General features: G+C 51.2%; 61 protein-coding genes and 2 pseudogenes (2 of these 63 cut by a window edge). 37 read left to right on the top strand and 26 right to left on the bottom strand.

The window, feature by feature from the left end:
• Positions 1-188 carry the final stretch of a PhzF family phenazine biosynthesis protein gene (locus JEM67_RS13365; RefSeq protein ID WP_199639331.1) on the top strand. 709 nt of this gene lie to the left of the window's left edge, so 188 of the gene's 897 nt are visible here — the last part of the coding sequence; its start codon lies off the left edge, out of view; the stop codon is at positions 186-188.
• Positions 189-331: 143 nt separating this feature from the next.
• Here the strand turns inward: JEM67_RS13365 and JEM67_RS13370 are convergent.
• Positions 332-475 (bottom strand): annotated as a pseudogene (locus JEM67_RS13370) (DMT family transporter); the annotation flags it as partial.
• Between the two features lie 27 nt (positions 476-502).
• Here JEM67_RS13370 and JEM67_RS13375 point away from each other — a divergent pair.
• Both JEM67_RS13375 and JEM67_RS13380 read left to right on the top strand, forming a co-directional pair.
• Positions 503-1,222 carry a 2-phosphosulfolactate phosphatase gene (locus JEM67_RS13375; protein WP_199639332.1) on the top strand — a complete coding sequence of 240 codons (720 nt, stop codon included), beginning with the start codon at positions 503-505 and terminating at the stop codon, positions 1,220-1,222.
• A 39-nt stretch (positions 1,223-1,261) separates the two neighbouring features.
• Entirely contained in the window at positions 1,262-1,996 is a 735-nt protein-coding gene (locus tag JEM67_RS13380; protein WP_197912669.1) for an alpha/beta fold hydrolase, read from the top strand.
• Between the two features lie 89 nt (positions 1,997-2,085).
• Here JEM67_RS13380 and JEM67_RS13385 read toward each other — a convergent pair whose 3' ends face one another.
• On the bottom strand, positions 2,086-2,988 hold the full coding sequence (locus tag JEM67_RS13385) for a DMT family transporter (protein WP_199639333.1): 903 nt from the start codon (positions 2,986-2,988) through the stop codon (positions 2,086-2,088).
• A gap of 178 nt (positions 2,989-3,166) precedes the next feature.
• Between JEM67_RS13385 and JEM67_RS13390 the strand changes: the two genes are divergently transcribed.
• From JEM67_RS13390 to JEM67_RS13405, 4 genes are all read left to right on the top strand, one after another.
• Positions 3,167-4,036, top strand: a complete 870-nt coding sequence (locus tag JEM67_RS13390; RefSeq protein WP_199639334.1) for a helix-turn-helix domain-containing protein — start codon at positions 3,167-3,169, stop codon at positions 4,034-4,036.
• A 16-nt stretch (positions 4,037-4,052) separates the two neighbouring features.
• Positions 4,053-4,490 (top strand): glyoxalase, encoded by a 438-nt coding sequence (locus JEM67_RS13395; protein WP_199639335.1) that lies wholly within the window; start codon positions 4,053-4,055, stop codon positions 4,488-4,490.
• A 126-nt stretch (positions 4,491-4,616) separates the two neighbouring features.
• Positions 4,617-5,036, top strand: a complete 420-nt coding sequence (locus JEM67_RS13400) for a DUF3224 domain-containing protein (RefSeq protein WP_199639336.1) — start codon at positions 4,617-4,619, stop codon at positions 5,034-5,036.
• A 48-nt stretch (positions 5,037-5,084) separates the two neighbouring features.
• Positions 5,085-5,417, top strand: a complete 333-nt coding sequence (locus JEM67_RS13405) for an NIPSNAP family protein (RefSeq protein WP_199639337.1) — start codon at positions 5,085-5,087, stop codon at positions 5,415-5,417.
• An 87-nt stretch (positions 5,418-5,504) separates the two neighbouring features.
• On the opposite strand, the pseudogene JEM67_RS13410 reads toward JEM67_RS13405, so the two are convergent.
• Positions 5,505-5,675 (bottom strand): annotated as a pseudogene (locus JEM67_RS13410) (MFS transporter); the annotation flags it as partial.
• A 45-nt stretch (positions 5,676-5,720) separates the two neighbouring features.
• Here JEM67_RS13410 and JEM67_RS13415 point away from each other — a divergent pair.
• The 6 genes from JEM67_RS13415 (at position 5,721) to JEM67_RS13440 (ending at position 11,594) form a co-directional block, all read left to right on the top strand.
• A complete protein-coding gene (locus tag JEM67_RS13415) occupies positions 5,721-7,400 on the top strand; it encodes a recombinase family protein (protein WP_199639339.1) in 1,680 nt (559 codons plus the stop codon).
• A gap of 220 nt (positions 7,401-7,620) precedes the next feature.
• Positions 7,621-7,944 (top strand): hypothetical protein, encoded by a 324-nt coding sequence (locus tag JEM67_RS13420; protein WP_199639340.1) that lies wholly within the window; start codon positions 7,621-7,623, stop codon positions 7,942-7,944.
• A 46-nt stretch (positions 7,945-7,990) separates the two neighbouring features.
• Entirely contained in the window at positions 7,991-8,164 is a 174-nt protein-coding gene (locus JEM67_RS13425; RefSeq protein WP_199639342.1) for a hypothetical protein, read from the top strand.
• Between the two features lie 305 nt (positions 8,165-8,469).
• Positions 8,470-9,882: a type III restriction endonuclease subunit R gene (locus tag JEM67_RS13430; protein WP_199639344.1), complete on the top strand. Its 1,413-nt coding sequence runs from the start codon at positions 8,470-8,472 to the stop codon at positions 9,880-9,882.
• A gap of 559 nt (positions 9,883-10,441) precedes the next feature.
• Entirely contained in the window at positions 10,442-10,903 is a 462-nt protein-coding gene (locus tag JEM67_RS13435) for a hypothetical protein (protein ID WP_199639346.1), read from the top strand.
• Positions 10,904-11,228: 325 nt separating this feature from the next.
• Positions 11,229-11,594, top strand: coding sequence for a hypothetical protein (locus JEM67_RS13440; RefSeq protein WP_199639348.1), 366 nt, complete (start codon positions 11,229-11,231; stop codon positions 11,592-11,594).
• A gap of 107 nt (positions 11,595-11,701) precedes the next feature.
• Here JEM67_RS13440 and JEM67_RS13445 read toward each other — a convergent pair whose 3' ends face one another.
• The 3 genes from JEM67_RS13445 to JEM67_RS13455 form a co-directional block, all read right to left on the bottom strand.
• Positions 11,702-13,141 carry a hypothetical protein gene (locus JEM67_RS13445; protein ID WP_199639350.1) on the bottom strand — a complete coding sequence of 480 codons (1,440 nt, stop codon included), beginning with the start codon at positions 13,139-13,141 and terminating at the stop codon, positions 11,702-11,704.
• 6 nt (positions 13,142-13,147) lie between these two features.
• Positions 13,148-13,351 (bottom strand): HHA domain-containing protein, encoded by a 204-nt coding sequence (locus JEM67_RS13450; RefSeq protein ID WP_199639352.1) that lies wholly within the window; start codon positions 13,349-13,351, stop codon positions 13,148-13,150.
• A gap of 70 nt (positions 13,352-13,421) precedes the next feature.
• The gene (locus JEM67_RS13455) at positions 13,422-13,913 is read right to left on the bottom strand and encodes a hypothetical protein (protein WP_199639354.1); all 492 of its coding nucleotides are present in this window, start codon (positions 13,911-13,913) and stop codon (positions 13,422-13,424) included.
• A gap of 366 nt (positions 13,914-14,279) precedes the next feature.
• Between JEM67_RS13455 and JEM67_RS13460 the strand changes: the two genes are divergently transcribed.
• The 5 genes from JEM67_RS13460 to JEM67_RS13480 all read left to right on the top strand — a co-directional run bounded on the left by JEM67_RS13460 (position 14,280) and on the right by JEM67_RS13480 (position 18,487).
• Complete coding sequence (locus tag JEM67_RS13460) at positions 14,280-14,630, top strand: hypothetical protein (protein ID WP_199639356.1); 351 nt, start codon at positions 14,280-14,282, stop codon at positions 14,628-14,630.
• A 100-nt stretch (positions 14,631-14,730) separates the two neighbouring features.
• Positions 14,731-15,144: a lysozyme inhibitor LprI family protein gene (locus JEM67_RS13465; RefSeq protein WP_199639358.1), complete on the top strand. Its 414-nt coding sequence runs from the start codon at positions 14,731-14,733 to the stop codon at positions 15,142-15,144.
• A gap of 540 nt (positions 15,145-15,684) precedes the next feature.
• Positions 15,685-16,197, top strand: coding sequence for a hypothetical protein (locus JEM67_RS13470; RefSeq protein ID WP_199639361.1), 513 nt, complete (start codon positions 15,685-15,687; stop codon positions 16,195-16,197).
• Complete coding sequence (locus tag JEM67_RS13475) at positions 16,124-17,995, top strand: terminase gpA endonuclease subunit (protein WP_199639363.1); 1,872 nt, start codon at positions 16,124-16,126, stop codon at positions 17,993-17,995. Before JEM67_RS13470 ends, JEM67_RS13475 begins: the two co-directional genes overlap by 74 nt.
• A gap of 3 nt (positions 17,996-17,998) precedes the next feature.
• On the top strand, positions 17,999-18,487 hold the full coding sequence (locus JEM67_RS13480) for a hypothetical protein (RefSeq protein ID WP_199639365.1): 489 nt from the start codon (positions 17,999-18,001) through the stop codon (positions 18,485-18,487).
• Between the two features lie 158 nt (positions 18,488-18,645).
• Here the strand turns inward: JEM67_RS13480 and JEM67_RS13485 are convergent.
• Positions 18,646-19,757, bottom strand: a protein-coding gene (locus JEM67_RS13485) for an IS3 family transposase (RefSeq protein WP_426406339.1) whose coding sequence is annotated in 2 segments (ribosomal slippage) — positions 18,646-19,496 and positions 19,496-19,757 — 1,113 coding nt in all. Because the reading frame shifts where the segments join, the coding sequence is not laid out codon by codon here.
• Between the two features lie 363 nt (positions 19,758-20,120).
• Here JEM67_RS13485 and JEM67_RS13490 point away from each other — a divergent pair.
• Genes JEM67_RS13490 through JEM67_RS13505 form a run of 4 tightly spaced genes read left to right on the top strand, consistent with a single transcriptional unit; the run spans position 20,121 to position 21,774 of the window.
• Positions 20,121-20,561, top strand: coding sequence for a hypothetical protein (locus JEM67_RS13490; protein ID WP_199635784.1), 441 nt, complete (start codon positions 20,121-20,123; stop codon positions 20,559-20,561).
• Positions 20,558-21,136 carry a hypothetical protein gene (locus tag JEM67_RS13495; RefSeq protein ID WP_199635785.1) on the top strand — a complete coding sequence of 193 codons (579 nt, stop codon included), beginning with the start codon at positions 20,558-20,560 and terminating at the stop codon, positions 21,134-21,136. The genes JEM67_RS13490 and JEM67_RS13495 overlap by 4 nt, the downstream gene beginning before the upstream one ends.
• Positions 21,137-21,490: a hypothetical protein gene (locus JEM67_RS13500; RefSeq protein WP_199635786.1), complete on the top strand. Its 354-nt coding sequence runs from the start codon at positions 21,137-21,139 to the stop codon at positions 21,488-21,490.
• Positions 21,478-21,774: a hypothetical protein gene (locus JEM67_RS13505; protein ID WP_199635787.1), complete on the top strand. Its 297-nt coding sequence runs from the start codon at positions 21,478-21,480 to the stop codon at positions 21,772-21,774. Before JEM67_RS13500 ends, JEM67_RS13505 begins: the two co-directional genes overlap by 13 nt.
• Here the strand turns inward: JEM67_RS13505 and JEM67_RS13510 are convergent.
• The 7 genes from JEM67_RS13510 to JEM67_RS13540 form a co-directional block, all read right to left on the bottom strand.
• The gene (locus JEM67_RS13510; RefSeq protein ID WP_199635788.1) at positions 21,771-23,075 is read right to left on the bottom strand and encodes a KAP family P-loop NTPase fold protein; all 1,305 of its coding nucleotides are present in this window, start codon (positions 23,073-23,075) and stop codon (positions 21,771-21,773) included. The genes JEM67_RS13505 and JEM67_RS13510 overlap by 4 nt on opposite strands.
• 59 nt (positions 23,076-23,134) lie before the next feature.
• Positions 23,135-23,374, bottom strand: coding sequence for a hypothetical protein (locus JEM67_RS13515; RefSeq protein ID WP_199635789.1), 240 nt, complete (start codon positions 23,372-23,374; stop codon positions 23,135-23,137).
• A gap of 74 nt (positions 23,375-23,448) precedes the next feature.
• Entirely contained in the window at positions 23,449-24,630 is a 1,182-nt protein-coding gene (locus JEM67_RS13520) for a multidrug efflux MFS transporter (protein ID WP_304621742.1), read from the bottom strand.
• A gap of 126 nt (positions 24,631-24,756) precedes the next feature.
• On the bottom strand, positions 24,757-25,971 hold the full coding sequence (locus tag JEM67_RS13525) for a glycosyl transferase (protein WP_199635790.1): 1,215 nt from the start codon (positions 25,969-25,971) through the stop codon (positions 24,757-24,759).
• A complete protein-coding gene (locus JEM67_RS13530; RefSeq protein WP_199635791.1) occupies positions 25,964-26,794 on the bottom strand; it encodes a mannosyl-3-phosphoglycerate phosphatase-related protein in 831 nt (276 codons plus the stop codon). Before JEM67_RS13530 ends, JEM67_RS13525 begins: the two co-directional genes overlap by 8 nt.
• 266 nt (positions 26,795-27,060) lie before the next feature.
• Positions 27,061-27,393, bottom strand: a complete 333-nt coding sequence (locus tag JEM67_RS13535) for a type II toxin-antitoxin system RelE/ParE family toxin (RefSeq protein WP_013812827.1) — start codon at positions 27,391-27,393, stop codon at positions 27,061-27,063.
• A 22-nt stretch (positions 27,394-27,415) separates the two neighbouring features.
• On the bottom strand, positions 27,416-27,649 hold the full coding sequence (locus tag JEM67_RS13540; protein WP_006318766.1) for a type II toxin-antitoxin system Phd/YefM family antitoxin: 234 nt from the start codon (positions 27,647-27,649) through the stop codon (positions 27,416-27,418).
• Between the two features lie 146 nt (positions 27,650-27,795).
• On the opposite strand from JEM67_RS13540, the gene JEM67_RS13545 reads away from it, so the two are divergent.
• The 8 genes from JEM67_RS13545 (at position 27,796) to JEM67_RS13580 (ending at position 36,058) form a co-directional block, all read left to right on the top strand.
• The gene (locus tag JEM67_RS13545) at positions 27,796-28,659 is read left to right on the top strand and encodes a GNAT family N-acetyltransferase (RefSeq protein WP_199635792.1); all 864 of its coding nucleotides are present in this window, start codon (positions 27,796-27,798) and stop codon (positions 28,657-28,659) included.
• A 246-nt stretch (positions 28,660-28,905) separates the two neighbouring features.
• Positions 28,906-29,778: a MurR/RpiR family transcriptional regulator gene (locus JEM67_RS13550; protein ID WP_199635793.1), complete on the top strand. Its 873-nt coding sequence runs from the start codon at positions 28,906-28,908 to the stop codon at positions 29,776-29,778.
• Positions 29,779-29,795: 17 nt separating this feature from the next.
• A complete protein-coding gene (ddpX, locus tag JEM67_RS13555) occupies positions 29,796-30,359 on the top strand; it encodes a D-alanyl-D-alanine dipeptidase (RefSeq protein WP_199635794.1) in 564 nt (187 codons plus the stop codon).
• Positions 30,360-30,393: 34 nt separating this feature from the next.
• Positions 30,394-31,944 (top strand): ABC transporter substrate-binding protein, encoded by a 1,551-nt coding sequence (locus JEM67_RS13560; protein WP_199635795.1) that lies wholly within the window; start codon positions 30,394-30,396, stop codon positions 31,942-31,944.
• Between the two features lie 263 nt (positions 31,945-32,207).
• Positions 32,208-33,224, top strand: a complete 1,017-nt coding sequence (locus JEM67_RS13565) for an ABC transporter permease (protein WP_013812833.1) — start codon at positions 32,208-32,210, stop codon at positions 33,222-33,224.
• Between the two features lie 5 nt (positions 33,225-33,229).
• Complete coding sequence (gene ddpC, locus JEM67_RS13570; RefSeq protein WP_199635796.1) at positions 33,230-34,117, top strand: D,D-dipeptide ABC transporter permease; 888 nt, start codon at positions 33,230-33,232, stop codon at positions 34,115-34,117.
• Positions 34,117-35,121, top strand: coding sequence for an ABC transporter ATP-binding protein (locus tag JEM67_RS13575; RefSeq protein WP_199635797.1), 1,005 nt, complete (start codon positions 34,117-34,119; stop codon positions 35,119-35,121). Before ddpC ends, JEM67_RS13575 begins: the two co-directional genes overlap by 1 nt.
• Positions 35,111-36,058 (top strand): oligopeptide/dipeptide ABC transporter ATP-binding protein, encoded by a 948-nt coding sequence (locus JEM67_RS13580; RefSeq protein WP_013812836.1) that lies wholly within the window; start codon positions 35,111-35,113, stop codon positions 36,056-36,058. Before JEM67_RS13575 ends, JEM67_RS13580 begins: the two co-directional genes overlap by 11 nt.
• A 12-nt stretch (positions 36,059-36,070) precedes the next feature.
• Here the strand turns inward: JEM67_RS13580 and lpxA are convergent, their stop codons facing one another.
• A complete protein-coding gene (lpxA, locus tag JEM67_RS13585) occupies positions 36,071-36,859 on the bottom strand; it encodes an acyl-ACP--UDP-N-acetylglucosamine O-acyltransferase (RefSeq protein ID WP_199635798.1) in 789 nt (262 codons plus the stop codon).
• 234 nt (positions 36,860-37,093) lie between these two features.
• Entirely contained in the window at positions 37,094-38,614 is a 1,521-nt protein-coding gene (locus tag JEM67_RS13590) for an MFS transporter (protein WP_199635799.1), read from the bottom strand.
• 117 nt (positions 38,615-38,731) lie between these two features.
• On the opposite strand from JEM67_RS13590, the gene JEM67_RS13595 reads away from it, so the two are divergent.
• Entirely contained in the window at positions 38,732-39,598 is an 867-nt protein-coding gene (locus JEM67_RS13595; protein ID WP_199635800.1) for a LysR family transcriptional regulator, read from the top strand.
• Between the two features lie 7 nt (positions 39,599-39,605).
• On the opposite strand, the gene JEM67_RS13600 is transcribed toward JEM67_RS13595, so the two are convergent.
• Entirely contained in the window at positions 39,606-39,887 is a 282-nt protein-coding gene (locus JEM67_RS13600) for a YjcB family protein (RefSeq protein ID WP_004944199.1), read from the bottom strand.
• Between the two features lie 293 nt (positions 39,888-40,180).
• On the opposite strand from JEM67_RS13600, the gene mrdA reads away from it, so the two are divergent.
• Positions 40,181-42,106, top strand: coding sequence for a penicillin-binding protein 2 (mrdA, locus tag JEM67_RS13605; RefSeq protein WP_199635801.1), 1,926 nt, complete (start codon positions 40,181-40,183; stop codon positions 42,104-42,106).
• A gap of 102 nt (positions 42,107-42,208) precedes the next feature.
• Positions 42,209-43,927: a penicillin-binding transpeptidase domain-containing protein gene (locus JEM67_RS13610; RefSeq protein WP_199635802.1), complete on the top strand. Its 1,719-nt coding sequence runs from the start codon at positions 42,209-42,211 to the stop codon at positions 43,925-43,927.
• A 660-nt stretch (positions 43,928-44,587) separates the two neighbouring features.
• On the opposite strand, the gene JEM67_RS13615 is transcribed toward JEM67_RS13610, so the two are convergent.
• Together JEM67_RS13615 and JEM67_RS13620 are read right to left on the bottom strand one after the other, a co-directional pair.
• A complete protein-coding gene (locus JEM67_RS13615; RefSeq protein WP_004944210.1) occupies positions 44,588-44,800 on the bottom strand; it encodes a glycine zipper 2TM domain-containing protein in 213 nt (70 codons plus the stop codon).
• 136 nt (positions 44,801-44,936) lie between these two features.
• Positions 44,937-45,464 carry a GNAT family N-acetyltransferase gene (locus JEM67_RS13620; protein WP_199635803.1) on the bottom strand — a complete coding sequence of 176 codons (528 nt, stop codon included), beginning with the start codon at positions 45,462-45,464 and terminating at the stop codon, positions 44,937-44,939.
• A gap of 273 nt (positions 45,465-45,737) precedes the next feature.
• Here JEM67_RS13620 and JEM67_RS13625 point away from each other — a divergent pair, with 273 nt between their 5' ends.
• Positions 45,738-45,872: an AcrZ family multidrug efflux pump-associated protein gene (locus JEM67_RS13625; protein ID WP_006325135.1), complete on the top strand. Its 135-nt coding sequence runs from the start codon at positions 45,738-45,740 to the stop codon at positions 45,870-45,872.
• Between the two features lie 38 nt (positions 45,873-45,910).
• Here JEM67_RS13625 and JEM67_RS13630 read toward each other — a convergent pair whose 3' ends face one another.
• From JEM67_RS13630 to JEM67_RS13655, 6 genes are all read right to left on the bottom strand, one after another.
• Complete coding sequence (locus tag JEM67_RS13630; protein WP_006318796.1) at positions 45,911-46,672, bottom strand: amino acid ABC transporter ATP-binding protein; 762 nt, start codon at positions 46,670-46,672, stop codon at positions 45,911-45,913.
• Complete coding sequence (locus tag JEM67_RS13635; RefSeq protein ID WP_199635804.1) at positions 46,669-47,586, bottom strand: amino acid ABC transporter permease; 918 nt, start codon at positions 47,584-47,586, stop codon at positions 46,669-46,671. The genes JEM67_RS13630 and JEM67_RS13635 overlap by 4 nt, the downstream gene beginning before the upstream one ends.
• On the bottom strand, positions 47,583-48,497 hold the full coding sequence (locus JEM67_RS13640; RefSeq protein ID WP_199635805.1) for an ABC transporter substrate-binding protein: 915 nt from the start codon (positions 48,495-48,497) through the stop codon (positions 47,583-47,585). The genes JEM67_RS13635 and JEM67_RS13640 overlap by 4 nt, the downstream gene beginning before the upstream one ends.
• Before the next feature lie 16 nt (positions 48,498-48,513).
• A complete protein-coding gene (locus JEM67_RS13645) occupies positions 48,514-49,851 on the bottom strand; it encodes an LLM class flavin-dependent oxidoreductase (RefSeq protein WP_199635806.1) in 1,338 nt (445 codons plus the stop codon).
• Positions 49,852-49,868: 17 nt separating this feature from the next.
• Positions 49,869-51,188, bottom strand: coding sequence for an MmgE/PrpD family protein (locus JEM67_RS13650; protein WP_199635807.1), 1,320 nt, complete (start codon positions 51,186-51,188; stop codon positions 49,869-49,871).
• 229 nt (positions 51,189-51,417) lie between these two features.
• Positions 51,418-52,305 carry a LysR family transcriptional regulator gene (locus JEM67_RS13655; RefSeq protein WP_199635808.1) on the bottom strand — a complete coding sequence of 296 codons (888 nt, stop codon included), beginning with the start codon at positions 52,303-52,305 and terminating at the stop codon, positions 51,418-51,420.
• A 122-nt stretch (positions 52,306-52,427) separates the two neighbouring features.
• Between JEM67_RS13655 and JEM67_RS13660 the strand changes: the two genes are divergently transcribed.
• Together JEM67_RS13660 and JEM67_RS13665 are read left to right on the top strand one after the other, a co-directional pair.
• Complete coding sequence (locus JEM67_RS13660; protein ID WP_199635809.1) at positions 52,428-53,585, top strand: serine hydrolase domain-containing protein; 1,158 nt, start codon at positions 52,428-52,430, stop codon at positions 53,583-53,585.
• On the top strand, positions 53,585-54,763 hold the full coding sequence (locus JEM67_RS13665; protein ID WP_199635810.1) for an MFS transporter: 1,179 nt from the start codon (positions 53,585-53,587) through the stop codon (positions 54,761-54,763). The genes JEM67_RS13660 and JEM67_RS13665 overlap by 1 nt, the downstream gene beginning before the upstream one ends.
• Positions 54,764-54,862: 99 nt before the next feature.
• Here the strand turns inward: JEM67_RS13665 and JEM67_RS13670 are convergent, their stop codons facing one another.
• Positions 54,863-55,273: an Exc2 family lipoprotein gene (locus JEM67_RS13670; RefSeq protein ID WP_013812850.1), complete on the bottom strand. Its 411-nt coding sequence runs from the start codon at positions 55,271-55,273 to the stop codon at positions 54,863-54,865.
• Positions 55,274-55,601: 328 nt separating this feature from the next.
• Between JEM67_RS13670 and JEM67_RS13675 the strand changes: the two genes are divergently transcribed.
• On the top strand, positions 55,602-55,930 hold the 5' end (the start) of the coding sequence (locus tag JEM67_RS13675) for an MFS transporter (RefSeq protein ID WP_199635811.1). The gene runs 1,087 nt beyond the window's last position; only the first 329 of its 1,416 coding nucleotides appear in the window; its start codon is at positions 55,602-55,604; its stop codon lies beyond the right edge, outside the window.

Below are 55,930 nucleotides of genomic sequence, written 5' to 3' on the forward strand. Positions count from 1 at the left end.
ATGCGTGCTTGGCCCATCTGTTGAAGGCCAATAACTTCCCCGACGGTGGCTCGACGGCACAGGGGTATCAGGTTCGACAAGGAACCCAACTCCAGCGAGAAGGCCGGGTTAGCGTTCGTTTCATTCACGATGAGCCATGGATTGGTGGACAGAGTTGCACGCTGATTAATGGCTGGCTGCACATTTAGGCGTGGTAATCACTCACTGATTACCAGACATTGTGACCGGGAATGGGTACCGCGCCCGTTCCCGGCCTAGAGTGTACGAGTTGATAGAATGCCCCAAGATGGTAAGGAGGCATGCCATCGACCGCTGTTATTGCAGTTTCTCCTTACGCCGCTCGCCGCCATAACGCGGCGTACATGCCGGGTTTGGCGAACATCACCAGATTCCCCAACAGGATCAGGCACAGGCCGAGCACCGCATTGAGGTGCCACTGATAGCCTTCATAAATTGTCGAGATGCTCAGCGCCACGAAATCTTTTTCGTTATGGAGCCGTAGATGGGCTATTTTTCGCAATTTCCATTCGATATTCGTCTTGAGTGGGGATCAAACGCCATCGAGCACATGGCGGGCGACGTTGATTGCGTCATCATTGTTGATGTGATGTCGTTTTCAACCTGTGTCAGCGTGGCAACCAAACGGGGAGCCAGCGTCTATCCCTATGCATGGAAAGATGACTCGGCCAAGGATTATGCAAGCAAGTTAGGCGCGGTAACGGCCAGCAACACCCGGCGTTTTGATGGCGCAGGGTATTCTCTTTCCCCACTCTCGTTGGTCACTATCCCTGCGCTGACCAAGCTGGTGCTCCCGTCCCCCAATGGTTCTTCGTTGGCCTTTAAGGCTCGAGACTCAGGGGCTGCGGTATTTTGTGCTTGCCTGCGTAACCTTAAAGCGACAGCCATTGCCTGTGCGGCGTATCGAAACATATTGGTGGTCCCCAGCGGCGAAAAATGGCCGGACGGTAGCCTGCGACCGGCACTTGAGGACTGGCTGGTTGCTGGCGGGGTCATCGCCCAACTGCCAGAAAGAAACCCGTCGCCGGAAGCTCTGGCGGCGGCAGCAAGCTTCCATGCGTTGCCTGCGACCGCATTGCGCCAGTGCAGCTCAGCGCGGGAGTTGATTGAACGCGGGTTCGCCGCAGACGTTGATCTCTGTTTGGCGACTGATGCAGACGACAGGGTCTGTCGGTTGCAGTATGATCATTTTGTCTGCGACTAACAGGCCTTGCTAACTGTGCCTAATTGAAAGGAGTTCATCTTGTCGATTTCATCACGTAATTCAACTTTAGCTTATCGGACTGAGGGCTCCGGGCCTTTGGTAGTGTTATTGCATGGCTTGCTGATGAGCGGTGAAAGCTGGGTAGAAAATGGGCTCGTAAATGCCTTGAGCAAAAATTACTGCGTAGCCTTTCCTGATCTGTCAGGACATGGGGATAGCAAGGCATTTACGCACCCTGACTCTTATACTCTGGAAAATCAGTCGGCTGCTGTTATTCAAATCATTGATGAGCTCGGTTATGAGAAGGCCCATATTATTGGGTATTCGGCGGGAGCATGGCTGGCTACCGGGCTACTGAAATATCATAGAAATCGACTTTCCTCAGTTGTGATTGGGGGATGGGATATTGTTAAAGGGTTACCTGAAGGCCCGGATGGCCCGCTGACCTATAACGTTTTCATGTCTTATGCACGGAGCACGGCTCCTGAAATGACCTCATGGGTGACACCTGATGCTGAAACCGGTCTCAAGGCTTTTTTCAATTCGCTTAGCCAACAACAGGACATGGAAATAAGAGTAAAACACTCAGAGGTGCCGGTATTATTTTGGGTTGGGGCAGATGATTTCATTTATCATGATGTAAAAAACTGGGCAATAGAAAACAAACGACCATTTTTATCAAGTCATGGAAACCATCTTGTTGCGATGTTGCAGCCTGAACCCGCCATTTTCCATGAAATACTTTCATTCATCGGCACGCATAACACTGATTGAGCGAAGTATTGGCGTTTTATTAGGCTGTTCCCTCAACCCATTCGTTCCTTGATTTGTTTGCATGGCAACTGCCCCATCATGTTTTTTCCTTATGCCGTCCGCCGCCATAACGCGGCGTACATGCCGGGTTTGGCGAACATCACCAGATTCCCCAACAGGATCAGGCACAGGCCGATCACCGCGTTGAGGTGCCACTGGTAGCCTTCATAGCGTGTCGAGATGCTCAGCGCCACCAGCGGAAACAGCAGGGTGCTGTAGGCCGCAGCGCTTGCGCCGATGCGGCCAAGCAGGCTGAAGTAAGCGGCAAAGGCAATCACCGACCCGAAAATCGCCAGATACAGCAATGAGCCGATATAACGGGTAGTGAACTCAATCTGGAAGGATGCGCCTTGGGCCAGGGCGATCAGCGCCATCAGGATTGCACCATAACTCATGGCATAAGTATTGGTGGAAAGAATGTCCAGCCCACGCCGCTGGTGGCGTGAACTGATCATATTACCGAGTGAAAAACCGTAGGTGCCGAGCGCACTCAGTCCGATGCCTTGCAACAGTTCCGGCGCCATTTGCGTGGCGACCAGATCCTGCCAGAACAGGGCGACGATCCCGGTCAGGCCCAGTACCGCCGCAGGCAGCAAGTTTGGGCTGGGGCGTTGACGGAAGAAGATCATGCCGTTGACGGCATTGAACAGTACCGCCATCGAGAAAATCACGGATTCCAACCCGCTGCTGATATAGGCCGCCGCATGGTAGAAACAGTAGAAGTTAAAGCCGAACACGCAGCAGCCTTGCAGGATGCAAAACAGGTGATCACGCAGCGCAATGCGGCGCAGGCGGCGCGCCAACAGCAGAATCAGCAACATCACCGCGGCGGAAACCACGAAGCGGTAACTGATCGACACCGGAATGGCTACCGGTCCTGCCTGTTGCAGGGTAATCGCAATCCAGGTAGTGCCCCAAATCAGCACCACGGCAAGGTACAACAGCACGTTCATGATCGACTCCGGCAAAATAGACTGCCACAGTATCCGCCGTTGCTCGCAGCCAAGCTTTCAGCGCCTTGCGCGCAATTGCATATTCTTGCGCTTTTTTTAGCAAAAGCGCGGGTCGTGGACTGGTGCGGTGTGGCGTCACTCTTTACACTGAAAACAATTCAGCGAAGCGGGACCGACGATGTCCAGATACAAGGCGTTTGAAACACTGCGGGAACATAAAGCGCGATTGCACGGCAGCGTGCAGCTGGGTTCCGGCGTGGAGCTGGCCGCCTGGTCCAACCGTGACGATCGCATTACCCAGGAAAGCGCCGATCATCATACCCTGAGCCTCTATGTCGCCGATGGCTACGAGTGCTATCAAAAAGTGCCCGGCGGTTGGAAGAACGGCGGTGGGCCGGATCGTTTCTGCATTATGCCTCGCCAGTATGAATCCACCTGGGACGTGCGCAGCGATTTATCTTTCGTGCATCTTTACTGTACCGACCGACATCTGCGACAAGTGGTGGAGCAAACCTGGGATCGCAGCCCGGCGGCGATCACTCTCGAGCCGTGCGCTTTTGCCGAGGATCCGCAAATTACGCTGCTGTACCGCCAGTTTTTGCTTAACTGCAACTGGCAGGAACGCGCCAATCAGTTGGCGCTCAGCAGTGCTACAACCCTGCTTATGTCGCATCTGGTTCAGCGCTACAGTCAACTGCAATGGGCTTTGCCGACGGTGCGCGGCGGCTTGGCGCCGGCGGTAGCCAGGCGGGTGAAAGAGTATATCGAGCAGCACCTCGACAGGCCGCTGCTGCTGGCGGACCTGGCGGCGCAGGCCGGGCTGAGTGAATTCCACTTTGCCCGCATGTTCAAACATGACACCGGCCTGGCGCCACACCAGTTTGTGATGCGCGCGCGGCTGCAACAGGCGGAAAAATTGCTGTGCCACAGTTTGCTGCCGCTGACGCAGATTGCGCTGGAATGCGGCTTCAGTTCCGCCAGCCATTTCAGCAATCGCTTCAAAGCGGCTTATGGATTTGCCCCGATGCAGATGCGCCAGGGGCGCTAACCCCACAGGAGAGAACATGGAACAGCAGTTCGCAGGACTTGGCGTATTGTTTATCGCCGGATTTGGGCCGATTACGCAGCAAACGGAGCACAGCAAGGCGTTTTATGTTGACGCGCTGGGGTTACCGCTCAAGCCGATGCCCGACAATGCCGATTATCTGCTGATCGAGCATGGTGCGCTGGAAGGGGTGAAGCACTTTGCCTTGTGGCCGTTGGCGCAGGCGGCGCAATCTTGCTTCGGCAGCGAACAATGGCCGGTCGATCTGCCGGTGCCGCAGGCATGGATGGAGTTTGACGTCGCGGATATGGCGTTGGCCACCCAAGGGTTGATCGACAAGGGTTATCGTCTGCTGGTCGCCAACCGCGAAGAGCCCTGGGGCCAGAGCGTCACCCGCCTGCTCAGCCCGGAAGGGGTGCTGATCGGCGTCACTTTCACGCCTTGGCTGCGCGACTGAACCTATGCGTTCCCTCTTTCTGGTGAAGTGGGAACGGTGTGTATTGTTAAATTTCCGGATAGACCACGCCCAATGCCAATCCTTGGCATCCATTTTTTCGGTATTTTTATAGAGACGGGATTCTAAATGAAAGCAGTTGCCACTTTTTCTACCAAGGATTTCAAACCAACGGATCTGAGCCCTGAGCCAGCGCTCACAACCGCCTTGCCGGTTTCCGTCAGCACGATGGAGAAACGCTATTCGGGTGAGATCCAGGGGGTTTCCTCAACAATTTTTACTGCAGCCTTCGATCCGGCGAGAAAACAGGGCAGTTACATCGCAATGGAAAGTTTCTCGGGAAGCGTGAACGGCAAAGAAGGGGCTTTTAATTTTATTCACTCGGCCTCGACAACCGGCAGCGAGCGGTTGAACGAGTTTTTCTGCATCGTGGAGGGTAGCGGCACCCAGGCTCTGAAAGGCATATCCGGATCCGGAGGCATGAAAATCGACGCCGACGGCACGCACCATATTTGGATTGATTATCACTTTGCGCCGGCAGAGGCATAATCTGGCGTCACCCGCCTATTTCGCCGTTTGGCTTATGAGGGATCATGGATGGAAAACAAAACCGTAGAGATACTCACCTACACCCTCAAGAAGGGGACTGGTCGCGATTTTCACAAGATCATGACGGAAACCAGTGTCCCTCTGCATCGTCAGGTTGGGATCGATGTTGTCCGCTTCGGAAACTCTTTGCACGATGCAGATTCGTACTTTCTGATCCGGGCTTTTTACAGTGTCGAACATCTTGAAAGCGCCCAGGATGAATTCTACAAAAGCGATGCCTGGCGAACGGGCCCGAGGGAGGCGATTATCGAAAGGATTGAGCAAAGTATTAAATCTGTACTGACAATCAGCAACGCTGCACTGGAGGCGATGCGGGTTTAGCCTATCCAAATAGAGTTAAGGTAATAACCGGAACGTCAATCGGGAAGTGCCGTTAATGGCACTTCCTGTTCTGAACCACAGTGTCGTTCACTTGCGTACGCTTTCCACCTTTCTAAACTGGCTGCGCAGCAACAGGCAATTGATCAGCACCAGCACCGCCGTTACCGCAAATACCCAGCGGAAGCCCATCAATGCGGAAACACTGGAGCCTATCAGCGGGCCGACCACGTTGCCGAGGTACATAAACGACTGGTTGTAGTTGTGTGCTAAAATATTCTCAATGTTTCTAATGAGATGAATGTCATGAAGGCTTATCTGTACTGTCGAATTTCTTCAGGAAAACAAAAAGATGGCTATGGTATACAGCGTCAATCTGACGCGGTGCTGGAGTATCTTTCCAACTCTAAAGAGGCGGAGAAGTTAGGATACAAGCTTTCACCCGATCACTATGAGATGCTCGACCCCGACCTAGGTAAGAGTGGCTATCATCACTATCAATTTACCAAGGGGGCATTGGGGAGGTTTAAGCAACGTGTAGCTGACGGAGAGATAGCCTGTGGTGCATTGGTTATAGAGAACGTCGATCGCTTCTCAAGAGCAGAAGAGTACACAGCATCCGAGGAGTTCAATTTCCTGATTCAACGAGGCATCGACATACACGAGGTAGAAACAGGTATAGTCTATTCAAGTAAGATTTCGGGGACTCTTTCTAAACTCTCTCATGCTATTGAACGTGCACATGGCGAGTCAGAACGTAAAAGCCGTATGGCTAGTAAATCATGGTCAAATCGCCACAAAAAAGCATTAGAACAGGGTATAGCACTTAAAACGAATCACCCACGTTGGCTACGGATTGTTGATGATCACTATGAAGTACTTAAAGAACAGTTAGCAATTTATATAATTATTTTCGAACGATTCCTTGAAGGGCACGGAATAGCTGTCTTATTGGACTATCTAAATGAGAATGGGATTCTGAATAATGGCAAGCGTTGGACACGTACATCACTTCATCATATCTTACGTGATCGACGACTAATTGGATATAACAAAGACAACCGCATATATCCAATCGCAATAAATGAACAAATGTTTAAGCGGGTTCAAGATCATTTTGATTCTCAGGATGGATCTACTAAGCGTAGAACAACTCGTAAGATGCGTAATGTGTTTAATGGTATGACTAAATGTGGGGTCTGTAAGAGTGCCATGATCGCTAATAAAAATCCACATGGTAAGCATCATCTTTATTGTGTTAAGAAACGTGGTGATAAACATGCTTGTTCTGCGTCTGCCTGTAGATATGAGTATGTGGAGAAAGAAGTGCTAAAGCATTTACACAATATTGACTGGAATAGTGTCTACTCAAATAAAAACAAAGTCAGTGTGGATGTTCAAGGGAAAAATACGCAATTAATCGATCTTGCTCGTAGAATAGATGAACTACAAAAAGAGATGACGGGTGCAGACCACGACATGGTTTTAGCACTAGTGCGGTCTTTGAAAGTTTTACGTAAAGAGCACCAAGAACTTAAAGATGAATTGACAATAATTTCTACAGATGTAAAGCCAAAATTTAACTTTGATATTTCAGAGGTTATAGAACAAAAAAACGTAAGCCTTCGACAAGAAATAAATGTTCTTATCAAAAAAACAGTACATAAGATTTATGTTCAAAAATTTTCAGGGCATATATATGTGAACGTAGAGTATTACAACACTGTACTTAGCCACATGTTAGTGCTTGAAAACTTGACTGGAAAGTTATTGGCTAATATTGCTATTATTGATACCTCTAATGAACTTAGAATAAGTAGTAATGGCTTTTCAATATGGCATGATAAGACCAAAGACATATGGAATGTCAGTGATTTTAAAGCCATTGGAAGTAGGGATTTCTTCTTGGCACTTAATCATATGTCACAATTTGTAGATCGTGAGGTTATTGATGATTTGTTTGATATGTGGGCAATGAAATGTTAGTAATGCCAAAATATTTTTCTTGCGATATAATAAAAATGAAACAAAGCTGAATTGTGGGCTATAATAATATACATGAAATTAAGCTCCCTTATAAATAAGTAAAACAATAAGGGGGTTTTATGCAATTTATTTTATTTGGCGTGGTTACAATCAGTTCAGTACTTCTATTCGCACACATGCCCATGATCTTCTTTTTACTGTATGCAGTATTTGGGTTTGCATGGGTGATCGCATGATATCTATCATAACGGCTTGTGGGTTAGTGAAACTAGTATTCGAGCTACCAGAACATTTAGTACTAGTTAATGAAATGATACGATTTCTACGTGATAACAATTTAGAATTAACCGAAGATATTGATCAATTCAATAGCGTATTTTGGCCGTCGTTATTCAGTTTATATGATGCGAAAATACTAAATAAAGATGTAGCAATAGATGATGAACAAGCAATAGCTTTTGTAATTCACAATGAAAAGCTTGGGATTGCATTTGGAAACATGTTTTACACAATAACTCTCCAAAGACAAAATTACCCGTTGTGACATTCGGGTAATTTTTTACGGAAAAAAAGATAAGGAATGTATAGCAATGGAAAAGAAGAACAAGAATAAGCAAATCAATGTAAGACTTTCTGATACACAGATGCAGTACTTACAACAATTAGTAGATAGTGGTAAGGCAACCACTCAAAGTGGAGCACTAGTATATCTGATAAATCAATATGCAATTTTAGGAGGTAATAATGAGAACGGCACAAAGTAAATCTACAACACGTCCGTACAAGAAGAAAATAAAAACCAACAAGAATCTAAATAAATCAGTTTCTCGTAAGCCTAAACAAAGTTCGATTACATTATCAAGAGATCAATACGAAAACATACTAATTATGTTGAGGAAGGAATTCCGTAGTTGGAAGAGAATTTGTAACAACTATAAACTAAATGTAGCTGAGAAGTTCTTCAGAGATTTAGTGGACAACAATCTACCAGAGTACAAAGATTGGTGGGTTAAAAAATAAAATTAAAGCCAGTACTGGAATACTGGTTAAACAATAAAATGGAATTAACATGCATAACAATATTTATAAGTTTATAAAAGCAGAATGTGGCAGTGGCAAAACTTACCAATTGCAAAATTTAATAAACAGTACTGAAGAGAAGTACCTCATAGTGCAGGGGAAGATAGATCTACTTAACCAAACCTTTTCTGGAATTAATAACGGTCATTTGATTACTTCGCAAACGCATACGAGTAATGTTGATTCTTCAATTAATGAGTTTCTTTTGAAAGGAATGGGTAGAGTACTTGGCATCACTGCAAAATCATTCTTCAAGATTGACCCGATTTTATTAGTTGGTTATAGGATTTATTTGGACGATGTGGTGAACTTCCACGCATTCAAAACTATCAATGAAAAGAATCGCAAGATTAAAGCAATCTTACAGGATGACATATTCACGGACTTTGACGAACTAAGTGATAAGTACTGCCTAACATCCAAGAAAGATGCAACAGGCGACATAGTTACTATGATCAGTAAGGGCTTCGAAATGGTCGATACACACGATCACTTTGCTCTTAATAGTGAGTACTTTAAGAAGAACACTACCGTAGTGGATAACGTGACTATCAGTACTTACGATGACGATATTCAACAATTAACTATGTTGGCTTGGATCGATATAGAAAAATACCATGATTGTGACCTAACATTCATGGCGAATAAATTCGATGAAACACTACTCTATAAGTCTAAGCCTGATATGTTCGTGGAAAGTACTTTTGATGGCCTCAGGAAACGCTCTGTGCCAGTTACACGGCGTTTAAATGTAAAGTACTTCTCCAAGTCTAAGGTACTCAGCAAGTCCTTTAGAATGGCTTACAGAGAGTATTTCGAACGTGTTATTCATTACATTACCAATGAGTTGAAAGGACAGGACTACTACTACACTCGGAACAACTCAGAGTCATTCACTATGAACGGTCATTATGTACCCGTTGATACGCGTGGAATGAATGGCCTACAGGGGTACAGTACTTGCGTATGGATGGCAAGTTGCCGCCCAAGCCCAGTAGAAGCCAGTATGACGGAACTATTCTTTAAAATTGATGGACAGGCTCTTGTTCGTAGCCGTGAGTACGAATCTTTAGAGCAGTTTGTACAACGAGGATGTTTGAGGGATTTTGAAAGTACCGAAACGATGACCGTATATGTGTTCGATGAACAACAAGCCTTGAGTCTTGGTGGTGAGATTGAGTACATAGACCTTGGCATTGATGATATGGCCGTAGGTGTAAATGGTAGACCTACGGGAGAAATTCCAAGGACACTTCAAAAGGCATTCAGCAAATGGCAGGGACGTAATGCGAACAGTACTGAACTGATTGCTTCTTATAAGAAATGGAAGGTAAAGCAACAGGAGAAAAATCCTGATGTAGATTTTAGTACTCTTGATGAGAGAGTATTGAAAAACAAATAAACGCCTATGTCGACATCTCTATCATAAAAAATCATTGTGGATTGGGTAAAATGGGGGACAAAAGTACCTATACATATAAGGTAGTTATGTACCCCTTTTTTGTACAACTAAAAGAAAACCCCTTAAATGGATTGTTTTGTGAGTAACGCAGTTACGAGCAATAACATCCATTTAATGCGAATGGGTACGACTGGAAGGAGTACTCATTCAATACCATGAATATGATTATACGCCAAACCTTCGGTTCGTCGGCCTGTTGTTCTAGTACACTCGCTCCGCTTCGTATACTGCGAACAAAGGCAGTTCTTTTTTTAATAGTACCATTACTTAATTGCTGGGTATTTTAACTGCCTTGTTAGTAACTGACGCGGGACAAGCCCTTGTCGGGTATCGGGCTGTTGAAGCCCTTAATGGTAAAGCCGATAGGCAGTACTAACGCGAAGCCACCCGATCAATTACAACCCCCTTCATGATAGTGATTTCGACATGTAGTACTGGCACTTGTACTTGCATTAGACAATGATAAAGTACTATCAGGATGAACTATAAAGGACAATAGATGACCGAGTTCGCAAGCAAGTACAAAGATTTGCTTACTATTAGTTTTAGTGCGTTATCATTCATAATTGCATGTACTGCATTGTTCTTTTCGGCAAGGACAGCTCTGCGAGATAGAGAAAAACTATTGATAACAGCAAGTACTACATCAAACTCATTCACCGATGCACCATATGAAATTGAGGTTAAAATAGTTAATATTGGTAAAAGAGTTGCTGTTATTGAAGGTATTAGGCGACACTATGAGAATGGAATGAAGAGTCATATGTATAAGGAAAGTGGGATTTTGTTAAAAGAAAAGGAAAGAGTAGTATTGAAAATATCGAGTGATATGCTTATAGAGAGTGCAGACGAAGGAGAAGTTTATTATCTAGAAGACTTTACAGTGCTTGATATTCAAGGGAAAGAACACAAGGTAAAAAAATCAAAAGAATTAGTTAAAGGATTAGTGAGCAATTTATAGTGTATAGACAGAAATACTTTGTCATGATAGGTTGAAGTACTAACAAGTTATTGAGGTCAGAGATATGATTGAATTTCTTGATTTTGAATCACCTTACTACAAACTAAAACAAGATAAAAATGGTATCTGGGAAGCAAAACGTACTAGTTCTAGAAGTTGTGTTGAGTTCACTAAGCTTTATCATAACATACGTGACAATTATGGAATAATCATGACACATCCCTCGAACCCTCGCTTTGATGGGGATGTAGATCTAATCATCTTTAGAAAATAATTAGCGATAAAATTATTGTGTACTACACAAACAGCCTGCCGGAGAGTTAAAATGAGTCTTGATATATCTTATGTTGAGGATCACGGGGATCTCTCAAGAGAAAGAATAGTACTACGTGCAAGTTCAAACGGAATTCATATCTGGCATTACTTGCTGTCTGACAGTACTTACCATAGTGATGGTACTGCATCTAATAAACTGCGTCACGTATTCGACTTTGACTCTCTTTCTGCCATTAAGTTAAATGTAGGTGATATAGTAATTCTTTATACTGGTAAAGGAACTGACCAAGTAACTGAACACGAAGGTGTCAAAGTTTATTCTTTACATTGGGGATTAAGTGAAACAGTATGGAATAAAGATGGTGATGAGGCTGTTTTAATAAAGGCTGAGAGTAGAACAAAAAAGGCAGTTTAGTATAGAGTTTTCAGGGGGGACTTCCATAGTTATAAACTACTATAGAAGTCTCTATGTCTACTCTAATCGTTATTGTTTAGTATGCAATTTATTAGTGCATATTAAATTTACGAAAATAAAAATGATTTTTTTATATCTCTTTTGAGTAATTTTGCTGCATCATTTAACTGATCTTTCAAAGTACATAACAACACGGTTTTATCATCATTTCCTGGACCGTCATTATTAATAGTCATTAATATATATCCAGTAGGTTTCTTATAATAATTTAGATGTACCCAAGCGTTATTGCTATAACTACTAAATGCAGTAGTTATCTGCGTCTTAAGTTCTGAGTCCATTTCAAAACCCAATCTAGAAGTACTATGTATTGCACTATTTAATGCGGCAATTTCCTTGTAAAGAATAGCTAGTTCAGTCTCCAATGCATTAATCACTTCTATATCAAATTCAGTATCTTGAACTGATTGTATTTTTGTAGTTGTCTGCTCAAAATTTTCAGAATGATACTTTTCAGTTTGGTATGAAGTATTCACAATTAAATTATTATGAAATAAATCTAATCTTAATTTTACATCATCAAACTTAGAAAGCAACGTCATTGAATGAGTAAATGCTTTGTCTTTAAACCAATGAAGAGCTTTTCTTGCGGTAACTATGGCTGTAATCGCCATGGCAATATTGGCTATCGCAATTAGCCAATCAGTCAAAGAACCTATTTCCATTTTTTTATCCGTATTGTAGAAAACGAGACCAATCAATAACACTACTATAAGAGTGAGTAGTGCTATAACAAGTCCGGTGATTATTCGATTAGCCCATTTCATATGGCATTTTTCTGAAAGGTAATTTTTTGTATTTTTAATTTTTGTGGATTTCACTCTTCTAATGTTGAATGTTATATCTATATCTGTGTTCTTTGATCTTTTCAAAGACTTCCATAAATAAAACCCAGTTGTTATGCCTATGAAAGCCAAACCCATTAGCATGAAGTTTACTGATATATATGACATGCTATATATACTAATGCCAAACCAAACAAAAGTAATAGATAATACTATAATTTCATTTGATAGTGATATTGAGTGTCTTATATTACCTTTGACGAGATTTAATTTATAAAGATTTCCTGAAAAATAAGGTTCAAGTATATCAATATGTCGCTCCCAATTTTCCTGCCACTGTTTCCCACTAAGGCAGGTGACTAAAAATTGTAGACTAATAAAATAACCGAGCACGCTTGCACAAAACAAAAATGACAGTAGTTCTTTGGCAATCTTACCATCCTTAAAAAAACCAGCAGAAACACCACCACAAACTGCAATTAGTACTGATATAAAAGTCCAAAAATATGTAGACCGTTTCCAGTACAATTCAATCTCAAATTTACGAATGTCATGAGATTTATTGTAAGCTTCTTCTATTTTTTCATAGTCTTTTGTAGTGAATTTCTCTCCATCCGCGAGACTCTTCCCCAGTAAATGTTCAAAGTATTCTTTACTCTCAAGAGGGAAGGTATGATCAGTTAGTTCTGCATTATTTTCCATTTATTATTACCTCACAAACTGCCATACGGTAGCAGGGATCTTATCGTACAACTTACCCATAGTGAGTTCTGCTAATCGATGATCAGATGCCGCATTGAAGGTTTCAAGTTCATCATTAGATAGTTCATACTTGTTCTTATCAATTACTTTCTCAAGCGTTTCAATACTGCCACAGCGACGAAGCTGCATTAACCAATCTTGTTTAGTCATTTTTTCTCTTAAATTTTAGTTGAGTAAGGTAATCATATTATTAGTAATTTATCACTGGATAGTGCATTTTTTAATCTATCAATTTATAAAGGTATGAATAAAAGTCTGGGTAAACAGTATATTCATGGTCTTCGACTTGAGAGTAATCTCTCGCTTCTATCCATGATTTTATTGTGTTCGTTCTAAATTTATCATACTCGATGTTTAATTCTTTCTTTTTATCGACAGGCAGATTTAGTGCAATTATCTTTATTTGTTCATCTGCTGATTTGAAAAGAGGAAGTGCTAATGCAATTTCTAAAGCCCCGCCACTCCCCGCCATTACATATGTAAGTAGTTGATCATTAATCTTTGTCATTATTTTTAGGAATTCTTTGGTATGATTAAAATGTGATTGGGTAATCCACTCTTTAGCATTTAATGCAGCATAAACGGCAGCACCAGCCATAGCTATATTGCACATAGCACTAACGATGTCTGAAGTATTCCCAAAATCCACAGAGTGTTCCTTCCCAAAGGTTGGTAGTGTAACAGCCGCAGCTAAAGCAGTAATGGCGATCATAATAACGTCTATTAGTCTCACACCAGATTGTCCCACCATTATGTGTTTGATAGTATAATACTATTGTCCGGTGGTACTAAACAATAAAGGGCGTCAACCTGAAGTAAAAAGTTAGTACCCCCGGACAATCCCACCTCCTGTACGCCTCACCACGCATTTTAATCCACTGAACCAATATGATTGCATGGATTTCCAATTAGGCATCTCACGATGTTGCACACGCACGATTTAACATTTGTGATCGTTTATATCGATCGATGTGTTATTATTGATCTGTTTAACCTATCAATTGAGGTGTTCGCCTGATATGATGCCTCAAGCCGTCAGCGGCCTATAAATAAAACAAAAAAAGCAATGGAGAACCTTATGAAATTATTAGCAATGATATTATTTTCAATGGCCTTACTTAGCGGCTGTAGTACTACGCACCCTTGGATGGATCAAGCAATGGTAGGAACGGTTGATAGGGAACAAGTGGTAGTAATGTTCCCGGCTGGTGATGGATACTATAGACCACAGTTCAGTAGTGATTGCCGCTGGACATACAACAAGTACTACCAGATGGATAACACTAGTACCGGATGTCGCATTGCCGCCGAACGGGTGAGTAATCTCCGTGGCTATCGTGAATCGGGTAAAACGGGTAACACTGTACAGGAACGAGTACGAACTGATAGCTCGATGCAGATTCATAGCAATAATATTGATAACCTATAGAATTACCGACATCAGTGATAGGGGATTGTATCCTATAATTGTACTTTCAATGCAGACACGGTGAAATACTATACGCGGCCTTAAACTAAGGAACAGTACCATGAAGAGATTGTTTGTCTTAGCTATTCTATTTTCTAACACTATACATGCTGCCGATTTAGGCAAGAAGATTGATACTGAATTAGAAAAATGTAAGGCGGCTGTATCCACGACACCAGCTATATCCGATTGTTATCAAACAGCATCAGAGTCATGGGATGTTGAATTGAACAATCAGTACAAGCTATTGATGCAGGATTTACAGCAGCCAGCGAAAACAAAGTTGAAAGAATCGCAAAGGGCTTGGGTCAAGTATAAAGATACTTATTTTTCTGGAATAGAAGAGTTTTATCGACAGGAACAAGGAACTATTTGGTCTTTGGTTGCGGCAGAAACAAAGCTAAATGTTATTCGTGATAAGGCAATAGATCTGGATAGGCTGCGTAGAAGTACTGACCTGTCTGGGGAAGGGTAAAAACAGATCACTCCCGCTATTATCTTTAGAAAGCCTCGGCTTAATCGCCGGGGCTTTTTTTTCACCTAAATACAGTAGAGGTAAATATATAATGAAACTGATAACAGAATGCAAAGTATTTAAATTAAGTGAATCGTTATATCAATGTATTAAAATTAATGGTTTTCAGATTGAAACGATAGTTACAATCGCGGGTGAATGGTCATGTACTATCAAGAACTTACATACTGATCTAGTACTTGATACTCCAGCTTATGAACTCACTGAAGATGTACTATTTCATTATAATACACTACTCACATCCAGAACGATTGATTATTTAATTATGCAGCATGAGTCATTGAGAGATTTATTGTTGAGTATCAAATGACGTTAGGAATACAAATAAAAATAATGAAGTGGTCACATTCAATAGGTTAATACTATCATTAATAGGTTCTCCAATGAGAATTATTCTCATGCGTAGTTTCGTGGCTCGTTATTTTACACATATATCAACATTAAACTCCCTCCCGCACCGTAATAACAAGGAAAACAGAAATGATCAGTTTACGAGAACTTGCACGTCAGTACTCATACGATGAGGCAACAATACGGCAATGGAAACAAAAAGGTATGCCACACGGTAAAGATATTCCCGACGAAATAACACGAAATTGGATTGTTGAAAATATATTAAAACCATTACGCGATACAAATACACGCGAACAAATAGAAAAAGAAAGATTACGTGACATTACGGCATCCGCAAATATTAAAGAACTGGATGAACAAGAAAGACGTGGGGAATTAATCTCAGTTTCAATCGTTGAAGCAGAGTTTGCAAAGTACTTTCATCAATTCAAATCAATCATGAGAAGTATTCCAAGTTCGGAATATTTAAAGTTATTTGAATCTAAGGATGCAATAACATTAAAAAATAAATTACAGGAAATAATAGACGATGCACTCAGAGAGATCGGATCTCTCGAACTCGGAAATGAAGAAGTTCAAGAAGATCTACAAGAAAACGATAAAAAAGATACTACCTCCAGAAAAGATACTACCGAGTAAATTTGCAGAACAACATTTAGTTTTTCCCGATGGTAGATTAGCCGGACAGAAACTTAGACTATTCGAATTCCAGCGACAAGTACTTGACACAATTATCGAACCGGGTGTCCAACGAATTGTCATGATGAGTAGTGCTCAATTGCTTAAATCAACAGTTATGATGGCAGCAATGCAGTACTTCATTGTTAATGATCCCAGTAATATGGCATATGGCTTCCAAAGTGGGGCAAGTACAATGAAGTTTAAGAACGGTAAATGGCAACCTAGTATTGATCAAAGCATTCTTCGAGATTACGTAACTAAAAAGTCAGATAAGAACGCCGCTAATAATCAAAATACACAACAGAACCTCGATTCTACAAATACATACTTTATTAACTTAAACGCACCGAGTACTTTACGTGGTATTACTACAAAACGAATTTTCCTTGATGAAGTAAGCGGAAGTTTTGATGATTCAGAAGGTGATCCAATAAGTCTAGCAAGCCAACGTATTAAATCATTTGATGACGGCTTGATTATGATCGGTTCCACACCAACCAACAAACTTGATGCAATAGTTCAAGAATATGAAGCAGGTGATCAACGCAAGTTTCATGTGCCTTGTCCGAACTGTAATCACTACCACGAATTAGTATGGGAAAACGTTCGTTTCGATTGGCAAGTCCTCCCTAATGGACGCAAAAAGGCAGTACCAGAAACTGCCAAGTTACTATGTCCGAACTGTGAGCATCATATAACTGAGGGTGAACGGGTAAGGGCAATCGCTGCTGGTCATTGGTTAGCAACTAACCCTAGCGGTAAGTATCCAAGCTACCACGTTAGCCGCTTGTACAGTCCCATAAACACCATTGAAAGCACGGTTGAGGACTTCAGTAACGCACACTATAACTTCGATCTTCAAAGCTTCTACAACAACTCCCTCGGCTTGCCATATGAACCAGAAGAGAACAAAGAACATAACCTCATCGAGCTGGAGAACTTAAGAGAAGAGATTTCATCAGTACAGATCCCAGAAAACTGCCTAGGAATCCTATTCGGTGCCGATCAGCAGAATGATAGGATCGAAATAACTACATTGGCCTTTACTGAGAAAACCCTATACGTACTGGATCATAGAAGCTTTTATGGCGTGGATTGTACTCAGATTGGTAGCAAAGCCTATACAGAGTTAACACTGTACAGCAAAGGTGTATTCAAAACAGTTTCAGGGCGTCCAGTTCGAGTACTTGCCGGTTTCCTGGATAGCTCGAATGGGAACGCAACACAGACAGTCTATACCTACTGTAATAGTTACAATCCCTTGTTCAAACCCATCAAGGGTGAAGGGTGCAGTACTACTAAACCGTTGTTCAGAAGTAGTAGAACTGGCGGCCACGAACTACAGATACTAAACGTGAACCTCGCTAAAAGTACTATCAATAAGATGTTGCGTACTTGCCTCGTAGACAAGAACAACCCACCAATACGATTTAGTGAAGCATTACCCGATGACTACTTTAATCAGCTTACATCCGAACGGGTAGACATTAAAAATGGTTTTAAACAATGGTCATTGAAAGTATCAGGCTCACGAAATGAAGCATTGGACTGTCTAGTGTATGCATTTATCTGTATGAAGCATTATCTAAATACATTAACGGGTGCAGATCCTTTTCATATTTTACGAGAGTACAACCACCGCGTCCGCAATAAATATAATGAGACAACAAATACTTCTAACGAAAGTCCACCGGAACGGAAGCAGGAACCCCCCCAACCGAAGAGACTACGTAGACGTAATTCATTCTGGAATTAAAATATGTTAACAAAATTAGAAAAGGTTTATATCGGTGAGGTTATTATCTATCATCAAAATGATAGTGAAACAACTACATTGGTTTCCCCGAATAAAACAAAAAAAGAGATCAGTGGTGAAACAACAGCGATTAGCACTGAACAATGGGAGTCTGGTTTATGGACGCAAATAATTAAAACTGATATGTCAATCAGTGAGGTAATTCATTTCACCGTAATCGATCCAATTGCATCGAGTGACAAATATCAAGAGCTTCTAAAGATGTTAGAGGACATAGACCAATTAATAAAGATGCGTGTTGCTGGTGGATTAATCACTACTACTAGCATTAATAACAAAACATTAGTTAATGAATCTCTAGATGTACTTTACAGGTTGAAGGATCAATACACCAAACAGGCTAATAAAGAACTACTGAAACTTAATGGTAAGTCTGGTGATGGACAACGCCCGATTAAGAGCATAACCAAACTAAACAGAAGGAACTGTTAATGTTTAATTTTTTTAGAAAACATGAAAAGGAAGCAGTACCACCACAAGTACCAATGCCAGTACCTAATATTCAAAAATCGCATAGAACTAGAACGTCACAACTAGAACGTGATTTAAATACGATCAATGTAAGTCGTCAAAGTGTAAGTATCCCAGCTTTAGTTCCACGCACTTTTTGAGATTTCCGGTTTCTCAGCCATCAGCCGGTACTCTTCCGGTGTCAGGTTATCCAGGGATTCATGGGGTCGCTCACTGTTGTATTCATTCAGCCAGCGTTCCGTAATTTCCCGTGCTTCTTTCAGCGTTCTGAACAGGTAAAAATCCAGTATTTCTGTCCGGTAAGTTCGGTTAAACCGTTCGATAAATGCGTTCTGCGTTGGCTTACCCGGCTTAATAAATTCCAGCATCACACCATGGTCTTCAGCCCATTGCGCCAAAGCCAGTGATATCAGTTCCGGCCCATTATCCATCCGCATTTTCAGCGGATATCCACGGTTTGCCACAATCCTGTCCAGCACCCGGACGACCCGCTGTGCAGGGATACTCAGGTCAATTTCGATGGCCAAAGCCTCGCGGTTAAAATCATCCACGACGTTGAAGGTTCGAAAACGTCGACCGCACACCAGCGCGTCGTGCATAAAATCGATAGACCAACTCTGATTGAGCGCTTCCGGCGTTGCCAGCGGAGCCGGATTACGCACCGGCAGACGTTGTTTACCCTTACGCCGAAAATTCAGTTTCAGCAGACAGTAAATCCGGTGCACCCGCTTGTGGTTCCAGACGTGACCCTGCCTGCGAAGCACCTGAAAAAGCTTCTTAAAGCCGTAGCGGGGATAGCGCTCGGCCACCTCGGCCAGCACCTGGATCACCGGTTCATCACGTCGCGTATCGGGTTGATAACGAAATACCGTCCTGCTCAGCGATAACGTCCTGCATGCCTGGCGTATGCTCATCGTAAACTGCGCGGTCAAATAGTTGACAAGCTCACGCTTTATCGCTGGTTTTAAAGCTTTTTTTCGATGACGTCTTTCAGTGCCCGACATTCCAGACTCAGATCGGCAAACATCTGTTTCAGGCGACGATTCTCGTCTTCAAGATCTTTGATCTTTTTGATATCAGCGGCTTCCATACCGCCATATTTCGCCTTCCAGTTGTAATAGCTGGCTTCGGAAATAGCGGCCTCACGGCACACATCTTTAACGGTGCGTCCGGCTTCGACAGACTTCAGAACGGCGATGATCTGGTGCTCGGTGAATCGGATTTTACGCATAGCGATCTCCTCGGGGACATAATCAGTATGTCGGAAGATCTCTAAAAGTGAACGGGACGTTTTGCAGGGATACTTACAGAGCAACAGGCAGATGCGTTACTACTTAATGATATTGCCATTGCAAGTAGAGGCGTAGAAGCATTAAAACTAAATTTACCGAATGATTCACGCTGGAATGATTTCCTCGTAATGATGGTGTTTCAGTTAGGTCTAACAAAGACGAGAGGGTTTAAGAGATTCTTGGCGGCGTTGAGCAATAAGAACTATGCAACTGCCATTCTTGAAGTGAAAGACTCACAGTGGTATCGCCAGACACCAAGCCGTGTTGATTCCATGATTGCCTATGTAGTTAGGGGGTGATCTATGAATAATGGCAACAACAGTGAATGGACAATGTTCAACCCCGACTTCTCTATCGATGATGTACCGGAATGTGCCGCATTTGTGTATCTGATTCAGTTTCCCGATACTGGCGATTACTATATAGGTGTTAAACAAACCTATAAAGGACTTAAGGACATCAAGAAAAGGTCTAACGATACCAAAGACTCAAATTGGCCTATCTATACCAGTAGTAGCAAAGTCGTTAATCAGTACATCTGTGAAGGGCATAACTATAAGAAACAAATCCTATGGTGTTTCCCTACGGTACAACAAGCGGTGAACTGTGAGACGGCATTAATTAGTTTGCTCGGTACTCAGTGGGATTGCCTCAATAAGGCAATCATGACTAAATCAAGATTACATAAAGATAATGGTGAGCAATTTAAAATAATTCAAGAGATAGTAGGGTGGTTATCATGAGGTTTCAAGGAACGATAACGGGTATACCACAGGCAAGGGTATACCTTAATCAACAGGGACAGAGAGCGGGACAGAACTTTCTAAAGGAAGTGTCCAACAGAGCAAGACGCCTTGCCAATCAAATGCAAATTGATATGAATACCGCAATTTCCGGTGGGCCAGTACCATTTACAAGTAATGCAATTCTTTTTAGATTCAAAAGAACAAGTACAGGTGCAGTTAATGAAATCATCGTGAAGGATTATCAGGCCAAGTACTTGCACGATATTATTGTGAAACCACGTAATCAAGTAAAAATAGTTCCTACATCGGTTGCAAAACTCACTGCACAGGGAAATATCAGTGCAATGAAATCTGGTATTAGGAACGGCAAGTATAAAATAGTAGATTCAGGTGGAAAGAAGAGAATGATCGACACATCAAAGAAAGGCAAGAAAAACCGTTCTAAACGTGTAGTCGGGCTACGTGAAGTTAAGAAACGGAAAATGGTTTATGACTTTTATGAACGAGCTGAAATTGGAGCACGTCTTATCTTATCTGACCTACAAGGCCAATATATATTTCGGAGAATGTAAATGATAATGCAAGACCAACACTATGAAGATGATACACGTTCAATTCTAATTAATGATTTAGTACCAGATGGTAACTCACTGCCTACTAATGTTTGTTTTCTTGCTCAGAAGTACAAGAAACTATTAAAGCAACAACTAAAGCTAATTAATGAAGAACTGGACATTGAAGTTGATGTACAAGAAACAATGAATATCATCTTTGAGAAAGAACAACAACTAGAACTTGGAAGCATGTACCAATGGTCATTGTTTGACGTTGAACGAACTATCGTTGTCATTGATAAAACAAGATTGTTTGTTAAGGGGAAGTACTTTTTGGTTTATTCAACAGGGATACTAAAATGTTTGGAATAGGAGCGATCATTGATTTGATCAAAGCTGGTTTCAGTTTCTTCCAGAAAAAGGAACAAGGTAAGGCCGAATTAGATGCACAAAACAGCCATGAGCAGAATGAAATAACACTCGAAGAAACTCGTAAGGGGTTCACGTGGCGGCAGTCTTTGGGGTATGTGCTAACGTTTATTGTTTTATGGAATTACGTGATTCTACCAGTACTGGCGGTATGTGGGGTAGTACTCCCGCCAATACCTCTTGATGACGTATGGCGGGTACTGATAGTATTGATTGGTGGTAGTTAATTGCTATCTATATACATATTGGTTATATAATTAAGTGCATTTTTTATGAAGGTTGGGCGTCTACTTTGTGGTGGCATAACTAATTCGCTTTTTTCAGTAACCAATCTGCCATACTCATCCGTTGGTAGAAACTCAGTGTTGATTATCTTTGATATAAACTCATCAATATATTCTTGAGTGGAAGGGATGTTTAATAGTGATACTATTTTTTTTAACGTCATTTCATTGTCTAAAACGTCATTGATACTATTAGGGTGTAGTATGGTTAAATATGTGGATATAGCAATTGCTGCTTGCCTAGTTCCGGGTACTTTATTTGTTATTGATGCTAGGGTTAGTGCCATAAATCCAAAAGCTTTTTCCGCTTCTCTTAAACTTGTCTTGTTCACGGTAAGTAACCGTGTGAGCGTATCATAAGAGGTTTCGAATTCTCTATTGGAGTCGAGCATTACCTTGTATAGATGCTCGCAATATCTAGATAAAGCTGTTGTTTTTGTTTCTGATTCTTTTGGCAAAGTAAACCAATGCGTTATAAATTTACTTAAGTATAAAGATGCATTTATATCACCATATCGCTTTATTATTGTTTTTTCGAATTGCTCCCTATTCATTGAAAGCATGAATATGAAGTTTTTTGCCGAGAAGACATGTTTTATTTTCTCTAGAATTTCTAGTGAAAAATCAGGCCTTGCTCGGTCTAGCTCATCAATAATAAATATTATTTTTTTATCTTTCGATATCAGCTCTAAGGTTTCTTTAAAATGAGTTAGGCTATCCTCCTCTTGTTTTGCTCCTTTGATTTTTTCCTCAATGAATTTATCTATCGGGTTTGTGATTGCATCAGCAACTGTATCAGAAGCACTCTCGATAGCACTCCCATTAACTAGTCCTGCGGTTGCAATGTTCACACCAACTTTGGTAGCGATGCTGAATAGACTTCTACCAACCACTTTTGCACTATCGATAAATTTTTTCTTTAGTGTGCTACTTTCTTTATCTATAAGGTCATATATTTTTGATGCAAGGGCTAAAAAGGCATCTTGCTGATAATCATGCTCAAATGCGTCAAAGTAAATTATTTTTAAATTAGGATTTTCTTCTTTTATTACCTTTCCTTCCCACATTTTAAGAAAGGTTGTTTTTCCACTTCCCCATTTGTCATCAATTGCAAATACTAAGCTTTCATCTTGAGAGTTAAGGATAATGGTTTCTAGCTGTGTAGCAAAACGCTGTCTATTGAATATATCATTTTCATTGGTAAATCCTTGGCTGTAATCTAATTCACGAGTGGTTAATCTCATTCATGTTTCTCCCAGTAAGTAACCACATATATATTATGGAAATGGTCTAGGGCTAGTTCTTATTCACACTTCCATATGGTGTTCTGTACACCACTACCGGCAGGTAGGTGAGGGTTCATGTTCGCACTGTGGGTGTATGTGGCCTTGGATTTGCCGTACTGCTTGCAAGCTGCGTTGGCTGTCTTTTGCAAGCTGTCCAAACCATACCAGCCATCGGACTGGATACTTACAGTTTTACCGTCGTTGTACTGAACTTGAGCACATCCAGTAAGGAGCAAAATCAGCACCATTTTTTTCATTCGTGTTTCACCAATCCCAGTAGGTAAGTAACCACAGATATCTTAGGGTAAGGGACAAGAAGTGGCAATCTACCTCAAATCGGTGCTTGTTGACTGTGGTGTAGGAATGGTAACGCAAGTTTGTCAAACCGACAGAATAGATGTTTTGAGACTGAAGTAGGGGGGAGTGTATCAATAGGACTCAAATCATGACGAAGATAAAAGAATATTTTAGTTCTTGATTGCTTGTAGCCGAAGATGCGGCCGGTCACCTGATCGGAGGAATACTTCAGCAGCAGCGTCTGCACCGCAGGCATCAAGGCGCCATCGGCAAAGCCCAGCAGGAAGCGCAAAATCCCCAATTGCAGCGGCGTCTGCACCCAGGCCATGATAGCGAACAGTAGGGTAGTCAACCCTAGCGCTGCCATCAGAATACGAGCGGTGCCGATACGGTCGCCAAGCCGGCCGAGACGCGGCGCGGAAACCAACGCGGCAATACCGGGAACGGCAGCGATCATACCGCTGATAAAGGCGATATTGCCGCTGTCGCCGGACAAATCCTTGATGAGCAGCGTCAGGATCGGGCTGATGGAGGAGTTAGCCAACTGGATCATCAACGTACTGATGAACAGCGTGACGATCAGCGTCGGATAAGGCAGCGACTGGAATACCGCCTTGCCGCTCAGTCGGTTGGCCTTTTTCACTTCGATATGGCGTTCTTTTATCAGGAACAGGGTAATGAGGAAGCTGACGAACATCAGCCCGGCGGTGACGAAAAACACCACGCGCAGACCCAGATGGTCAGCCATCAGGCCCCCCAGCAGCGGGCCGACGATCACCCCGGAAACCGGGCCGGTAGATAAAGTGCCCAGCGCCCAACCGCTTTTATCACGCGGCACCTGTGAGGCCACCAGCGCCATAGCGTTGGGAATATAACCGGAGGTCAGGCCCATCAGCGCGCGCAGCGCAAACAGTTGATAAACGTGGGTCACCATGCCCTGCAACACAATGACGATCGCCATCCCCAGCGAAGCGCGCAGCAGCATCAGCTTACGGCCTTTGCGGTCCGCCAGGCTGCCCCACAGCGGCGACACCAGCGCAGAGACCAAAAAGGTGCCGCTAAACACCAACCCTGACCAGATGCTGAGTGACTGGTGGCCGCTGACGCCGAGCTGTTCAATATACAGCGGCAGAAAAGGGAGGATCTGGCTCATCGCCAGCCCGGTGAAGAAACAGCCGAGCCAGACCGAAATCAGATTGAGTTTCCACGCTTCCATCAACTTATCGTACCACTTTGAATTAAGAGAGAATTATTGAGCAGGATAATAATAACATCGGTTATCAGGCGTGGGTGGCGAAATAAGTGAGCAAAAGTAAAACCCGCGTTGTGCGGGCGCAGATATTTACCGTTGGTTGTCCTGTTCTACGGCGTCATACAACCGCTCGAGAATATCCGGAAAAGCGGATTGTACGCGGTTCCAGCTTGGTACAAAGGGTTTATCGCCGGGGTTTTCGCTGAAGGCTTGCCCGGCCTGAGAAATTACCCGAGAGAACAGTTCGACCGCTGACTCTTCGCTGTGGCGATCGAAATCCAGACCGTTCATTTTGGCATCGTGCTCAAAAGCGTCGATCATATCCAACGCCGTGCGGTAGTAGGTGGCGCGCAGTACGCGAAAAGAATCGCTGGTGATCGGCACCCCCTGGATCGCCAATTTGCGGTACAGCGCCTTGGTGATATCGCCCGCCATACGCTGCAGGCCGCTGTGCGGATCCTCTTCCGACATTGCCTGGTGCTTATGATCGTAATCATCGGCGATATCCACCTGGCAGATACGGCTGGTGGCGGTGTTGCGGTGGACTTCCGACAATACGCCGATCTCCAGCCCCCAGTCGCTGGGAATACGCAGGTTGTTGAGAATGTGGGTGCGCATGGCGAACTCGCCCGAGAGCGGGTAGCGATAGCTGCGCAGATAGTCGAGAAAATCCGAATTGCCGTACACTTTCTGCAGTGATTTCAGCAGCGGAAACACCAGTAACCGACCGACCCGGCCATTCAGCTTGCCGTTAGCCACCCGGGCATAGTAACCCTTGCAAAAATCGTAATGAAAATGCGGGTTAGCCACCGGATACAACAGGCGTGCCAGCATGCGGCGATCGTAGGTGACAATGTCACAGTCGTGCAGCGCCACGCAACTGGAACGGCGTGAAGCCAAGGTGTAGCCGACGCAAAACCACACGTTACGGCCTTTGCCCGGTTCGTTGGGCGCGAGTCCTTCGGCGCTGAGCTGGTTGGCAATCGCCGTCAGGCGCGGCCCGTCGTTCCACAAAATGCGGTGGCGCTGCGGCAGGCGGGAGAAAAAGTTTTTAGCATGCAGAAATTGTTCATGGTTGGCGCGATCCAGGCCAATGACGATCTCCTCCAGATAGGGCACCTGCGCCAAAACATCGACAATCCTGTCCAACGCCGGGCCTTCCAGCTCAGAATAGAGCGAGGGTAGAATCAGCCCCATGGTGTTGCGGCCGGAAAATACCTGCAACTCATATTCCAGTTCGGACAATTCACGCTGTGCGAGATTGTGAAAGTTGGTGATGATGCCATCTTGATAAAAATCACTCATGGTGTGATCTCCCGTTAATCAGAAAATGATCCAATCCTTCGCACCAGCCCTGGGGGCCTTGCAGGCGCGTACGGTACAGCTGGCCGGAGAAACTGCCCGGTAAATCAAGAGGTTTGTCCTGCTGCCCCCGGATCAACACCGCCAGATCGCTGGCTTGCAGCAGGGAAATGTCGTTAGGGCCGTCGCCCAGACTGAGGGTGGTAAGAGGGGGACCGTGCGGTAACTGATAACGCGCGGCTATCCAACGGGCGGCGTTGCCTTTGCTGACGGCCGCGCTCATCACGTGATAAAAGCGTCCGCCCTGGGTCAACTCGAGATCACGCTGCGCCAGCAACGTGCGAAACTGGGCAAGCTGTTCATCGTTTCCGGCCCAGCGCAAGGGTTCAGAACCGGCGCGCCGACGTGCCAGATGCGCCTGATTGAGCGTTAAGCCGGTCCATTGCGCGACCCTGGCGTCATCCACATCGGCAAACCCCTGAAAGGCAAAGCCGGTCTGGCTGCGCAGTTCCCGCAGCGTGGCGCACAGGCTGGGATAATCTGCACCCAGGCGTTTGGTCGGATAGTCGGGGCGATCGCGCCATTGGGCGGGGAAGACAATCTGCGCGCCGTTTTCCGCAATAAACGGCCAGTGGCTCAGCCCGAGTTGCCGTTGCAACGGGGCGACTTCTGCGGCGGTTTTACTGGTGGCGATGATCAGCGGCGTCTGGGTGTGCGCGAGCCGCTCCAGCCACGGCTGTGCAGCCTGCCAGCGGTAGCTGTGATGATCCAGCAGCGAACCGTCCAGATCGGTGAAAATTAACAGGTTGGGGCTCGGTTTCAGCATTTCATCTCCATGATATCGTGTGCAATTCACTGATAAATAGGTTGATTACTTTGTTGTCATGTAGACCGACGGAGAAACGGCGCTTGGCGTTGTAGAGGGTGTTTGCTGTAGACGCCGTGGCTCCCCCAGATGAAAAATGTGATGAAAATCACAATTTACCCTAACGGCTTATCGCAGAGGGTGCAAGTGTTGGTCGCCACCCGCAAAACGGGTTATTGCGTTTATTGGTTGAAAAATGGGGCGGCTTATCCGCTTAACTGACGGGATTACGACGCAATCAGTCGGTTAAACAGCGTTTGTTGAATATCCTGCTTTTGGGCAAGAAAGGCATGTACGGTGATAAGAGAATCTTCGAGCGAATAAATAACGCGATAGCCGTTGACCGTATTACATTCACGGTATTTATCGCAGCCAATTTTCAAGAGTTCAGGGCATATCTGACAGCCGGTTGGAAAGAGGCTTACCCTGGCTTCAAACCCGGTAATGATGTTTTCAACGACCGGTAACGGCAGCACATTTTTGGCTTTCAAAGGGTGGACAATCTCGAGCAAAGTACTCTTTGCCGTTGCGGTATACTCAATATCAATCCGTTCCCTCATGCGACATCTCCTTTTGACCGCATTACTTATCTATATCAGCCAGCAATTGGTCGCGGGAATAAACTTTGCCTTCTTTTTTGTCTTTTTCAGACAGCGTTAGCAATTTAAGCAGGGCAATGGCGTCATCCCTTTGCTGGTGTTGTTCATAAGATTCGATCACATAAGCAGGGGTACCATTTTGCGTCACCAGAATAGGCTCAGACAAATCGAGCGCGGCGGCGTGCTTCTTTACATAGCTGATGGTTTCAACTTTCATACTGGCGTCCTCGTGTCTTGCGTGGGTCAAATTTAGTTCATATTCAGACTATAAGCAATGCACCACGCGGAACCGAATCTGCTACTCTGCGAGGAGGCGGATTTCGCCACCCAGTCAAGTTATCCCTATGGAATCAGGAGGCAAACGTGCTCGAGGAAAAGCAAACCATTCAGTTGCGCCCGATGATTGAAAGGGATCTGCCGGCGGCGTTCGGGCTGTCGCAACAGGCGCGCTGGCCTCACCGCCTGGAAGACTGGCAGCAGGCGTGGGGATTGGGGGCGGGAATGGTCGCTGAGATCAACGGCGAGACGGTCGGCACCGCTCTGCGCTGGTTGTGGGGAGAGAGCCGCGCCACGCTGGGGTTGGTGATTGTCGATGAACGGCATCGCGGGCAAGGCATCGCCAGGGCGATGATGCAGACGCTGATAGCACCATTGGCTGACCATCAACTGCACCTGGTGGCTACCGAACAGGGCAAGCCGCTGTATCAGCAGTTGGGGTTTATCGAACAGGGGCGGCTGGTACAGCACCAGTGCCGGGAGTTACCTGCCCGCGGGGCCGAGCCTTTGCCGGAGGGCGTCATCCTGCGCCCGGCATCGCCTCAGGATCTATCAACCCTGGCCGAGCTGGATTTCGCCGCTTGCGGCATGCGGCGTCAGCCGTTGCTGGATACGTTGCTGAGTAGTGCCGGGCAGGCGCTGGTTCTGGAACGGCAGGGGATTGTCGTCGGTTTCGCGGTGCGTCGCCGCTTTGGTCATGGCAACATGATCGGCCCGGTCGTTGCGCCCGATCTTGCTTCCGCCGTCGGGTTAATTGACGCGCTGTGCCGGCCCTGTACCGGGCAGTTTGTGCGTATCGACACGCCGCAGGCCAGCGACCTCAGCCCTTGGCTGATAGAGCGCGGTTTGCCCGGCATCGACACGCCGGCCATCATGGTGCGCGGGGTGCCTCATAGACCGGATCCTGCTGGTGTGCAGACTTTTGCATTGGTTTCGCAAGCGCTGTCATAAAATTGAAAATCAGGTGCCACGGCGGTGCATCGCCAGATGCATTGCCCAATTGTTGTGCAATAGTTATCAACTGATGACTATGTTGTAACCGCAGGTTTTGCCGTTCCTGCGCCGCCGTACGCCGCCGCGCGTGAAATATCTCCAGAAAGTCCGCAATTGGCACAGGCCATGCATTGTCATCATCAGTCTTTGTTACCTGAGTAACAGGCAGCGGTTTGATGACAACTCACCAACAGCGGGCGAACTATGGCAGACCATCCTGATGTGATCGCACAAATAGAAGCGTCATTCGCGGTACAAACCCCGACCGGCAAGCGTATTGCCGGTTATCTGCTGGCCAATCTGGCGCAGGTGCCATTTGAAACCGCCGACGGCATCGCCCGCAGCACGGCGACCAGCGGCATTTCGGTCGGCCGCTATCTGCGCAGCCTGGGCTATCGCAATCTCGACGATCTGAAACGCACGCTGCGTGAACAAGGGGCGGCGCTGTACCAACCCTGGGGCGTCACCGATCGTCTGGGGGCTTACCGCCGGCGGCGCGAGCAGCCGCAGCCGCAAAAGCTGCGCCAGGCGTTAACCCTGGAGCTGGAAGCGATAGAACACGTTTACCAGTTGGCCGGCGGGGAGGCGTTCAACCACGTCAGCCGCCAACTGGCGCAGGCGGAAGCCGTGTTTGTGGTCGGCATCCAGTCTACGCGCGGCATCGCCAACGCCTTTTACAGCCATCTGGAGTATTTGCGGCCCAGAGTCTATTACGCCGACGGGCTGTCCGGTACCTATGTGGAATCGCTCAATTCGGAATTTAGCGCGCCCTATCTGGTGCTGACCGACACTCGCGCCTACTCGACCATCGCCCGGCAATATTGCCAGGCGGCCTGCGCGCGCGGGCTGCGGCTAGCGCTGATCACCGACATTTACTGCCCGTGGGCGCGGGACTACCCGATTGACCTGCTGCAGGTGAAAACCGACACCGGCCAGTTTTGGGATTCGCTGGCGCCGCTCAGTTGCCTGTTCAACCTGCTGCTGTCCTCGGTATTGGAACAGGGCGGTGCGGAAGTGGAGCAACGGCTGGCCAACAACCGCCTCCTGCAAAAAGAACTGGGCCAATTTGAATCTTAACCGTATGGGAACAGGTAATGAGTGACAACGTAACGTTAATGGATCTGGCCGAGGCGTTTCCCGATCTGCCGATCGAGTTGAAATATGCCGGCGCCGATAACCTCACCGGCCGGCCGATCTATCGCGAAAGCCGCTGCCTGTTGCATCCCGACGCGGTACGCGGGTTGACACGCTGCCTTCTGGCGGCGCGGCTTGCCGGTTTATCGCTAAAGGTGCTTGACGCCTATCGGCCGCAACAGGCGCAGGCGCTGCTGTGGCTGGCGTGCCCGGATCCGCAATATGTCACCAGCACGCAGACCGGCTCGCACCACAGCCGCGGCGTGGCTATCGACGTGACGCTGCTGGATGCGGCGGGCGCGGCGCTGGATATGGGGACCGGCTTTGATGAGATGAGCGAGCGTTCCCATCCGTTTTACCCCGATTTCCCTCCCGAGGTGCAGCGCAATCGGCTGTTGCTGAATGCGGTGATGGCCGCCGGGGGGTTTTGCGGCATCGCCAGTGAGTGGTGGCATTTTGAGCTGCCCAACGCCGGTGACTATCCGCTGTTGGCCGATCGCTTCGGCTGTTTTTCTTACGATTAAAACGACGCACCTTCAACACACCAGGAGTCAGTTTATGAGCAAAGTTAAATACGCCGCGCTGGCGGTGGCAGTCACTGTGGGTCTGGCCGGTTTGGTTCCGGCGCAGGCGGCGGTACCCAAGGATATGCTGGTGATCGGCAAAGCGGCCGACCCGCAGACGCTGGATCCGGCCGTGACCATCGATAACAACGATTGGACGGTAACTTACCCTGCCTACCAGCGGTTGGTGCAATACAAAACCGAGGGCGGCAAAGGCTCCACCCAGGTTGAAGGCGAACTGGCGGCAAGCTGGGCCGCTTCGGACGATCAACTTGTCTGGACCTTTAAGCTCAAGCCGGGCAACAAGTTCGACGACGGCAGCGAGGTTAACGCCGAGGCGGTGAAATGGTCGTTTGAGCGGCTGATGAAGATTGGCCAGGGGCCGTCAGAAGCCTTCCCGAAAGATCTGCAGGTGACGGTGGTGGATCCGCTGACGGTGCGTTTCACGCTGAAAACGCCGTTTGCCCCGTTCCTCTACACGCTGGCCAATGACGGCGCTGGCATCGTCAACCCGGCGATCGCCAAGGCCAATTCGGCCGACGAAGGCAAAGCCTGGCTGGCGAATCACAGCGCAGGTTCCGGCCCTTACAAGCTGGATCGCTGGCAGAAGGGGCAGCAGTTGGTGCTGGTGCCAAATCCGCATTACGGCGGCGCCAAACCGGCGTTCAAACGCATAACGGTGAAAATCATTGCCGAAAGCGCCACCCGCCGGCTGCAATTGACGCGTGGTGATCTGGACATCGCCGAATCTCTGCCCATCGACCAACTCACGGCGCTGAAAAGCGAAAACAAGGTGGCGGTTAATGAGTTTCCTTCGTTGCGCGTCACTTATCTGTACCTGAATAACGGCAAGGCGCCGCTGAATCAGGTGGATCTGCGTCGCGCCATCTCTTATGCGGTGGACTATCAGGGCATGGTGAAGGGCATTCTTGGCGGTAACGGCAAACAGATGCGCGGGCCGATCCCGGAAGGCATGTGGGGTTACGACGCCGCCGCACAGCAGTACAGTCTGGATGCGGACAAGGCCAAGGCCGCACTGGCGGCGGTGAAAGACAAGCCGGCGTCGCTGAACTTCCTGTATTCGGTCAGCGATCCGAACTGGGAGGCGATAGCGCTCTCGGTGCAGGCCAGCCTGGCGACGGTAGGCATTAACGTCAAACTGGAGAAGCTGGCTAACGCCACCATGCGCGATCGCATCGGCCAGGGCAATTACGACATCGCTATCGGCAACTGGAGCCCGGACTTCGCCGACCCGTATATGTTCATGAACTACTGGTTCGAATCCGACAAAAAAGGGCTGCCGGGCAACCGCTCGTTCTACAGCGATCCGCAGGTGGATGCGCTGTTGAAAAAAGCGGTTTCGGTGTCCGATCAGCAAGTGCGCACCACCGATTATCAGGCGGCGCAGAAAATCGTCATCGATCAGGCGGCTTACGTCTATTTGTTCCAGAAAAACTATCAGGTGGCGATGAACAAAGAGGTGAAGGGCTTTGTGTATAACCCGATGTTGGAACAGGTGTTCAACGTTGGGCAGATGAGCAAGTAATTCTCTTTCGGCTAATTATTCAGAGGATTGCCAAAGCCTATTATTAGGGAGAGCGTGCCGAAGGGGTCGTAGCGGCTTGCCGCCGACCCATTTGCCGGGAGCAAATTGGAACGACTTCATGTCGGCCCGAAGGGTGGGACACAGGGATGTGTCCCATAATGGCCCCTCGGTGCGCTAGACCCGGGTATCTCGGACATAAAGACAATTGTGCAATCAAATTCGGGCAGCCGTTTGGCTGCCCCCTTGCGCCACGGGAAACGACTATGAACGTTTGGAGCCTTATCCGCCAGCGCTGCTGGGGGCTGGTGCTGGTGATGTTCGGGGTGTGCGTCATCACCTTTACCATCTCGCACCTGATCCCCGGCGATCCGGCGCGGCTGCTGGCCGGCGATCGCGCCAGCGAGGAAATCGTCCAGCATATTCGCCAGCAACTGGGGCTGGACCAGCCGTTATACGTGCAGTTTGGCCGCTATGTGCTGGATCTGCTGCACGGCGATCTGGGCACGTCTATCCGCACCGGGCGGCCGGTACTGGACGACCTGCGCGCCTTCTTCCCGGCGACGCTGGAGCTGGCGTTTTGCGCCTTGCTGCTGGCGATCGCGCTGGGAGTGCCGCTCGGCGTGCTGTCGGCGGTTTACCGCAATAAATGGCCCGATCATCTGGTGCGCCTGCTGTCGGTGACCGGCATCTCCACGCCGGCGTTCTGGCTGGGGCTGGGGGTGATCATTTTGTTTTACGGCCAACTGAACGTCTTGCCCGGCGGCGGCAGGCTGGACGATTGGCTGGATCCGCCCACCCATATTACCGGGTTCTACCTGCTGGATTCTCTGCTGACCGGCAACGGCGAAGCGTTTTGGAACAGCCTGCAGCACCTGATCCTGCCTGCGTTGACCCTGGCGTTCGTACACCTCGGGGTGGTGGCGCGGCAAATCCGCTCGGCGATGCTTGAACAACTGGGCGAAGACTATATCCGCACCGCGCGCGCCAACGGCCTTTCGCACTGGCGAGTGGTGCTCGGCCATGCGCTGCCGAACGCGCTGATCCCTTCGGTGACGGTACTGGGGCTGGCGTTGGGGGATTTGCTGTACGGCGCGGTACTGACCGAAACGGTATTCGCCTGGCCAGGCATGGGCGCTTACGTGGTGGATTCCATTCAGGCGCTGGATTTCCCGGCGGTGATGGGCTTTGCCGTGGTGGTGTCCTTTGCCTATGTGATAGTTAATTTGATCGTCGATCTGCTTTACCTGTGGATCGACCCGCGAATGGGGCGTGAGGGCTAATGACGATGTCTCAACTTGAACAACCGCCGGCGGCGGAACCTGTGTTGCACTTTGTCGGCGCGCGGCGCGCCTGGTATCGGGTGCGGCGCAGCCCGCTGACGTTGTTGGGCGCCGCGATCATGTTCTGCGTGCTGTTTTTGATGCTGTTTTCACCCTGGCTGGCGCCGCACAATCCGGACGCGATTGACCTGACCGCACGGCTGCTGCCGCCTTCGGCCGAACACTGGTTCGGCACCGACGAAGTGGGCCGCGATCTGTTCAGCCGGGTGCTGGTCGGCAGCCGGCAGTCGGTAGCCGCCGGGCTGGCGGTGGTGGTACTGGCGGGCGGAATTGGCTCTCTGCTCGGCTGTTTCTCCGGCGTGATGGGCGGTACGGTGGATGCGCTGATCATGCGCTGCATGGACATCATGCTGTCGGTGCCTTCGCTGGTGTTGACCATGGCGCTGGCGGCTGCGCTCGGGCCAAGCCTGTTCAACGCCATGCTGGCGATTGCGGTGGTGCGCATTCCGTTTTACGTGCGGCTGGCGCGCGGGCAGACGCTGACGCTGCGGCATCAGGCTTATATGCAGGCGGCGCGCACCTTTGGTGCCTCGCGCTGGCATTTGATCGGCTGGCATGTCCTTCGCAACGTCATGCCGCCGTTGGTGGTGCAGGCATCGCTGGATATCGGTACCGCCATCCTGATGGCCGCCACGCTGGGCTTTATCGGCCTTGGTGCCCAGCAACCGACCGCCGAATGGGGCGCCATGGTGGCCAACGGCCGTAACTATGTGCTCGACCAGTGGTGGTATTCCGCCTTTCCCGGTACGGCGATCCTGATCACCGCCACCGGCTTCAACCTGTTCGGCGACGGTCTGCGCGACCTGCTGGATCCTAAAACCCGGGGGCGTTGATGAGTGACACTACGGTTCTATCGATTGATGAGCTGCAACTGGAATTCCCGGTCTATGGCGGCAGCGTCAAGGCGCTCAACCGCGTCTCGTTGCAGGTCAAGGCCGGCGAAATCGTCGGCGTGGTGGGGGAATCCGGTTCCGGCAAATCGGTGACGGCAATGATGACCCTGCGCCTGCTGGCCGAGAACGGTTACAACGTGACCGGCGGCAGGCTGGAGGTATTGGGCACCGACGTGCTCAGCGCCAGCGAGCGGCAAATGCGCCAACTGCGCGGTGCCCGGGTGTCGATGATTTTTCAGGAGCCGATGAGTGCGCTGAACCCGACGCGGCAAATCGGCCGCCAGATGTGCGAGGTGATCCGCCTGCACCAGCGGCTGTCGGCGCGGCAGGCGCGTGACAAGGCGATCCAGTTGCTGCGTGAAATGCAAATTGCCGATGCGGAACGGGTGATGGAGCGCTATCCGTTCGAGTTGTCGGGCGGCATGCGCCAACGGGTGCTGATCGCCATGGCGTTTTCTTGCGAACCGGAGTTGATTATCGCCGACGAACCGACCACGGCACTGGATGTTACGGTGCAGCGGCAGGTGCTGCGCCTGCTGCAACAGAAGGCTCGCGCCAGCGGCACGGCGGTGCTGTTTATTACTCATGATATGGCGGTGGTGTCGCAGCTCTGCGACCGGGTGTACGTGATGTACGCCGGGCACGTGATTGAAAGCGGCGCCACGGCGCGGGTGATTGACCACCCGCGTCACCCGTATTCCATTGGGTTGTTGCTGGCGGCACCGGAACGTGCCGAACCGCGCAGCCTGCTGCGGGCCATTCCCGGTACGGTGCCCAATTTGAGCGCGTTACCGCCGGGTTGCGCATTCAGCAACCGCTGCAGCTACGCCAGCGGTCAATGCCGACAAACGCCGCAGTTGGCGCCTTTAGCCGCTGACCCGACGCAACGGGTGGCCTGTTGGCATCCGCAGTCTATCGATCTGGAGGTGCAAAATGAACGTTGAAGCGCTACTGGAATTGCGCGACGTGCGGCTGCGCTTTCCCGCCAGCTATAACTGGCGCGGTAAGCCGAGAGAATATGTCCATGCGCTCAACGGGCTGGATCTCAACATCATGCGCGGCGAGACCTTGGGGATCGTCGGCGAATCCGGTTGCGGCAAAAGCACCTTGGCGCAACTGCTGATGGGATTGCTGAAGCCCAGCAGCGGTGAGCTGCTGCGCGCCCGTTCCGGCGGTTCCTGGTTTGGCAGCGGCATGCAGATGGTGTTTCAGGATCCGCAGTCGTCGCTCGACCCGCGCCTGCCGGTATGGCGCATTATCACCGAGCCGGTCTACGTGCAGCAGCATAACGGCGTGGCAGAGCGGCGGGCGCTGGCGGCAGAACTGGTGCAACAGGTTGGGCTGCGGCCGGAGTCTATTGACCGGCTGCCGCATGAGTTTTCCGGTGGTCAGCGCCAACGTATCTCCATCGCCCGCGCGCTGTCCTCGCAACCGGATATCATCGTGCTGGACGAACCAACGTCGGCGCTGGATATCTCGGTGCAGGCGCAGATCCTCAACCTGTTGGTGGAGCTGCAACGCCAGCGCAATCTGACCTATGTGCTGATCTCGCATAACGTTTCGGTGGTTCAGCACATGAGCGATCGGGTGGCGGTGATGTATTTGGGGCAAATCGTTGAGCTGGGGCCCACTGCGCAGGTCTTGCGCCAGCCGCAGCACCCTTATACCCGGCTGCTGCTGGATTCGGTACCGCGCGCCGGGCGTTTGCTGAGCGACAGCACGATTGAAGATCGCAAAGGGGAGTTACCGGGCAATCGCCAGTTGCCGCTGGGGTGTTTTTTCCGCGAGCGTTGTCCCTACGCCGGGGAAGGCTGCCAGATGCCGCAAACGCTGCGGGTGAATCTGGGGGGCACGGCGGTGCGCTGTCATAAAGTGGCATGACGGCCACAGTGTTCAGCGAATGATGCCCCGCGTAGAGCGGGTAAAAAAATCAGTGAACAGCCGCAGTAACGGGTATTCCACGCTGAGGCGGGCGGCTTCTTGCCGCACGTCTTCCAGCGCCATCGCCTGGTGATACAACATAGCGTAAAGCGAATGAATAACCCGCTGCTGTTGCTCGTCGGCGGCCAGAAAGGCCGGTGCCAGCAGATGCAGGCCATCCGGTTTGGCGCGGTTGCCGCCAGCCTGGACGAATGGCGGCAGATCCTGCACCGCGAGGGTACCGTCGGCCAATCGTGCGTGGGCACCGATAATGCAAAATTGATGCACCGCACAACGCGCGCCGACCCAACCGCCGTCGCCCAATTCCACATGCCCGGCCAGCCCGCTGTTATTGCCGATATGCGTGGCGTTGCCAATGATGCAGTCGTGAGCAATATGCACATTATCCTGCAGATGGTTGTCATCGCCGATCGCGGTGTGGCGGCAGCCTTGTGCGGTGCCGCGATGCAGGGTGGCGTATTTGCCGATGCGGTTGCGATTGCCGAGGGCGAGCGTGGTCGGTTCACCGGCGTATTTCAGGTCCTGGCCGGCTTCGCCGATCGAAGAAAACTGGTCGATGACGTTGTCGCGGCCGATGCGCGTCAGGCCGTTAATCACCACGTGGGAGGCGATAGAGGTGCCTTCGCCAATCTCAACGCCGGCGGTGATGAAGCAAAAAGGGCCGATGCGCACGCGCGCACCGATAATCACGCCAGGCTCAATCACGCTGCTGGCGGCAATACGGGCAGAAGGAGAAATCATGCTGCTTCCTGATGGCGGCGCGTGGCGTATCCTTCAGCCAGGCCAGACATCGGTTAACTATTAAGCCGGATTCTGGATTAATCAGGGGAAAAACAAGAAAGTGCGGCCATGAGGGCTTGCCTCTGGGCCAGGTGCAACAAAGTTGTCTGAGGTCAGCATAAGCCCTCGCCACTCTCAGACCACCCGATTATATTTTATTTATTTTATGAACCATTCGGTAATAACGGAATGTTATTACCCGTGGGTCACGGCAGCGGTTTTCCAGGGGGCGAAAATCGTCAGGCTGGCCGCAGCCAACGCCCAGGCACCGAGGCCGCCGTACAGCATTACCAGGCCAAAACTTTGCGTCAACGCAGCATGAACCAGCGGCGCCAGGGCATCCCATGCGGGGAGTGTTTTCAACGCGGTGAGATTACCCGCCACTATCTGCTCCGCCACCGAACGCAATGGCAGGGTATCTAATGATGCGGGCAGCGTTTGTCGCAGATAAGCGTAAACCCCCGCCAGCAAGATAAACCCCATGACCGCAATATTGATAGCCAGCGCGATCATTCTGGCGCTCATGTCTATCCCGGAGGCCATGCCGGCGCGGGCGTTTGACACCGAACCTGTGGTGGTGTTGGTCACCGGGGTATTGGTGATCCCCAGGCCGATGCCGGCGATAAGTAACCCCGGCAGCATAGCCAATCCGCCGGTATGTTCGCTGCCTGATTTCATCAGCAGGAAACCCAGCCCAAGCGTGAATAACCCGGCGGGGATGACGGTTCCAGGGCGGTAACGCAGAGCCAATCGCTCGCCCACCGGGGGGAAGACAAGCGTGGGAAGCGTATAAGCGAGCAGCGACAAACCTGTGGTCAGGCTGTCATAACCCAGCCCAATTTGAAAATAGAGCGGCAGGTAGATCATAAAGGGCCAGAAGCTGAAATTCATGCCGATGGATCCCATCAGCGCCCCGGAAAATTGCCGATTCCTGAACACGGAAAACTCAATCATCGGATAGGGGCTGCGTCTCTCAACCCCGATAAACAGCAGCAGGCTGAGGGCTGCAGCCAGAAGAATCCCCCCGGCGCGAACGCTGGTGAAACCGAACCCCGCCCCCTGAGTGATAAAATAGACCAACCCAAAAACCGACAAAGACAATGTGACGATCCCCAGACTATCCAGTTTTGCCGCCTGAGGATCGCGGGATTCTTGCACGCTGAAAATCACCAGTAACAGGGTCAGAACGGCGATGACCACATGAATCAAAAATACCCACTGCCAGTTGGCGATCGCCACGATAACGCCGCCGATCGCCGGCCCAAACCCTAAACCAATGCCAAAAACGACGCCCCAAATGCCGAAGGCCTGGCCACGCTGTTTGCCGTTCTGAAACTGATGCGACAATGCTGCCACCTGGCAAATCAACATGGCGCCGCCCGCCATGCCTTGCATAAAGCGGCCCAGGATCAACATCGTCGAGCCGTTGGCCAGGCCGCAAAGTAAGGAGGTGAGGCCAAAAGCGGCAATGGCGATGATGAAAACTCGCCGGCGGCCAAAACGGTCAGACAGCGTTCCGGTGGCCATCATCACTGCGGTGCAGGCCAGGGTGTAGGCATTCATAATCCATTGCATATCACTGAAATCACTGTGTAATACCTGTTCCAGCGTCGGCAGTATGACCGGTACGCTGGAGATTTCCAGGCCGAACATCAGCGCGGCGAGGCATATTGCCGTTAATGCCAGTCTGTTTTTACTGGCGTGAGAGAGCGTCATGAGTTTTTTCCACAAAAGAGGGTGATGGAAACGAACAGCTATTCTGGATAAATGAGTTGCATGATAGAAATGATTTAATTTATCGTTATTAATTAATTTCCATCATGAAATCACCCTATGAACATTGACCCGGCACTGCTGCGCACCTTCGTTACGGTTACCGAAACCGGCGGCTTTACGCGCGCGGCGCAGCAACTGAATCTGACCCAATCTGCGATCAGTCACCAGATCCGCCGGCTTGAGGAGCAGATTGGCCGACAGTTGTTGCACCGCACTACGCGCCGCCTGACGCTAACCGAAGACGGTGAAGATTTGCTGCGCCATGCCGGGCAAGTTTTGCAGGCGCTCGACGCCATGCAGCGGCGCTTTGAATCCTCACCCGTTTCCGGCGTGGTGCGTTTTGGCCTGACGGAGAGTTTTCTGGGGGAACGATTGCCACCGCTGTTAGCCCAGTTCGCCCGGGCTTTTCCTGCGGTCAGGTTGGAGGTGAATGTCAGTATCGGGCTGGATCTTTGTGGCATGGTGAAGGGCAACGAACTGGATTTGGCCGTTGTGATGTCGCTGGCTAACCGCATTGAGGGCAGGCTATTGCGGCGGACGCAACTGGTGTGGGTAGCGGCTGAGACATTCAGCCTGGCGGGCACGTCGTTGCCGCTGGCGTTGTTGCCTGCGCCGTCGGTCAGCCGCGAGGCCGGGATCGCCGCTCTGGAAAGCAAGGCTATCCAATGGCACACCGCCTTCACCTCACAAAGCCAACAAGGGCTACGGGCGGCCGTGCTGGCGGGGCTGGGCATTGCCGTCATGGCGAGCGGCGATCTGGCGCCGGGAATGAAAACGGTTGATGGTCAGTATGGGCTACCCGAATTGCCCGACATCGATTTCACCCTGATCGTCAACGGCGCGGAACCTGGCGCGGCTGCGCAGGCATTCGGCAAAATACTGCTGGAGATGTCGGCGCCGTGGCCTGCCGCAGGGGGAGATTAAGTGCGGCTCAGGGCATTGGCCAATCGGTCGGGGTTTTGCTCATCACGTCGAAAAAGACGTCTTTGGTCACTGACCAAAAATGCAGGAATCCTTCCTGGCTGAAGCTGATGCCCATCAAACCCATCACGAACCAGCAGGTGGTGAACAGCCCGAGGCTGCTGAACATGAATGCCATACCGTTACGGCTGGTTTTACGGCAAACGACGTTTAACTGGCTGGCCATAAACATCATTACGGCGCTCAGTAATTCCCAGCGCATCATAATCAAACCCGTGGCTATGGTACTCATCGAACGTGATCCTTTGTGACAAAGCCGCAGCCGGCAGGGCGCCGGAGAACAGTGCGGGCAAAAATGGAGTAGTGTGATCTGCGTCACATTGTAGCACTGGGATAAAGGGGCGCTCAATCCCTGTCCGGCATAAAAACCGGCACCTGGAAACATTCCAATATGCTGAAACATTTATGCCATTTCATTAGCAACCTTTTAATGGGGGCGTTAACCAATAACGTTATGCTTGCTGCCTTTTCACTGCCCTGATTTATCTGGGGAAAATGTGACGTCAGACAGGTACTGCACTGCGTATGGCCCTCTTAAAAGAAAAAATCCGTGACCATTCTGCTGAGGAAATGTTGTTTATTCGCCGTGCCTGCGTGGCGATGGTGTTGGTGATCGCCTGCTTCGGCGCACTGATCGTCAACCTGTATCACCTGCAGATTAAGCAACATGCGTTCTACCAAACGCGCTCCAATCAAAACGACATCAAAATGCTGCCGATTGCACCTAGCCGCGGGCTGATATTCGATCGTAACGGCATCCCTTTGGTGCGTAACATTACTCTGTACCAGATCCAGGTTATTCCCAGCAAAATCGCCAATATGGCCGCACTGTTGCAGGCGCTGACGCCGATTGTCGATCTGACGCCTGAGGATATCGCCGCCTTCCGTGACGACATGCACCACAACGGCCGCTATAAACCGGTGACGTTGAAAAGCGGGCTGAACGACACCGAGGTCGCCCGTTTTGCGGTCAATCAATACCGTTTTGACGGGGTGACTATCGACACCTATCAGCAGCGGGAATATCCGTATGGCGCCGAACTGGCGCACGTGGTGGGTTATGTATCGAAAATCAACGATGGCGATGTGAAACGGCTCGATAAAGCCGGCATCGGCGAAAATTACTCTGCCGACCATAACATCGGCAAGCAGGGCATTGAGGCTTACTATGAGTCGGAATTGCATGGCACCACCGGATATCAGGAAGTGGAGGTGGATAACCACGGCCGCGTGATACGCCTGCTGAAAGAGCAGCCGCCGCAGGCAGGCAAAAATATCTATCTGACGCTCGATTTGCCGTTACAGCAGTATATCGAGTCGGTGCTGAAGGGGCAGCGAGCGGCGGTGGTGGTTGAGGACCCGCGCGATGGCGGCATTCTGGCGATGGTGTCCAGCCCCAGTTACGATCCCAACCCTTTCGTGAAAGGCATCAGCTACAAAGCTTATAAAGCCTTATTGACCAACCCCGATTTGCCGCTGATTAACCGCGTTACTCAGGGGCTGTACCCGCCTGCATCCACCGTGAAGCCTTATATGGCTACCTCTGCGCTGTTCGCCGGGGTGATAACCCCCAACACCAGCTTCTTTGGCGCGCCGACCTGGACGTTGCCGGGTACTCAACGCCGTTACCGCGATTGGCTGAAGAGTGGCCATGGCATGCTGAACGTTACTAAAGCGATAGAGGAGTCCGCCGATACCTTCTTTTATCAGGTGGCGTTTGAAATGGGCATTGATCGCATTCACAGCTGGCTGAGCCAGTTCGGTTACGGCCAGGCGACCGGGATCGATCTCAACGAAGAGTATCGCGGCGTACTGCCCAGCCGCGAATGGAAGCAGCGGGTGCATAAAAAACCCTGGTATCAGGGCGATACCGTATCGGTCGGCATCGGTCAGGGGTATTGGGTCGCCACGCCAATTCAGATGGTGAAGGCGCTCACCACGCTTATCAATAACGGCAAGGTGAAAACGCCCCATCTGCTGTATTCGATGCGCCAGGGCAATCGGGTGAGCCGCTATCAACCGCCGCTGCAGACGGCACAGATCGGCGATGCCAAATCACCGTACTGGGGGATTGTGCGCAATGGCATGTACGGTATGGCCAACTTGCCGAACGGCACCGGTTACAAACTGTTCCATACCGCGCCGTATCAGATCGCCGCCAAATCCGGCACCTCACAGGTATTCAGTCTGAAAGAAAATCAGACCTATAACGCCAAGATGATTCCGGTGCGGTTGCGTGACCATATTTTCTACACGCTGTTCGCTCCCTATAAAAATCCGCGGGTGGCGATGGCGCTGATTCTGGAAAACGGCGGCGGTGACGGCGTGGTGGCGGGACCAACCGCGCGGGCAATCCTTGACCATATTTTTGACCCGGCCAACGCGCCGCAGCCTGACGAGAGTCAGAAAGTTAAACCGGAGTTAAACGACAGTGAGGATGTGCAACAGTAAACGCGTTTGTTTTTACTTTCTTACAAACTGCAATCTTCTAAAGATTTCCGTCAGGGTAGACTGAAATAATTACATAATCCGAATAAAAACGCAGGGTTAACAGTGGCGCCACTAATAAAAAAGAGCGGTAAAAATTATTCCTCACTGAGGTTTGGCTGGATTTGCGCCGGTATTCTGGTGTGTTTTTTCCTGTTGGCGTTCCGGGTCGGTTATTTGCAACTGATGGAGCATCAGCAGTTGGCGGACCAGGCGGATCAGCGTTCAATCCGCACGCAGGTGCTGCCGACCAACCGGGGGATGATCACCGACCGTAATGATGAAGCGCTGGCGGTGAGCGTGTCTTCGAAAGATATCGTGCTGGATCCCAAACATATTCTCGACACCCATACCGATACCGGCAACGAACGCTGGCAGAGCCTGGCCAACGTGCTGAAAATACCGCTGACGGACGTGCAAAAGTTGATTCAGGCCAACGCCCATAAGCGTTTCGTCTATCTGGCCCGCAAGGTGGAAGACGATAACGCGAACTACATCAGCAAGCTGCATCTGACCGGGGTCAGTACCGAGCAAGACTTCAGCCGCTTTTATCCGATGGGCCAGGATGCCGCCGGGTTGATCGGCATTGTCGGGCAGGACAATCAGGGGCTTGAAGGCATTGAGCTGGGCTTCAACCACCTGTTGCAGGGCAAGAACGGGATGCGGGTGTACCAGAAGGACGGCAGCGGGGCAGTGATTGGCGTGATCAAGAGCGTTGATCCCGTGCCGCCGCCGAACGTTACGCTGAGCATCGATAAATTTATACAGTACGTACTGTTTGCGCAAATCCGCGATGGCGTGGTGGCCAACCAGGCCGATTCCGGCTGCGCGGTGCTGGTGAAAGTCAGTACCGGCGAGGTACTGGGTATGGCGAGCTACCCCTCGTTCAACCCGAACAACTATGCCAATACGCCGGTAAAAGATATTCGCAATGTTTGCAGTAGCGACAGCTTCGAACCGGGTTCGACGGTGAAACCGGTGGTCGTTATGGTCGGGCTGGAACATAGGCTGATTAAGCCGGACACGGTGCTGGATACTACGCCGTACCGGGTCAACGGCCACTTGATCAAGGACGTTGGCCACTGGTCCAAACTGACCATTACCGGCGTGCTGCAAAAATCCAGTGATATCGCGGTGTCGCATATCGCATTGGCGCTGCCTGCCACCGTGCTACCGGCGGTCTACAAGAGTTTTGGTCTGGGGCTGCCGACCGAGTTGGGCATCGGCAACGAGAGCAGTGGTTATCTGCCGCAGCATCGTGAACGTTGGGCCGATATCGAGCGGGCGACTTTCTCCTTCGGCTACGGGTTGCGCGTGACGCCGCTGCAAATGGCGCGGGAATATGCCGCTATCGGCTCTTACGGCATCTATCGGCCGCTGTCGATCACGCGGGTGACGCCGCCGGTCATGGGGCAGCGGATCTTGCCGGAAGAGACGGTGAAAACCGTGGTGCATATGATGGAAAGCGACGCCTTGCCGGGCGGCAGCGGGGTCAGCGCCGCGGTGCCGGGTTACCGGTTGGCGATTAAAACCGGTACTGCCGAGAAGATGGGGGCCAACGGCAAATATGACGGCGGCTATATCAACTACACCGCAGGCGTGGCGCCCGCCAGCGATCCGCAGGTGGCGCTGGTGGTGATGGTCAACAACCCGAAAGCCGGCAAGCACTTCGGTGGTTCGGTGGCCGGTCCGGTATTCGGCAAGATCATGGCGCAGGTGCTGGAGCATATGAATATTCTGCCGGACGCTCAACCGCTGAATGTGGTTTCTCAGGTGAAGGGATAATGTTGTTGCGTTGCCGATAGAAAGCAGAAAGGGGCCGGTTTCCGGCCCCTGAGGTTGATGACAAAGTGGTCTTTGAGCCCGAGATACTCGGGCCTAGCGCACCGAGGGGCGCTCCGACGGCCAAGGCCGTTACGACCCCTTCGGTACGCTCTCCCTAATAACAGGCTTTGTCAGCAGTCTGAGGGGCCGGTTTCCGGCCCCTTTTCGTTTACCCGGCAGGCTGCATAATAAACAGGCCCGCAAGCCAAATGATTACTTATCCCGAGTCGCCCACCATTTTGCCACACAGGCATTAGGCGCCTTTATTATGGATTTGCTATGAACCATTCATTAATAAATGACGTGAATGATTTTAAGGCAGAGTCTCATTGATTAGTTATATACCTGGTGTAGGGGGCAATATCTGCTTTTTAAGTAAGGTATTTTTTCTGCGGCTAACGCGCATTATTTATCGACGTGGCTTTGACAGATTACCAGAACGGAGGAAGGCGATGCAGAGGGCATGAATAAGACCAGTGATAACCGGTTATCGTTCTCTCAACGTTTGACGAGAGTTTTAAAAAAGAAGAAAAAACAGACGGAAAAAATAAAATTAACTCAGGCAGGAATAGTCTTTTATTACAATCCTTCCGGCCTGAGATTTTTATTACTCAGCTGTCATTAACGGCTGGTTTGGTGACCGATAATACCGCCCAGTGCCGCCCCGCCCAGCGTGCCCAGGGTGCTGCCGTCGGTCAATACTGCGCCACCCAGCGCGCCTACGCCGGCGCCGATTGCCGTGTTGCGATTGCGGTTAGACATATGCCCGCATGCAGTGACAGAAAGCGTAGCCATTACGAGAACCAACACGCCGGCAACACGTTTAATGTTCATAAGAATTATCCTGGTAAAATGATCGATTAATTGACTAAAAATGCGGCAATTAATCGTTCGGTAGAAGTTGAGATGAATGTATTCCTCCGGCAGAAAATAGAATAGGTAAATATTCTTAATTTTGAGTCGCCGTATATTATTTAAGGACCGCCAGATGGCGAATATCCGGCCAGACGTAAATCACATTGCTGGAACGCCACAACGGTCCGGGATCGATATAGTTGCCGGCCGGAGCACCGCCCAATGCCTGATAAAACCGCATGGCGCTGTCATTTCCGTCGACCACTCCCAGCGCAATGCTGCCATAGCCGAGCTTTTGCATTTCTCTTGCTGCTGCACCGAGCAGCCTGCGGCCGATACCCTGACGTTGATGTTTGTCGCTGACGAAAAGTGATTTTATCTCGGCATGCTCGCCAAACTGCGGATGGGAAGGGGTGTCGGCCAGACAGAATCCGACCAACTGGCCGACCGATTCGGCCAGCAGCACCTGCGCTGTGCCAGGCTGTTGCAGTTTTTCTTGCCAGTGGACCAACCGCCTCGGTTCATCCAGCGCGGCATAGGCTGCCGGCGTCGCCAGCCCTTGGTAGGTGCTGCGCCAGACCTGCACGTGCAGACGAGCGATTGCCGGTGCATCCGCAGGCCGCGCCATTCTCAGCGTTATCATCATTGCTCCCGTCATTTGGCCGCTATCGCCATTATTTGCGCCTTGGACACCTGTTTTCGAGCTGGCGTCCCACCGATGTTTCGTTGCTTTATCCCGCCTTGCCAGAGCATTTTTTGTCATTGTTTTAATGTAACTGTGTAAGTTACATTAGCCATCTTCAAGTGTGATATCTGTCACAGATTGAAAATACCAACAATAAAATGTGCGGTATCTCGGAGAAATTCAAGTTCATTTGTGAATGGCTTTCTCCGCTTAAAAAACCAGGAGACAACGATGTTAGAAATGATTGAGAGTTTGGCAACCGTGGTGATCCTGGTGCCGGTAATGATAGCCGTGTTGCTGGGCTCGATTTATGGTCTGGGTGAAGTGTTTAACGTTTTCTCCGCTATCGGTAGAAAAAAAGACTGAATTCAATGATCAGGGGGCGCAATGCCCCCTGATGCAATTTAGAGTACCGTCGCCAGGAAGTTACGCGTTCTTTCATGCTGAGGCGCATCCAGCACCTGCTGCGCAGTCCCCGTTTCGACCACTTTCCCCTGATCCATAAAGATGATTTGATCGGCCACTTCGCGGGCAAAACCGATCTCATGGGTGACCACGACCATTGTCATGCCGGAGTGCGTCAGGCCCTTCATCACCTGCAACACTTCGCCAACCAGTTCCGGATCGAGCGCGGAAGTCGGCTCATCAAACAACAGCACCTCGGGATTCATCGCCAGCGCGCGGGCGATCGCCACACGCTGCTGCTGGCCACCGGAAAGCTCGCGTGGCCAGGCGTTAATGCGATGCTCCAGTCCCACGCGGGTCAGCAGGGCCTTCGCCCGTTCGACCACCACGGCTTTCTTTTCCTTTTTCACCAGCAGCGGCGCTTCCGTAACGTTTTCCAGCACCGTGCGGTGCGGGAACAGGTTGAACTGCTGGAACACCATGCCGATGCTTTTACGCTGTTCGGCGACTTCACGCTCCTTCAGTTCATACAGATGCTTGCCTTTCTGACGATAACCGATCAGTTGCTCACCCACGCGGATGGTGCCGCCGTCGAGCTTTTCCAGGTGGTTGATGCAGCGCAGCAAGGTCGATTTCCCCGAGCCGGAAGGGCCGAGGATCACCGTCACCGAGCCGGCCGGTATCTGCAGGCTGATGTTTTTCAGTACTTCGGTGCCGGAGAAGGACTTACGCACCTGGTTGATATGAATGGCTGCGCTCATTGTTTTGCTCCCTGGTTCAGTTCGGTCGGGGCCTTGCGGTTGCGTAACCGCCAACCGCCGCGCGTGGCCTGAGTACCACGACCGAAATAGCGCTCAACATAGTGCTGGCCAATCGACAGAATCGAGGTCATCACCAGGTACCACAGCGTGGCGACCAGCAACAGCGGGATCACCTCATAGGTGCGTTGGTAGATAATCTGCGCCGAATACAGCACGTCTTGCAGGGCGATAACCGACACCACGGCGGTGGTTTTAAGCTGCCCGATCACCTCATTGCCGGCCGGTGGCAAAATGGTGCGCATGGCCTGCGGCAAAACCACTCGCCACAGGATCTGCCCACGGCGATAACCCAATGCCTTGGCGGCTTCCAGTTGGCCGCTGCCCACGCTTTGAATGCCTGCGCGCACAATCTCTGCCGCATAGGCTGACTGATGCATGACCAGAGCAATCACCGCAGCGCTGAAGGTGCTGATAACGGTGTTGGTCGGCGCGCTGGCGACCTCGCCCAGAAACGGGAGCCACAGGCTGATGCGCGGGTAGAGTGCGGCGATGTTGTACCACAGGAAAAGTTGCACCAGCATCGGTACCGCGCGGAAGAACCAGGTATAGAACCAGCTTACCGCGACCAGCACCGGATTGGCGGAGAGGCGCATCAGCGCCAACAACACGCCGCCGGCGAAACCGAAGATCACCGAGATGACCGTCAGCTTCAGCGTCATGATCACGCCGTTGATGATGGACGCCTCGGTAAAGTTTTCCGCCACCACCGACCATTCGAAGCGCGGGTTGTGCAGCATCGAGTTGGCGATAACGCCGACGATCAGCAGCACGATCAGGGCGCTGAACCAGCGCCCGTAATGCCGATGACCGACAATGCTCAGTTCGGCATCATCGACAGGGTGTTGCGCACTCATTTTGCAATCTCTTCATTGATGCCGGCGGTTTTCACCGCGCCGAAACCGATATCCCAACCGTCGAGGATTTTCTGGTAGCTGCCATCGGCAATCAGCGAGTTAAGCGCGGCCTGCACCGGTTTCACCAGTTCGGAACCTTTTGGCAACGCGATGGCTACCGTGGTGCCTTCGATATTGATGTCGCCGGCCAGCGCCAGCGCTTTAACATGGCTCGCCTGGTAGCGCAGACCTTCATAAGGGCCGAAGAACATCGGCACGCGGCCGCTGATCGTCGCCTGCACGCCGGCCGGGCGGTCCGGGAAGATCGGAATGGTGATCGCCGGTTTGCCGGCGCTGACGCACTGGTCGCTGGCCTGCTGCAAACGGGTAACCTGCGAGGTGCCGGCACCGGCGCCGACGGTCTGGCCGCACAGTTGCGCCAGCTCGGTGTAAGGGCCGAGCGCCGCATCTTTACGGGCGATCAGCGCCAGCTTGGAGGCATTGTAATAGCCGACGAAGTCAACCTGTTGGAAACGCTTCTTGTTGGCGTCGATGTTGGCCAGCGCCACGTCGTAGCGACCGGATTTCAAACCAGGAATGATATTGTCGAAACCGCCGGTATCCTTCCAGTGGATAGCGACACCGAGACGATCGGCAATTGCGCTCATCACGTCGATTTCACGCCCGGCCAGCGTTTTGTTGTCCGCCTCGTAGAAGGTGGTCGGCGGTGTGTTCGGGTTAGTGCCCGCCACGATAAAACCGGCTTTTTTGACGGCTTCAGGCAGGCTGTCGTGCAGTTTCGGATCGGCGCTGGCTTTCAGCGCAGCCTTGAAGGGGACATCGCCTTCGGCGGCATAACCTGTGGCCAACGGGGCTAAGGTGGCGCAAGCCAACAGCAGGGACAGCGTAGTGCGTTTAACGGTAGTTTTCATGGTATTCCCCTGCAGATTAAGCCGATTTTACGTTGGCGAAGTTGATTGCCGGTTCCGGCAGGCCCAGGTTTTCACGCAGGGTTGAATAGCGGTATTCCTCGCGGAACAGGCCACGGCGGCGCAACTCCGGTATGACCAGTTCGACGAACAGCTCCAGCTGATTTGGCAGCACGGCGGGCATGATGTTAAAGCCGTCGGCGCCTTGCTGTTCCAGCCACAGTTGGAAGTCATCGGCGATCTCTTCGGCGGTGCCGACCACCACGCGGTGTCCGCGCGAGCCTGCCGCTACCGCAGCCAGTTCCCGCAGCGTCAGGTTTTCCCGCGCGGCCAGATCGGTCAGCAGTTTTACCCGGCTTTGGCCGCCTTCAGTTGCGCCAACGTCCGGCACCGGGCCATCCAGCGGGTAGTCGCGCAGATCGAAGCCGAAGCGGGCGGAAAGCTGCTCGATGCCGTTATCGATATCCACTAACTGATTCAATTGATACCAGGTCTCCTGTGCTTCAGCCTTGGTGCGGCCGATAATCGGCATCACGCCCGGCAGGATCAGCAGGTGGTCCGGGTTACGGCCGGCCTCGACCACGTACTTTTTCTGGCTGCGGTAAAACGCCTGGCCTTCCTCCAGCGTGGCGGCAGCGGTAAACACCACCTCGGCGGTTTCCGCCGCCAACTGCTGCCCGGCCGGTGAGGAGCCGGCTTCGATAATCACCGGGCGCCCCTGTGGGGAACGCGAAATATTCAGCGGCCCCTGCACCGAGAAGTGTTTACCCTTGTGGTTGGCCGCGTGAATTTTGTCGTCGATGGCGTAAATACCCTGTTGTTTGTCACGCACGATGGCGTCTTCTTCCCAGCCGTCCCACAGCTTGTAGCTGGCTTCGAGGAACTCGCGCGCCACTTCATAGCGCTCGGCGTGCGAAGGCAGATCGTCACGGCTGAAGTTGCGCGCCGCATCGCTGGAAAAGGACGTCACCACGTTCCAGGCGGCACGGCCGTGGCTGATATGGTCGATGGATGCCATGGCGCGCGCCAAATGGAAGGGTTGGTCGAAGGTGGTGGAGGCGGTGGCCGCCAGCCCGATGTGGCGAGTGTTGACCGCCAGCGCCGCCAGCAAGGTCAGCGGCTCCAGGCGTGACATCGTCGAGGGCAAACGGTGTACGCTGGTGGCCAGCGCGTCGCCGACGAAGAACATGTCAAAGGTGCCTTCTTCGGCTTTTTTGGCGATCCAGGTGAACCAGTCGATATCGGTCGGTGATCCGCTGGCGCCTTCTGCGCGCCAGCCGCCGACATGGTGCCCCAGGGCTTGAACAAACAGGCCGAGACGTAATTGACGCGATGGTGTTGAAGGTGAAGTACTCATAATTATTCCTCTATTTATTATTGATTTAATAGCTCGATTAGCCGTGCCGGCGCGCCTGGCTGCGTCAGTGCGCAGTCGCGAACCACGCGCTCGCCGTCCAGTTGCGGCAGCAGTTGCAGGATGCTGCGCAGCTTGGCTTCGACGTCCGTTGGACGGGCGGCGGTTTGTTTTCTGGTGACAATGTCACTGAATTGACGACCGTCGTGCAGCGTCAGCGTCACGCGGTGGAAACGCAGCTCCGGATCCCACTCATCTGGCGGGGCAGAAAGGTCGGCGTGCCGTTCCACCCGCGCCGCCAGTACGGCAATCATCGGGTCGACGGGGTTTTCACCGTAATGCATCAGCGGCACGGCACCGCTGTACAGCGCATCGGCGATCACATATTCCAGGCTGAAACGCGCTTCGACGCCGTTTACCGGGCGGCGAATATAGGGAGCGGTATCTGCCCCGGGCGGAAAACTGACCTGAATGTGGCTGATGGCGGCAGGCATGTCGGCGGCGGCGATGCCTTGTTCGAGCAAGCGTTCACGCAGGGTGAAGGCGGCTTCTGCCGCACTGTGGGTGCCGCCGCAGGTTGGGTAACGCTTAAACTCCAGGCCCGGTTGCAGGATGCGCCACGGCTCGCCCCAGTCAGCGGTCAACAGATCCGGCCGTTGCCGGCCGTCACCGTGGGAACTGAACAGGCTGTCAATCACGCCTTCCGGTTGGCCGGCAAAGCCCGCCTTCGCCAGCAGCACGGCATTGACTGCCGCGCGAGCCGCCAACCCGGCGTGCAGCGGTTTGGCGGCCGAACCAAACTGGCTGCGCAGCCCGGCGGCCTGGGTGGCGGCCAGACCGAGCGCAATTTGCGTCTGGTGCGGGGTTAATCCTAAATAGCGTGCGGCGGCTGCGCTGGCGGCGACCGCACCCAGGGTCGCGGTGCTGTGGAAACCCAACTGATAATGCTGGGTTCCGGCCGCCAGCCCCAATCGCCCGGCGGCTTCTACGCCGATCGCATAGGCGGTTAACAGCGCGGCGGCATCGTCGCGGTCACCGGTCAGCGCCAGCAAGGCAGAGAGCACCACCGTGGTCGGGTGGCCGCGTAGCGCAGGGTGGTAATCGTCGAAATCCAGCGAGTGGCTGACGTAGCCAAAATACAAGGCACGGTTCTCAGCGCCGATAGGCGGGAACACCGATTTCACCGCCGCCAGCCCGGAATCGTTCAGTGCGCCATGGACGATCGGCAATGCGCAGGCGAAGTAGTCCATCAGGCCGCGACGGGCGGCTGACAGCGCGAGGTCATCAGGCTGGGTATCCAGCACCAGACGGGTAAATTGAGCGGTTATGAGTGATGACAAGAATATAAACCCTGATTTTTTATGCGGTTATGAGCCGGCCTGCGATTCAGGTTTTATTGTGTGGTGATTTTTCTCGCCCCGAAAGAACGAACGGGACTTTCATATTTCAAAATGGAATAGCAAAGAAATAAGCCGACGCGGTGAGGCCCGCCGGCAGGCACTGTCGTTGCTGGCTTAGCTGATTTTGTGCAAAGCAAAGCCGGAATTGTTCTTAAGCTGCGTTGCGCCGTTAAGCCGGAAACAACCGTTCGCTCAGCAGATCGATAAACACCCGCAGTCTGGGAGCCAGGTGCTTGCTGGAGGGCCAGAGAATTTTAAAGCTGCCGGTATGGTGGCTGTGTTCGCCGAGAACCTGCTGCAACCGTTGCCCGGCCAGCGCCTGCTGCACGGCGAAGTCGGGCAGGCAGGCGATGCCCTGGCCCTGTTCCGCCAGATAAATCAACGTATCGACGGTATTGCACACCACGCTGGCACGCAGACCCTCGCCCAGGATTTTGTCCCAGTCCGCCACCGGCCAGCTTTCGACTTTTCCGGTGGTGGGGAATTTATACAGCAGGCAGGCGTGTTGGCGCAGATCGGTCGGCTGTTGCGGGATACCCGTCTGACGCAAATAGCCGGGGGCCGCCACCAGTTGCAGGTGGAAGGTGCCCAACTGGCGGCTCATCAGCCGGGAATCTTCGGTTTCTCCGACGCGGATCACTGCGTCAAAGCCTTCCTCAATCACCTCAACCCGGCGATCGGAAAAATCCACCTCCAGCTCAATCTGCGGATATTGGCGGATAAACTCCGCCAGCACCGGATTCAGCAGGCTGCCCACCAGGGGCAAACTGACGCGCAATTTACCGCGCGGCGCACTGCGGGTATCACTCAGTTCCTGCTCCGCCGCCGCCATTTCGCCGAGGATCCGCTGGCAGCGCTGCAAGAAAAGCGCGCCTTCCGCCGTCAGCGTCATGCTGCGGGTGCTGCGGTGAAACAGGCGCACGCCCAGGCGCGCCTCCAGCCGGGCGATGCTTTTGCCGATGGCCGAAGCGGAGATACCCAGCAAGCGGCCCGCTTCGACAAAACTGAGCGTTTCTGCTGCCTGAACAAAGACCGAAACGCCTGCCAGATTATCCATGTCCTCTCCCTATTGCGGACGCTAGTGTCCAGTATGAAGGGAAATCTAGCCTGTTTTTCCGCTAATCGCCACACTCTATTCTCGGTAGCTACAGAAATTGACTGTCTACTGGAGTGTGACCCATGAATGAATACAAGCTGGCTGCCCAGACTATTGATAAGGCCATTGATCGGGCGCTGGAGGACAAACGGCTGGTTGGGGCGGTGGTGTTGGTGGCGCAGGGCGGTGAAGGGGTTTATCGCCGTGCGGCGGGCATGGCGGACCGAGAGGCCGGCAAGCCAATGGCTGCCAACGCGCTGTTCCGACTGGCTTCGGTATCCAAACCTATCGTTTCCACGGCCGCACTGGTGTTAATGGCGCAAGGGCGTTTGGGGCTGGAGGACCCGGTGACGCGTTGGTTGCCGGCATTCCGACCGCGAACCGCCGACGGACGCGAACCGCCAATGACGGTGCGCCATCTGATGACCCACACCGCCGGGTTGAGCTACCGGTTTTTCCAGCCGGAACAGGGATTTTATGCTCAGGCGGGCGTCTCCGACGGTATGGATGATGACCGGCTCAGTCTGGAAGAGAACCTGCGGCGCATCGCTTCGGCCCCGCTGTTGGCGGCGCCGGGAACCGAGTGGCGCTATTCGATTGCTACCGACGTGCTGGGTGCCGTGATCGAGCAGGCCAGCGGCTTGCCGTTAGCGGAGGCGGTGGCGCAGTTGGTGACCGGGCCGCTGGCGATGCACGACACCGGCTTTACCGCCACGGATGCGCAGCGGTTGACGGCGGCTTACGCCAACCACAACCCCGAACCCCGGCCGTTGCAACAACCCGATCGTTTGCCTTTTATCGACGACACGGCCGGTTTTAATCTGTCCCCGGCGCGGGCGTTAGATGCTCACGCCTATGCCTCCGGCGGCGCAGGCATGGTGGGCTCCGCCGAGGATTTCTTGCGGCTGTTGGAAACCTTGCGCCAGGGCGGCGCGCCGCTGCTGCCAACGGAGTGGGTAACGGCGATGACCAGCAACCAGATAGGCGATCTGCCGATGCCATTCTGGCCGGGGCGCGGCTTTGGTCTGGGGATCACCCTGCTGAAAGATCCGCAGGCGGCGCAGACGCCGGAATCGATCGGCACCTGGCGCATGGGCGGCACCTACGGCCATTCCTGGTTTGTCGATCCCGCGCGCCAACTTAGCGTGGTGGCCTTTACCAATACGGCGCTCGAGGGCATGGCGGGGGCGTTTGTCGGCGAGCTGTGCCAGGCGGTATATGACGGGTTGGGAGAACCATAATGAAGATCCTGCCGCCGATTTTTTTCATCGCGCTGGGGCTGTTCGGCGTTTACTGCATCGAGTTTGGCGTGGTGGGCATTTTGCCGCTGATCATTGCGCGCTACGGGGTTTCAACCTCGCAGGCCGGGTGGCTGGTCGGTCTGTTTGCCGTGACTATCGCCTTGCTGGGGCCGTTGCTGGTGCTGTTGGCTTCACGCTTCAACCGCAAACGAATGCTGTTGATTTCGCTGGTCGTGTTCTCGTTGGTCAGCGTGCTGTCGGCCTATGCGGCCAGTTTCAGCACCCTGATGATCCTGCGCATTCTGCCGGCGTTGTTCCACCCGATTTATTTTTCGCTGGCGATGGTGGCGGCGGCGTCGTTGTACCCGAAACAGCAGGCAACCCGGGCGACCGCTTACGCGTTTGTCGGCACCAGCATGGGCATGGTGCTGGGGATCCCGCTGACCCACTGGATCGCCGGTCAGTTCAGCTATGAAGCCTCTTTTCTGTTCTGTGCGTTGGTTAACCTGCTGGCGGGCGTCGGCTTATTTTTCCGCCTGCCCGACGCCGCCACGCAAAAACTTAGCTACGGCAAGCAGCTGGCGATACTGCGCAGCGGCGCGCTGTGGCTGAATATCGCCGCCTGCGTGCTGATTTTCGCCGCCATGTTCTCCGTGTATGCCTACGCTACCGAATACCTGAGCCGACAAACCGCCATTCGCGAGCCGATGGTGGGCATCCTGCTGGTGATTTTTGGCGCAGGCGGGGTCGCCGGTAACCTGTTGGCCGGTAAGTTGCTGAACCGGAACCGGGTAGCGACCACTTTACTGCACCCGATAGTGCTGGCAGCCGCCTATCTGCTGCTGTATCGCTACGGCAGCGCGCAGACGGGGCCGATGATCGTGCTCTGCCTGTTCTGGGGGGCGGCGCACACCAGCGGCCTGATCGTGACCCAGATCTGGCTGACATCCGAAGCGCCACAGGCCCCTGAGTTTGCTACCGGGCTGTATATCGCCTTTATCAATTTGGGCGTGGCGATCGGTTCGGTGGTCAGCGGGGGGTTTATCGATGCGCTGGGCCTGCAGGGCAGTATTCTCTGCGGTGGGCTGTTCGCTGCGCTGGCGGCAGTGACGATTGCGGTTAAGGTCGGGCTTTACCCGCCGCGGGAAGCGACCGTGGTGAGTGAAGGTATGGTTTGATCATGGTTATTGCGCCGTGAGTCGGGAGACTGGGTAAATCACTAATCGCCACTGTCAAAAAATACGGTGGCGATTAATTTTTCGAGATTAGAGGGTAAGTTATAAACCGTTATAACCATCCCAGTAAGCGCCCGTAGCTTCTTTCATAAATGCAGTATAAATCTTTTGATTAGAATCAATTTTGTAGGTTTTATTCAAGACGATGTTATTAAGCTCCAGTTTGCTTTTAAATTGTTCGCTGGATAAGTAATCGGCTTTTGTTTTAGCCTCTGCCAGGGATAAATGGGCGTTGCGGTCGCATTTTCCCTGCTGGTAGAACTGATCAAACGTCGGTGTGCTGGCCTTGATACTGTCATGAACCAACGTCCTGATTTGCGAATCGTTTTCGTTTGAGATTTGGTAAATATAGTGAGAGGCGTGTTTTTCGGCGGGGCTTTTTGCTGCGCATGCGGCCAGCATGAGGCAACCCAATGCCAACGCACTGGCATTCACTCTTTTATTGCATTCCATTACCTTTCCTTTTGATAATTTCAAATAGAGCGAGAATACAAAATAATGCTAACAGAACCCTTTTATTTTCGTCAATAAATAAAGGTCTGCAGTTAATTGCAACGTCGCTCTATTTATTTGAGTTATTATTCTGTTGCTAGTCTGTTTTATAGTTCGCTAATTATATCCGGGAAGGAATTGTTTCCGGGAAATATAACGCGTATGCCCAGCCCTGGTTATCACACCCCATGGATGGCGTCTGATGCACTAATAAACTGCATTCGCTGCGTCTTCCGCCTTGTCAGGTGATGGCATAGGCTGCTGACAGGTTCTTTCAGGAGTCAGCAACATGAAGTTTACAGTTAAATCCGGCGGCGCAGACCCAAGGTGGATCCTCATCAGCCTTTCCCTTTCGATGCTGCTCTCGTCGCTGGGCACCAGCATCGCCAACGTCGGTTTGCCCACGCTGGTACAGGCGTTCAACACCTCATTCCAGGCCGTACAGTGGGTGGTGATCGCCTATCTGCTGGCCATCACCACCTCAGTTATCGCTTTGGGTCGTCTGGGCGACAGGATCGGCAGGCGGCGGTTGCTGCTGGTGGGGGTCGCGCTGTTTACCTTTGCGTCTGCGCTGTGCGCTCTTGCGCCGAACATCGGGTTACTGTTCGCAGCAAGGAT

Source organism: Serratia sp. PAMC26656, assembly GCF_016469055.2.
GTDB classification, from domain to species: Bacteria; Pseudomonadota; Gammaproteobacteria; order Enterobacterales; family Enterobacteriaceae; genus Serratia; species Serratia plymuthica.

Coding starts and splice junctions, on each gene's coding strand:
- JEM67_RS13390 (WP_199639334.1), top strand. CDS start 3,167: ATGTCCAGATACAAGGCGTTTGAAACACTGCGGGAACATAAAGCGCGA.
- JEM67_RS13455 (WP_199639354.1), bottom strand. CDS start 13,913: ATGATCGCCATTACTGCTTTAGCTGCGGCTGTTACACTACCAACCTTT.
- JEM67_RS13630 (WP_006318796.1), bottom strand. CDS start 46,672: ATGAGCGCAGCCATTCATATCAACCAGGTGCGTAAGTCCTTCTCCGGC.
- mrdA (WP_199635801.1), top strand. CDS start 40,181: ATGGCCCTCTTAAAAGAAAAAATCCGTGACCATTCTGCTGAGGAAATG.
- JEM67_RS13635 (WP_199635804.1), bottom strand. CDS start 47,586: ATGAGTGCGCAACACCCTGTCGATGATGCCGAACTGAGCATTGTCGGT.
- JEM67_RS13665 (WP_199635810.1), top strand. CDS start 53,585: ATGAAGATCCTGCCGCCGATTTTTTTCATCGCGCTGGGGCTGTTCGGC.
- JEM67_RS13385 (WP_199639333.1), bottom strand. CDS start 2,988: ATGAACGTGCTGTTGTACCTTGCCGTGGTGCTGATTTGGGGCACTACC.
- JEM67_RS13400 (WP_199639336.1), top strand. CDS start 4,617: ATGAAAGCAGTTGCCACTTTTTCTACCAAGGATTTCAAACCAACGGAT.
- JEM67_RS13480 (WP_199639365.1), top strand. CDS start 17,999: ATGTTAACAAAATTAGAAAAGGTTTATATCGGTGAGGTTATTATCTAT.
- JEM67_RS13495 (WP_199635785.1), top strand. CDS start 20,558: ATGAGGTTTCAAGGAACGATAACGGGTATACCACAGGCAAGGGTATAC.
- JEM67_RS13620 (WP_199635803.1), bottom strand. CDS start 45,464: ATGATAACGCTGAGAATGGCGCGGCCTGCGGATGCACCGGCAATCGCT.
- JEM67_RS13645 (WP_199635806.1), bottom strand. CDS start 49,851: ATGAGTACTTCACCTTCAACACCATCGCGTCAATTACGTCTCGGCCTG.
- JEM67_RS13615 (WP_004944210.1), bottom strand. CDS start 44,800: ATGAACATTAAACGTGTTGCCGGCGTGTTGGTTCTCGTAATGGCTACG.
- JEM67_RS13375 (WP_199639332.1), top strand. CDS start 503: ATGGGCTATTTTTCGCAATTTCCATTCGATATTCGTCTTGAGTGGGGA.
- JEM67_RS13580 (WP_013812836.1), top strand. CDS start 35,111: ATGAACGTTGAAGCGCTACTGGAATTGCGCGACGTGCGGCTGCGCTTT.
- ddpC (WP_199635796.1), top strand. CDS start 33,230: ATGTCTCAACTTGAACAACCGCCGGCGGCGGAACCTGTGTTGCACTTT.
- JEM67_RS13475 (WP_199639363.1), top strand. CDS start 16,124: ATGAAGAAGTTCAAGAAGATCTACAAGAAAACGATAAAAAAGATACTA.
- JEM67_RS13670 (WP_013812850.1), bottom strand. CDS start 55,273: ATGGAATGCAATAAAAGAGTGAATGCCAGTGCGTTGGCATTGGGTTGC.
- JEM67_RS13505 (WP_199635787.1), top strand. CDS start 21,478: ATGTTTGGAATAGGAGCGATCATTGATTTGATCAAAGCTGGTTTCAGT.
- JEM67_RS13420 (WP_199639340.1), top strand. CDS start 7,621: ATGGGTGATCGCATGATATCTATCATAACGGCTTGTGGGTTAGTGAAA.
- lpxA (WP_199635798.1), bottom strand. CDS start 36,859: ATGATTTCTCCTTCTGCCCGTATTGCCGCCAGCAGCGTGATTGAGCCT.
- JEM67_RS13660 (WP_199635809.1), top strand. CDS start 52,428: ATGAATGAATACAAGCTGGCTGCCCAGACTATTGATAAGGCCATTGAT.
- JEM67_RS13415 (WP_199639339.1), top strand. CDS start 5,721: ATGAAGGCTTATCTGTACTGTCGAATTTCTTCAGGAAAACAAAAAGAT.
- JEM67_RS13535 (WP_013812827.1), bottom strand. CDS start 27,393: ATGAGGGAACGGATTGATATTGAGTATACCGCAACGGCAAAGAGTACT.
- JEM67_RS13435 (WP_199639346.1), top strand. CDS start 10,442: ATGACCGAGTTCGCAAGCAAGTACAAAGATTTGCTTACTATTAGTTTT.
- JEM67_RS13575 (WP_199635797.1), top strand. CDS start 34,117: ATGAGTGACACTACGGTTCTATCGATTGATGAGCTGCAACTGGAATTC.
- JEM67_RS13425 (WP_199639342.1), top strand. CDS start 7,991: ATGGAAAAGAAGAACAAGAATAAGCAAATCAATGTAAGACTTTCTGAT.
- JEM67_RS13640 (WP_199635805.1), bottom strand. CDS start 48,497: ATGAAAACTACCGTTAAACGCACTACGCTGTCCCTGCTGTTGGCTTGC.
- JEM67_RS13515 (WP_199635789.1), bottom strand. CDS start 23,374: ATGAAAAAAATGGTGCTGATTTTGCTCCTTACTGGATGTGCTCAAGTT.
- JEM67_RS13600 (WP_004944199.1), bottom strand. CDS start 39,887: ATGAGTACCATAGCCACGGGTTTGATTATGATGCGCTGGGAATTACTG.
- JEM67_RS13465 (WP_199639358.1), top strand. CDS start 14,731: ATGAAGAGATTGTTTGTCTTAGCTATTCTATTTTCTAACACTATACAT.
- JEM67_RS13430 (WP_199639344.1), top strand. CDS start 8,470: ATGCATAACAATATTTATAAGTTTATAAAAGCAGAATGTGGCAGTGGC.
- JEM67_RS13540 (WP_006318766.1), bottom strand. CDS start 27,649: ATGAAAGTTGAAACCATCAGCTATGTAAAGAAGCACGCCGCCGCGCTC.
- JEM67_RS13520 (WP_304621742.1), bottom strand. CDS start 24,630: ATGGAAGCGTGGAAACTCAATCTGATTTCGGTCTGGCTCGGCTGTTTC.
- JEM67_RS13490 (WP_199635784.1), top strand. CDS start 20,121: ATGAATAATGGCAACAACAGTGAATGGACAATGTTCAACCCCGACTTC.
- JEM67_RS13565 (WP_013812833.1), top strand. CDS start 32,208: ATGAACGTTTGGAGCCTTATCCGCCAGCGCTGCTGGGGGCTGGTGCTG.
- JEM67_RS13550 (WP_199635793.1), top strand. CDS start 28,906: ATGGCAGACCATCCTGATGTGATCGCACAAATAGAAGCGTCATTCGCG.
- JEM67_RS13395 (WP_199639335.1), top strand. CDS start 4,053: ATGGAACAGCAGTTCGCAGGACTTGGCGTATTGTTTATCGCCGGATTT.
- JEM67_RS13445 (WP_199639350.1), bottom strand. CDS start 13,141: ATGGAAAATAATGCAGAACTAACTGATCATACCTTCCCTCTTGAGAGT.
- JEM67_RS13500 (WP_199635786.1), top strand. CDS start 21,137: ATGATAATGCAAGACCAACACTATGAAGATGATACACGTTCAATTCTA.
- JEM67_RS13460 (WP_199639356.1), top strand. CDS start 14,280: ATGAAATTATTAGCAATGATATTATTTTCAATGGCCTTACTTAGCGGC.
- ddpX (WP_199635794.1), top strand. CDS start 29,796: ATGAGTGACAACGTAACGTTAATGGATCTGGCCGAGGCGTTTCCCGAT.
- JEM67_RS13450 (WP_199639352.1), bottom strand. CDS start 13,351: ATGACTAAACAAGATTGGTTAATGCAGCTTCGTCGCTGTGGCAGTATT.
- JEM67_RS13525 (WP_199635790.1), bottom strand. CDS start 25,971: ATGAGTGATTTTTATCAAGATGGCATCATCACCAACTTTCACAATCTC.
- JEM67_RS13530 (WP_199635791.1), bottom strand. CDS start 26,794: ATGCTGAAACCGAGCCCCAACCTGTTAATTTTCACCGATCTGGACGGT.
- JEM67_RS13625 (WP_006325135.1), top strand. CDS start 45,738: ATGTTAGAAATGATTGAGAGTTTGGCAACCGTGGTGATCCTGGTGCCG.
- JEM67_RS13510 (WP_199635788.1), bottom strand. CDS start 23,075: ATGAGATTAACCACTCGTGAATTAGATTACAGCCAAGGATTTACCAAT.
- JEM67_RS13655 (WP_199635808.1), bottom strand. CDS start 52,305: ATGGATAATCTGGCAGGCGTTTCGGTCTTTGTTCAGGCAGCAGAAACG.
- JEM67_RS13470 (WP_199639361.1), top strand. CDS start 15,685: ATGATCAGTTTACGAGAACTTGCACGTCAGTACTCATACGATGAGGCA.
- JEM67_RS13405 (WP_199639337.1), top strand. CDS start 5,085: ATGGAAAACAAAACCGTAGAGATACTCACCTACACCCTCAAGAAGGGG.
- JEM67_RS13440 (WP_199639348.1), top strand. CDS start 11,229: ATGAGTCTTGATATATCTTATGTTGAGGATCACGGGGATCTCTCAAGA.
- JEM67_RS13595 (WP_199635800.1), top strand. CDS start 38,732: ATGAACATTGACCCGGCACTGCTGCGCACCTTCGTTACGGTTACCGAA.
- JEM67_RS13590 (WP_199635799.1), bottom strand. CDS start 38,614: ATGACGCTCTCTCACGCCAGTAAAAACAGACTGGCATTAACGGCAATA.
- JEM67_RS13560 (WP_199635795.1), top strand. CDS start 30,394: ATGAGCAAAGTTAAATACGCCGCGCTGGCGGTGGCAGTCACTGTGGGT.